Source organism: Mycobacterium sp. NGS68, from assembly GCF_059812195.1.
This window is the reverse complement of sequence record NZ_JCALCE010000037.1, coordinates 1-51,217: the sequence shown is the minus strand read 5'-3', so window position 1 is coordinate 51,217 and position 51,217 is coordinate 1. Positions and strand designations below refer to the sequence as shown.

The following is a 51,217-nucleotide window of genomic DNA, read 5'->3' as shown; positions in this document are numbered from 1 at the left end:
TCGTGCTCGGACACATCCAGCAGATCCACCGACGACAACCGCCGCCCCGGATCCCCCGTCATCGCCACCAACACCCGACACAACCGCCCGATCAACGCCTCGATGCTCACCGCGTCGAACACGTCGGTACGGAATTCCGCCATCACGCCGATCCCGGCGGGCTCGCCGTCGTCGCCGAAGCGTTCGGCCAGCGAGAACGACAGGTCCATGCGGGCCGTCTGGGTGTCGACCGGCAACGGCGTGACGTCGAGTCCACCCAGGGTCAGGCCGGCGGCGAGGTCGGACTGCCCGGGCATGTTCTGCCAGCCCAGCAGGACCTGGATCAGCGGATGACGGGTCAGGCTTCGGGTGGGGTTTAGCCGCTCGACGAGCAGCTCGAAGGGCACGTCCTGGTGCTCGTAGGCGGCGAGGCTGCGCCGCCGGACCTGCGCCAGCAGCTCCGCGAAGCTGGGGTCGCCGGCCAGGTCGACCCGCAGCACCAGGGTGTTGACGAAGAAGCCGACCAGGTCGTCCAGGGCGGGATCGCGCCGGCCGGCGATCGGGAAGCCGACGGCCACCTCGCTGGTGGCGCTGACCTTGGACAGCAGCGCGGCGAAGGCGGCCTGGACCACCATGAAGCTGGTCGCGTTGTGCTCGCGGGCCACCCGGCGGACGTGCTGCTGCAGCTCCGCCGGCCAGTCCACGGTGGTGCGGGCGCCGCGGTGATCGGCGACCGGCGGGTAGGGCCGGTCGGTGGGCAGTTGCAGCTGTTCGGGCATGTCGGCCAGGGCTTGCTCCCAGTAGGCCAGCTGCTCCGTCAGGTCCCCGAACTGGGCGCGTTGCCAGAGCGTGTAGTCGACGTACTGCACCGGCAGCGCGGCCCATCCGGGCGCCTGCCCGGCACAGCGGCTGGCGTAGGCGATGCCGATGTCGCGCACCAGCAGGTTGATCGACCAGCCGTCGGCGGCGATGTGGTGCACGACGGCCACCAGCACGTGTTCGTCGTCGGCGACGCGGAAAAGCCTGGCCTGCAAAGGGATCTGGTTGGCGAGGTCGAACGCGTAGCGCACCGTGTCGGCGAGGGCCTCGTCCAGCCGGCTGGCCGGCCAGCCGGTGGCGTCGACGACGTCCCAGCCGAAGTCGGCCCGCTCGGGTGGGAGCACGACCTGCTGCGGCACGCCGTCGGTCGCGGTGAACACCGTGCGCAGGCTGTCGTGGCGGCCCACCACGTCGGCCAGCGCCGCGCCCAGCGCTGCGACATCGAGGACATCCCCTCGCTGGCGCAGCCGCAGCGCCGCGGCGATGTTGTACACCGGTGACGGGCCCTGCAATTGGTCGACGAACCACAGCCGGCTCTGCGCGAACGACAACGGCACCACGTCGGGATGCGCGCCGGCCACCAAGGGCTCCGGCCGGCGCGCATCCCCGCCGATGCGGGGCGCCAACTGCGCGATCGTGGGCGCCTCGAACACCGCGCGCACCGAAAGGTCGCAATCCAGGCTGGCGTTCACCGCCGCGATCAGGCGCATCGCCGACAGCGATTCGCCACCCAGGTCGAAGAACGAGTCGTCGACCCCGACCCGGTCCAGCCCCAGCACGCGGGCGTAGATGCCCGCCAGGATCTCCTCGACCGCGTTGGCCGGGGCGCGATATGCCCCGGCGTCGCCGTACTCGGGGGCCGGCAGCGCCTTGCGGTCGAGCTTGCCCGACGACGTCAACGGGAACTCGTCGAGCACCACGATGTGCGACGGGACCATATATTCGGGCAATCGCGCGCTCAGCCGCTGCCGCACCGCCGCGATCTTGGCGTTGGCGTGCGGGTCGTTGGCGTAAGCGCCGCGCCCCTGCGGCAGGTATAGGCCGGTCAAGGCGTCGTCCACGCCCGGCGCCAGGAAGACCGCGTCCACCGTGCCGGCCCGCGCACCCCAGGTCACGGCCACGCGGTAGCCCGCGGCCTCGCCCAGGCGGTAGAGCTCCTCGGGCGTGGCCGCGGCCTGATCCGGCGTAGCCAGCCCGCGTTCGGCGTGCACGTCGGCGATCACCCCGGCCCGCGGGATGCCGGCGACGCGGACCGCGGCGGGCCGCTCGGATGCCAGCCGGGAGCCCACCTCACCGAGACCGGACCACTGCCACACCGGCGCGTCCGCCACCGACCGCACCGACGTGGGGTCCTTGTGGACGACGACGTCGTAGCGGTAGCGGTTCAGCTCGTTGTCGCCCGACCCGCGCTTGACCTGGATGTCGACGCCGGCCACCCCCGGCCGGTCGACCGCCAAGGCACTGAAAAACTCTGGCGCCAAGAGCAATTCGGGTTCACCGAGCAGCGCGTGCTGGACCCGGCGACGGATCTCGGCCGAGTCGGCGCCCTGCGAGCGCGCGAGCGCGACGCCGGTCAGCAGCGCGGCCTGCAGGGTGTGGTTGCGGACGTCGCCGATGAACAGCGCCCCGCCCGGCGCCAGCAGGCCCAGCGCGGTGTCGATGACCTCGGCCAGGTACTCCGCGTTCGGGAAGTACTGGACCACCGAGTTCAGCACGATCGTGTCGAAGCCCCCGCGCGACAGCCCACCGACGACGTGCGCGGGCTGGGCCACCAACTCGACCCGATCCCGCCACGGCAGCGGCGCCAGCGCACGCGCCAGGTTCTCGATCGTCACCGCCGACACATCGGTGGCCACATAACGCTCGCAGTGCGGCGCGACCTGCGACAACACCAGCCCCGAGCCCGCGCCGATCTCCAGCACCCGCCGCGGCCCCAGCGCCAAAATCCGCTCCACCGTGGCCGCGCGCCACTCCTGCATCTGCTCGAGCGGAATCGGCGCCCCGGTGTAACTGCTGTTCCAGCCCCGGAAATCCTGGCCGAACTCCACGTCGCCGGCGGCAGCGCCGTACAGGTCGTCGTACACGTGCTGCCACTGCCCGACGATCTCGGCGTCCTGGTCGTCAGTGTCGGCGGTGTCGTCGGGTCCCGCCGTGCGGTCCAGCGTGATGTAGGCGACGAGGTGGGCGCCGGCCGGTCCGTCATGCACGATCGCGGCGGCCCGGCCGACCTGCGGGCAGGCCAGCAGCGCGCTCTCGATCTCGCCCAGTTCGACGCGCTGGCCGCGCAGCTTGATCTGGGTGTCGGCGCGGCCCAGGTACTCCAGCGCGCCGTCGGGGGTCCAGCGCACCAGGTCGCCGCTGCGGTACATGCGCTCGCCCGACGAGAACGGGTTCGCGACGAACCGTTCGGCGGTCAGGTCCACCCGGCCCAGGTAGCCGAGCGCCACCGCGGGCCCCGCTACGTACAGCTCAGCGATCACCCCCGCCGGGGCCGGGTTCAGCCAGCCGTCGAGCACCAGCGCGCACACCCCGGGGATCGGCGCGCCGATGCGCACCGGCGCTCCGGCCGTCAGGGGCGCGCAGGTGGCCCAGATCGTGGCCTCGCTGGGGCCGTAGCCGTTGCACATGCGACGCCCCGGCGCCCACTGGGCAACCAGCTCCGGCGGGCAGGCCTCGCCGGCAGCGAGCAGCGCCGTCAGCCCGTCCAGCCGAGCCGGATCCAGCGACGCCAGCACCGTCGGGGTCAGCACCGCGGCGCTCACCCGGTGTTCGGCGAGCAGTGCCGTCAGCGCCTCGCCGGCGTAGCGGCCCGCGGGCGCCACCACCAGCGCCGTCCCCGACCCCACGGCCCACAACATCTCGAAGACCGACGCGTCGAACGTCGGCGAGGCCACCATCAGCACCCGCGAGTCCGCGCCTAACCCGAACACGTCGCGCTGCGCCGCGGCCACCCCGAGCAGGCCGGCGTGGCTGACCGCCACGCCCTTGGGTGTCCCGGTGGACCCGGACGTGAAGATCACGTAGGCGGTGTTGTCCGGTTCCGGGGCCGAGGGCCGCTCGGCGCGCCCGGCTGTGAGGTCCAGGCCGTCGACCCGCAGCACGGGACGCGGGCCGGCCGCGACCAGGGCGGCCGGGGTTGGATTGCCGCGGGTCAGCACGCACACCGCGGCCACCGCGTCCAGCACCGCGCCGATCCGCTCGACGGGATGGTCCGGATCCAGCGGCACGTATACGCCGCCGGCCTTGGCCACCGCCCACCACGCGATCACCAGCTCGGCGCAGCGGTCCATCGCGACGCCCACGGCGCGCTCCGCGCCCACGCCGGCCTCGATCAGCAGCCGCGCCAGTCGCGTCGAACGGTCGTCCAGCTCGCGATACGACAGCTCCCGCGCGCCGTCGATGACGGCCACCGCGTCGGGGTCGGCGGCCACGGCCGCCGCCAGCAACTGCGGCGCCACCCCCACCGGCGCCGACACTCCCGCGCCGGACCACTGCGACAGCAACCGCTCGCGGTCGCCGGGATCGAGCAGGTCCACCGCCGACAGCCGCCGGGTGGGACCGCCGGCCATGGCCGCGAGCACGCGCCGCAGCCGCTCGGTCAGCGCCGCGACGCCGTCGGCGTCGAACACGTCGGTGTCGTATTCGAGGCGCAGGACGATCTCACGGCCCGGCAGGGCCTCGGCGGTCAGCGGGTAGTGGTTGTATTCGCGGTTGCTGAACCCACTGATCGCCAATCCGTCTTGGCTGGATGGGCCCAATGGCGTCCCGGTGTCGATCGGGTAGTTCTCGTAGACGAAAAGAGTGTCGAAAAGCCGCTCGTGCCCGCTGACGCGGTGGATGTCGGGCAGCGCCAGGTGCTGGTGCTCCAGGGTGTCGTTGTGGGCGTTCTGCAGCTGGTCCAGCAGGTCCGCGGTGGTGGTGGCGGCCGCGATGCTCGCCCGCACCGGCACGACGTTGATCAGCAGGCCGACCATCGATTCCGCGTCGGCGACCTCCAGCTGGGCCACCCGCGACCGTGCGGTGCCGAACGCGACGTCGCGGTGGCCGGTCAGCGAGGTCAGCAGCACCGCCCACGCGCCCTGCAGCACCGTGCTGAGGGTGGTGTGGCAGGAGCGGGCCAGGTCGCCGAGCGCCCGGCTGGTCCGCTCGGGCACGCGCACCTCGGCGAAGCCGCGGCGGCCCCGCCCCAGCCGGTCCTCGGGCCGGTCCTGCGGCCCGACCAGCGTCGGCGTGTCGAAGCCGGCCAGCACGTCGCGCCACGCCGCGCGGGCGGCGTCGACGTCGCGGTCGGCCAGCCAGGTGAAGAACGTCCGGTAGGACGCCGCCGCGGGCAGCCGTTGCCCGTAGTAGCCGGCGAAGATTTCGCGCAGCAGGATCGGCATCGACCAGCCGTCGAGCACGATGTGGTGGTTGGTCAGCACCAACCGGTGCCGGTCTTCGGCCACGCGGACCAGCGCGACCCGGAACGCCTGCTGGCCGGCCAGGTCGCAGACCGCGGCGCGCTCGTCGGCGCAGAGCCGCTGGATGCGGTCTTCGTCCGGAATTGCGGTGAAGTCCAAGTACCGCCACTCGACGGCGGGGTCCGCGGGGATGACCTGCACCGGCTCGTCGAACTGCGCGCAGAAGCGGGCCGCCAGGTGGGGATGCCGCCCGATGACCGCGCGCACGGCGTCGTGCAGGCGGTCCGGGTCGAGGACCCCGGTCACGGTGAAATCCAGCTGCACGGCGTACATGTCGTCGCTGGCCTGCGCGGTGCTGGCGTGGAACAGCAGGCCCTGCTGCAGCGGCGTCAGGGGCAGCACGTCGGCGACCGGTTGCTGCTCTTGCAGCTCGTCGAGCTGCGGCTGCGTGAGGCGGGCGGGCGCGATGTCCGATGGTGTCAGCCCGCCGCCGCCGCGCCGGACGTGGGCGCAGATGCCGGTGAGGGCCTCGAACCACAGTCGGCTCAGCCGGGCGACCTGCGCCTCGTCCAGCGCCGACGGCGCCCACGTCCAGTCCGCGTGCAGGCGCGGCCCGAGCTCGGTGTCCAGGGCGCCGGCGTTGAGTTCCATCGTGTGCGCCAGCGGCATCGGTATCGCCGCGGCGGCGCGGGTGAGCGCCAGGCTCTCGGGGCAGAATCGCCAACCCTCGGCCGGCAGGTCCGCCACCGCGCCGAGCCGCCCGAGGTAGTTGAAGCCGATCGCCGGGTCCGGCCCGGCCAGGTCGACGTGGTCGTTGAGGTAGCGCAGCGCCCCGTAGGTCTGCGGGTGCGGCACGGCACGCAGCTGTTCCTTCGCGTCCTTGACCGCGGCTCCGAGCGCCGGGTCACCGGCGACCACCTGGGTCCAGCGCAGCCCGTTCACGCTCAGCGCCACCGGGTATTTGGTGGTGAACCACCCCACCGTGTGCGACAGGTCGACGTCCGGCGCCAGCTCCTCGTGGCGGCCGTGGCCTTCGACGTCGACGCCGACGGGCGCATTGGCGCCGGAGAACTCCGCCCACGCCAGGCCGAACGCGATCAGCAGAATGTCCTGCACCCCCGCGTGGAACGCCGCGGGCACCTCACCCAACAGCATCCGGGCGGTCTCGGCGTCGTCGAGCGTCAGCGACAGGCGCCCGGCGTCGGCGTAAGTGTCTGAGGTGCGCGGCAGCGCGGGGGCGGGCTGCGTGACCCGCTTCCAGTCGTCCGCGCGCGCCACGACTTCCGGCCGGTGCGCGTGCTCGACCAGCAGCGACGCCCACCGCTGGAACGACGTCCCCGCGCTCGGCAGGGCCACCGGCTGGCCGCCGCGATGCTGGGCCCAGGCGACGTTGACGTCCTGCAGCAGAATCCACCACGACACCGCGTCCACGGCCACGTGGTGGATCACCAGCGCGAGCCGACCCGTGTCGGCGGCCCACAGCGCGCTCACCATCACCCCGGCGGCCGGGTCGAGCCGCGACCGCGCCGCGATCAGCGCCTCGTCGGACAGGTCGGCGACCGCGTGCAGGCACGCGCGGGCGTCCACTGAGCCCGGCTCGGGGACGGTGAACCCTTCCTCAATCCGCAGCCGCAGCATGGCGTGCCGGTCGAGCAGCGCCTGCAGCACCACCACCACGTCGTCCTGGGTGGTCCCCGCCGGCGCCTGCAGCAGCATCGCCTGGTTGAACTGGTCCACCGGCCCGGGCACTTCCTGCAGCCACCGCATGATCGGGGTCGCGGCGACGGGCCCGACGCCCTCGTCGGCCGGGCCGGCCGCACCCTGGGCTCCGCCGGCGCGCTCGACCACCCGGGCCAGCCGGGCCACGGTCTGCTCGACGAACACGTCCCGCGGCCGGCACGTCAGACCCGCTGCCCGCGCCCGCGCCGCCAGCTGCATGGACAGGATGCTGTCGCCGCCGAGTTCGAAGAAGGAGTCGTCCACGCCGACCCGGTCCAGGCCTAGCACCTGCGCGTAGATGGTGGCCAGGGTTTCCTCGACCGCGTTGGCCGGGGGGCGGTAGGCGGCGGTGACGTACTCCGGGGCGGGCAGCGCGCGGGTGTCGAGCTTGCCGTTGGGCGTCAGCGGCAGCGCGTCCAGGGCGATGACGGCGGCGGGTACCAGGTACGACGGCAGCCGCTCGGCCAGCGCGGCGCGCGCCTGGGCCGGGTCCAGTCCCTCGGTGGCACGGGTCACGTACCCGATCAGCCGCTTGTCGCCGGGGCGGTCCTCGCGGGCGACGACCACCGCCTGCTGCACGCCGTCCACGGCCGCCAGGGCGGCCTGGATCTCGCCGAGTTCGATGCGATACCCGCGGACCTTGACCTGCTCGTCGGCGCGGCCCAGATAGTCCAGCTGGCCGTCGTCGCGCCACCGCACCAGGTCGCCGGTGCGGTACATCCGCTGTCCGGCCGGGCCGTAGGGGCAGGGCACGAACCGCGACGCGGTCAGACCGGGGCGCCGCAGATACCCGACGCCGACGCCGCTGCCGGCTACGTACAGCTCGCCGACCACGCCGACCGGCACCGGCCGCAGCCATCCGTCGAGCACGAACAGCCCCGCCCCCGACACCGGCGACCCGATCGGCGGGGCGCCCGCGCCCGGGGTCAGCGCGGCGCTGATGGCCACACACATGGTCGTCTCGGTCGGTCCGTACGCGTTGACCATCGCCCGCCCGGGCGCGAGGCGGTCGACCACCTCGGGCGGGCAGGCCTCGCCGGCCATCACCAGCGTCATCGACTCCAGACCCGCCGTCGGCAACGCCGCCACCGCCGACGGGGTCTGGGTCAGCACCGTGACTCCCTCGGCCAGCAGCATGTCGTGGAAGTCCTGCGGGGAGCCGGCGACGGATTCGGGGATCACCACCACTCGCCCCCCGCCCAGCAGCGGCGCCAGGATCTCCCATACCGAGACGTCGAAGGCCAGCGAGTGGCTGTGCGCCCAGACCCCCGTCGGCGGCAGGTCCCCGTCCAGCGACGCCAACAGCGCGGTCACGTTGCCGTGTGTCAGCGCCACGCCCTTCGGGGTTCCGGTGGTGCCCGACGTGTAGATCAGGTAGGCCAGGTCGTCGGGGGTCGGCCCGGCGGATGGCGCGGTGAGCGCCGTGGCGGGCGCGGTGTCGTGGACATCGATGACGGGCACGCCGTGGCCGTCGAGCCGGCCGGCCAGCTCCGCGGTGGTGACGACGGCCCGCGGCGCGGCGTCGCCGAGCACGAACGCGATCCGCGCCGGCGGCACCGTCGGGTCGATCGGCAGGTAGGCCGCGCCCGTCTTCAGCACCGCCAGGATCGCCACGACCGCGTCGGCGGAGCGGGGCAGCAGCAACGCCACGCAGTGCCCCGCGCCCACGCCGCGACTGGCCAGCAGGTGCGCCAGCCGGTTGGCCGCCTCGTCGAGCTCGCGATACGTCAGCGTCCCGCCCGCGCCGCCGACCGCCACCGCCTCGGGAGTCAGCGCCGCCTGGGCGCCGAACAGCACCGGAATCGACACCGCCACCGCGGGGCTGTCGAGCGCGGCGCGATTGCCGACGTCGTGCAGCAGCGCCCGCTCGGCGCCGTCCAGCACCTCGACCGATGACAGCCGGCGACCCGGATCGGCGGCCATCGCCGCCAGCAGCCGCTCCAGCCGGATCGCGATTTCGGTGACGTCGAAATTCGAAAACGGCTGACCCTCACCCAATGTGCTCAGCAAAAGCTCGTCGCCGATTCCGGAGAAGATCAACCCGAAGCCGCCGGCGAGGCCGGAAATCAATGACGCCGACGCGTCGACACCGCCGAAGGGCACGGTAAATGCGGACGGCAGGAAATCGACGACGACCCGGTTAGCCGACTCGCCGGGCAGCGCCTTTCGCTCCAACGCCCGCACCGGAAATCGCTGGTGTTGCAGCGCTTCCCGGATCCGCGCGTCCACATATTCGCAAAAGCCGGCAATCGGTGATTCCGGCGCAATCCGCAGCACCAGCGGCACCACGCCGGCGACCATCCCGGGCAGCGTCTTCAATTGCGGAAGCACTCGCCGACTCACCGGAAAGTCGAGCACGATCTCCGGGCCGTCGGCGCACCAGCCGCGCACCAGCAGCGCGCACGCCGCGGTGATGACCGACGACCGCGGCACCTTCCACGCCTGACACAACCGCTCGACCCGTTGCAGGACAACGGGATCCAGCCGAACCGGCGCGGAATGCCGGTACGGGTCGGCTTCGCCCGGGGCGTCCGGCAGGCGGTAGCCGGAGCCACCGTCGGGCGGCAGGTTCGCCGACCAATAGGACTGGTCCTCGAGATATTCGGCGGAGGTTTCGTATTCCGATTCGCATTCGACCAGGTCCGACAGCGAGCCGAAATAGGCGGGTGGCACCGGCGCGCCGGAAACAATGGCGGAGTAGACCGAGGCGGCTCGATGGCAGACCAGCGCCAGGCCGGATCCGTCCATGACGATGTGGTGGCAGCACGCAAACAAATGGAATTCGTCGAAGCCGGTCTGGAATATCGCGAATTTGAACAGCGGTTCGCTCAACGGCATTGGCGTGCGCTGGATCGACGCCGCGGCCTCGCGCGCTTCGCGCACGGGGTCGTCCGAACTGCTCAAATCGTAAAGGGGCAGCTCGATATCCGGGTTGTCCAGCGGTCGCTGGAAAACCTGGCCGTCTGCCTCGAAGAAAACCGCGCGCGCCGGTTCGGCCTCCCCGATGACGCGCCGGATCGCCCATTCCAGGGCGTCCCGGTCCACCGTCCCTTCGATCTTCACGAACAGGCCGAGCTGCCACTGCGCGCCCGGGCCACCCGCTTCCTGCGCAAGCCAGATGTCCAGCTGCGCACGCGTCACCGGCAAAACCCGGTCGCCCAACTCCATCCGTCTCCCCACTCGAGCCCGGCTAACCGATCAGGCTTCCGCCAATCTGTCGCGCAGACTCTTCGGGCGTATGTCGGGCCAGTTCTGTTCGATGTAGTCCAGGCACGCGGTGCGGTCCGCCTCGCCGTGTACGACTCGCCAGCCGGACGGGACGTCGGCGAAGGTCGGCCACAGGCTGTGCTGCTCTTCGTCGTTGATCAACACGAAGAAGCTTCCGTTGTCGTCATCGAACGGATTTACGGTCATGGGTCCCCCCCAGAGACGGATGGCTTGGACTGGTGGCTGATCAGTACCCGAATACTTCCCCCGCCAGGTTTAACCTCCCTGAGCCGTTTCAAACCTTCGTATCTCCTGTAAACGAGAGCGGGCGTGTCGCGGTTCAACGCCGTGCTCAGACAGGCATTCGGAGCCGGCGCCGGCTTGGACGGGCCGACTTCAGCGTGGCATCGCAGAGATGCGGAAACCGTTCTCACGCAGGCGATACCGGCCCGCGGCTTGTCCGTCGCTTGTCCGTCGCTTGTCCAGGGCACGGTTTACTTATGTATTGGCTGTGCGCGTGGCGCCAAGGGCAGACACGGGTGCGCGTCGGGCGTATTGTGAGGCCCCTCAGCGGCCGTCCGGTTCCGGCCATATATTGCCCACAGAGTCAATTTACGGTGTGCGCCAACGAAACTGGACGTTTGTGCCACAACTGCGCCCGAGCGGTGCGGCCGCTAGAGCACGCTGAGCAGCAGGCTCGGGTAGTCGGTGATCAGGCCGTCGACGCCGTAGGCAATTTGCCGGCGCATGGCCGCAGCGTCGTTGACGGTCCACGGAATGACCTTGAGCCCCAACGCGTGTGCCCGATCCACGAATGCTTTGTCAATCAGCGTGTACCGCGGCGAAAGAATCCCGGCGCCCACCGTCATGGCGCCGACGATCGGATCGCCGACCACCGCGGGGTCGACACCGGCCAGCCACGGCGAATCGGGGGTCCAGGTGTCGTCATCCCACAAGGCCACCAAGGGGATCGACGGTTCGGCCAGACGCACCAACGGCAGCGTTCGCCAGTCGAAGCTCTGGATCTCCACCCGGTCGATCTTGCCCGCGGCGCGGACCGCGGCCAGTATCACGTCGACGAACTCCTGCGGCTCGGCCGAGACACCCGGCGTGTCCGCGGCCACCTTGGTCTCGATGTTGTAGCGCACGCCGGAGTGCCGGGAGTCGGCGAGTTGGAACACCTGCGGCAGGGTCGCTATCTTGTTGCCCCACACCACTTCCGCATGCGGAAACTCACTGCTCGGTTTGCCGCAGTCCAGGGTGCGGATCTGCGCCACGGTGAGCTGATGCACGAGCTTGCCGACGTACGGATACGTCGGGTCACCGGCCGACGCCGGGCCGGTGTCGGAACACTGCCCCGCCTCGATCACCGGGTCGTGCCACACCAGCGGCTGCCCGTCCTTGGTGATGTTGATGTCGAGTTCCAGTGTGGTGAAGCCGATTTCGATGGCCTTCGCGAAGGCTCGCAGCGATTCGCCGGTGGTCTCGCCACGGCCACCGGCGTGCGCCTGCACGTCGAAGCCGGCCGGTTGGGCGGCCGCCGACGGTGACCAGGCCGGCGCCACGAGGAGCATTCCACTCGCGAGCAGACGCAAAAGCCCCCGACACGCCGTGCTGAAGGGGGCTTTTGCTGGGGGTACCTCCCGCTTGCGGGGGACTGCTCGGCCAGGCAAGGTCACCCCCGGCGCTGGCGGGCGATCTCGGCGAGCACCACGCCGGCGGCCACGGAGGCGTTCAGCGACTCCGTGTCGCCGGCCATCGGAATGGACACCACCTCGTCGCAGTTCTGGCGCACCAGCCGCGACAGCCCCTTGCCCTCCGAGCCGACGACCAGCACCAGCGGATCGGTGCCGTCCAGGTCGTCCAAAACCGTGTCACCACCGGCGTCCAGGCCGATCACCCGCAGCCCCCGGTCGGCGCAATCCTTCAGCGCCCGTGTGAGATTGGTGGCCCGCGCCACCGGCAGCCGGGCCGCCGCGCCGGCGCTGGTGCGCCACGCCACCGCGGTCACCGAGGCGGAACGACGCTGCGGGATCACCACGCCGTGCCCCCCGAACGCCGCCACCGAACGCACGATCGCGCCGAGGTTGCGCGGGTCGGAGATGTTGTCCAGCGCGACCAACAGCGCCGGCGGTGCCTTGAGCGCGGTCGCCAGCAGATCGTCGGGGTGGGCGTAGTTGTACGGCGGGACCTGTAGCGCGATGCCCTGGTGCAGCTGGTTGGCGCTCATCCGGTCCAGGTCGTGGCGCGGCACCTCGAGGATCGCGATGCCCGAATCCGCGGCCCGGGAAACGGATTCGGTGAGCCGTTCGTCGGCCTCGGTGCCCAGCGCGACGTACAGCGCGGTCGCCGGAACCCCGGCACGCAGGCATTCCAGCACCGGGTTGCGACCCAGCACGGTCTCGGAGTCCTCGCCGCGACTCCGAGCGGGGCGGCGCACCGGCGCGCTCGCCCGCTTGGCGGCGGGATGGTTGGGCCGCATGTGCGCCGGCGGCGTGGGACCGCGCCCCTCCAGTGCCCGTCGACGCTGCCCGCCCGAACCGACCGTCGGGCCCTTCTTCGTGCCGGATTTGCGTATCGCGCCCCGACGCCGCGAGTTGCCCGCCATCTACTTGTCGCCGTCGGACCGCAGCGACCACTGCGGCCCGTCGGCGGTGTCGGTGACCTCGATGCCCGCGGTCTTGAGCCGGCACCGGATCTCGTCGGCCCGCGCCCAGTCGCGGTCCTCGCGCGCCCGCTGGCGATTGACCAGCTCGTTTTGCACCAGCACGTCGACCGCTGCCAGCGCGGCCGACGTTTCGTCGCGCGATTCCCAGCGTTCGTCGAGCGGGTCGCAGCCCAAAATGCCCATCATCGCCCGAATCGAGCCGGCGCTCTTCAGCGCGCCCTCGTGGTCGCCGGCGTCCAGCGCCCGGTTGCCCTCCGCGCGGGCCTGGTGCACCTCGGCGAGGGCGATCGGCACCGACAGGTTGTCATCGAGCGCCGCGGCGAACCGCGGGGTCCACTCACCCGGTACTACTGCACCGACCCGGCCACGCACCCGGTGCAGGAATTCCTCCAACCCGACGTAGGCGCTGACGGCGTCCTGCAGGGCGGTCTCGGTGTATTCCAGCATCGAGCGGAAGTGCGCGCTGCCCAGGTAGTACCGCAGCTCCGCCGCCCGCACCCGCTGCAGCATCGCGGGGATGGCCACCACGTTGCCCAGCGACTTGCTCATCTTCTCGCCGCCCATGGTCAGCCAACCGTTGTGCAGCCAGTAGCGGGCGAACCCGTCACCGGCACTGCGGCTCTGCGCGATCTCGTTCTCGTGGTGCGGGAAAATCAAATCCATTCCACCGCAGTGGATGTCGAATTCCGGACCGAAGTAGGTGCGGGCCATTGCCGAGCATTCCAGATGCCAGCCGGGACGTCCGCGCCCCCACGGCGAGGGCCACGACGGTTCGCCAGGCTTCTCGCCCTTCCACAGGGTGAAGTCGCGCTGGTCCCGCTTGCCGGTGGCCACGCCCTCGCCCTGATGGACGTCGTCGATCCGGTGCCCGGACAACTGCCCGTAATCCGGGTAGCTGAGCACGTCGAAGTAGACATCGCCGGCGGCGGCATACGCGTGCCCATTTTCGATCAGCCGTTCCATTAATTCGACCATCTGGGTGATGTGGCCGGTGGCGCGCGGCTCCGCCGACGGCGGCAGCACGCCGAGCGCGTCGTAGGCGGCGGTGAATGCCCGCTCATAGGTGGCCGCCCACTCCCACCAGGGCCGGCCGGCCGCGGCGGACTTGATCAGGATTTTGTCTTCGATGTCCGTCACGTTGCGGATGAATGAAACCTCGTAGCCGCGCGCGGTCAACCAGCGGCGCAGGATGTCGAAGGCCACCCCGCTGCGGACGTGCCCGATGTGCGGCAGTGTGTCCGGAGTCGCGCCGCACAGGTAGATGGAGACGTGCCCGTCGCGCAACGGGACGAAGTCACGCACGGTGCCGGAGGCCGTGTCGTGTAGCCGGATGCGGGGGCGATCGGTCACGACGTGCCAGCTTACCTGGCCTGTTGCAGCGAGCCGTTACCGCGAGTGCCACGCGGGCTCGGCAGGGGCAGACGCTAGGACGCCCGCACCACCAGCGCGGTCGCGATGGCGGCCACGCCCTCGCCGCGGCCGGTCAAGCCGAGCCCGTCGGTGGTGGTGGCCGACACCGACACCGGCGCCCCCACCAGTCCCGAGAGCACCTCCTGCGCCTCGGCGCGACGCGGCCCGATCTTCGGGCGGTTCCCGATCACCTGAACGGCGGCGTTCCCCACCCGGTACCCCTGCTCGGCGAGCAGCCCGACGACGTGGCGCAGCATGTCGGCGCCGCTGACGCCGCGCCACCGCGGGTCGTCCACGCCGAACACCCCGCCGATGTCGCCCAGCCCCGCGGCCGACAGCAGTGCGTCGCACAGCGCATGCGCCCCGACGTCGCCGTCGGAATGCCCGGCGCAGCCGTCGGCGTCAGCGAACAACAACCCCACCAGCCAGCACGGTCGCCCGACTTCAATCGGGTGCACATCCGTGCCCAAACCGACACGTGGCTGCTCGTTCACTGGCGCACGATCGCTTCGGCCAGCAGCAGATCGAGCCGGGTCGTGATCTTGAACGCCAACGGATCACCCTCGACGACGTGCACCTGGCCGCCGACGTGCTCGACGAGCGACGCATCGTCGGTGAACGCGGCCGCGCGAGCGTGCTCATACGCCCGCCGCAGCAGGTCGGTGGCGAATCCCTGGGGGGTCTGCACCGCGCGCAGCCCGGCCCGCTCCGGCGTGCCCAGCACCACCCCGTTGGCGTCGACGGCCTTGATGGTGTCGGTCACCGGCAGAGCGGGCACCACGGCGCCCTTGCCGGCCCGCAACGCGTCGACGACGCGCACGATCAACGACGGCGGCGTCAGCGCCCGGGCGGCGTCGTGCACCAGCACGAACCCGGTGTTGTCCGCCAGCGCCTGCAGCGCCCGGCTGACGGATTCGGTGCGGTTGGCCCCACCGGTCACCACCGTGGCCTTATGCCCAAGGATCAGCTTGGCCTCGTCGGTGAGCCCGGCGGGCACCGCGACAACGACGTTGTCGACGACGCCGGAGTCCCGCAACCCGTCGACGGCCCGTTCGGCCAAGGTTCGGCCTTCGAGCTGGTAGAACGCCTTGGGGACGCCAGCGGCGAGCCGCTCACCCGACCCCGCGGCCGGGACTATCGCGGCGACTTGAGTGCTCAGCGGCGTTTAGGACGCGGCGGCTAGGACCTCGTCCAGGATGGTCTCGGCCTTGGCGTCGTCGGTGCTCTCGGCGAGCGCCAACTCACCAACCAGGATCTGCCGAGCCTTGGCCAGCATCCGCTTCTCGCCCGCGGACAGGCCACGCTCCTGGTCGCGACGCCACAGGTCGCGCACTACCTCGGCCACCTTGTTGACGTCGCCGGAGGCGAGCTTCTCGAGGTTGGCCTTGTACCGGCGGGACCAGTTGGTCGGCTCTTCGGTGTGCGGCGCGCGCAGAACCTGGAAGACCTTGTCCAGGCCCTCCTGACCCACCACGTCGCGGACGCCGACGTACTCGGCGTTGTCGGCGGGCACTCGAACGGTCAGGTCTCCCTGCGCCACTTTCAAGACGAGATACTCTTTTTGTTCCCCTTTGATGGTGCGGGTTTCGATCGCCTCGACTAACGCAGCACCGTGGTGTGGATAGACAACGGTGTCTCCGACCTTGAAGATCATCAGATTCGAGCCCCTTTCGTTACTCCATGCTAACACGGCGCGCCAACACCTGCGGAACAACGGTGCAGGTCAGGGGCACAACACCCGGAGATTAGGGGTTGACACAAAGGGCAAGACGTGCAATGGGGTGCCTGATCAGCCCTGCCCGACGCCGACGCCGGCCACCCAAACTTCGAACCGTCGGCTACCGTCGGCGGCACCTTCCTACTACTGTGCATAGTTGGACGTCAGGACGCCGATCAGAGGCCAGCCAGGAGGCATCGAGTGAACCGCTTCAAATCGCGCCTGCGGGCTCTCGTCGCTGTCGGCCTGGTCGCCGTTGGCGCACCGCTGCTCAGCGGCTGCGGGGCGGGCCAGGTCTCGCAGACGGCGATGCAGGAGCCCGCCGTCAACGGCAACCGGCTCACCGTCACCAACGCGGCCCAGCACCACAGCGTGGACCTGCGCGACATCCGCATCCAGGCCGCCCAGAGCGGCGACTTCATCAAGCCGCCGCAAACCGTGGAGCTGGTGCTTGTCGCCGTCAATCAGTCGCCGTACATCTCCGACCGGCTGACTGAGATCAAGACTGACATCGGCACCGTGGCCATCACCGGTGACCCGCGACTGCAGCCCAGCGGGATGCTCTTCGTCGGCACCCCGGACGGCCAGCGGGTGGCGCCGGGACCGCTCGGGTCCAGTAACGCGGCGAAGGCCGTCATCACCCTGAACAAGCCGATCTCCAACGGCCTGCTCTACGACTTCACCTTCAAGTTCGAGTCCGCGGGCGAGGGCACCGTGAAGGTGCCGATCGCCGCCGGGGTGGCCTCGCCACACGTTTAACCGCGTGTGATGCCGTGTAATACCTGGAACTGTCATACCGACTCGATACCGTCATGGCGTGGCGAACACGCGTAACCAATACCGCTGCTCGGAATGCCGCCATGTCACCGCGAAGTGGGTGGGGCGCTGCCAGGAGTGCGGGACGTGGGGCACGGTCGAGGAGGTAGCCGTGCTGAGCGCGGTCGGCGTCGGCGGCCGGCGTGCAGGGCTGGCAGCACGGTCGCCTGGCGCCGCCGGGGCCTCCCAAGCCGTGCCGATCAGCTCCGTCGACGCCAACAGCACCCGCCCCTGCCCCACCGGCGTCGACGAACTGGACCGGGTGCTCGGTGGCGGGGTGGTGCCGGGCTCGGTGACGCTGCTGGCGGGTGACCCCGGGGTGGGCAAGTCCACGCTGCTGCTCAAGGTCGCCCACCGCCAGGCGCAGTCCGGTCGGCGCGTGCTGTATGTCTCCGGCGAGGAGTCCGCCGGCCAGATCCGGTTGCGCGCAGACCGGATCGGCTGCGTCGGCCGGGACGCCGACGAGCTGTATCTGGCCGCCGAATCCGACCTGCACACCGTGCTGGAACACATCGCGACGGTCCGGCCCGCGCTGGTGATCGTGGACTCGGTGCAGACCATGTCCACCGCGGAGTCCGACGGCGTCGTCGGCGGCGTCACGCAGGTGCGCGCGGTCACGTCGGCGCTCACCGCGGCCGCGAAAGCCAACAACGTCGCGCTGATCCTCGTCGGACACGTCACCAAGGACGGCGCCATCGCCGGGCCGCGCTCGCTCGAACACCTCGTCGACGTGGTGCTGCATTTCGAGGGCGACCGCAACAGCACGCTGCGGATGGTCCGCGGGATCAAGAACCGCTTCGGCGCGTCCGATGAGGTCGGCTGTTTCCAATTGCACGACAACGGAATCGAAGACGTCGCCGATCCGTCCAGCCTGTTTCTGGACCAGCGGCCGGCGCCCGTGGCCGGCACCGCGATCACGGTCGCGCTGGACGGCAAGCGGCCGCTGATCGGCGAGGTCCAGGCGTTGCTGGCGACGCCGGGCGGCGGCTCACCGCGTCGCGCCGTCAGCGGCATCGATCACGCGAGGGCCGCCATGATCACCGCCGTGCTGGAAAAGCACGCCCGGCTGACGCTCGCGGTCAACGACATCTACCTGTCCACCGTCGGCGGCATGCGGTTGACCGACCCGTCCACGGATCTGGCGGTCGCGGTCGCGTTGGCCTCGGCGTTCGCGAACCTGCCGCTGCCGACGACGGCGGTGATGATCGGCGAGGTGGGACTCGCGGGGGACCTGCGTCGGGTCAACGGCATGGACCGGCGTCTGGCCGAAGCCGCCCGGCAGGGGTTCAACCTGGCCCTGGTGCCGCCCGGATGCAAGGCCGTGCCGGCGGGCATGCGGGCGCTCTGCGCGCCGACCATCGTCGCCGCCTTGGAGCACATGATCGACATCGCCGATCACCGCAGCGCGCCGCCCGCCACGGTGCATCAGCTGCACCAGCCCCGGTAGGCACTTATGCTGGCGACCCGCTTCGCCCGGCTCCGCCGCGCTCGCGATCGCCAGGGACATGCCGGCGACCCGCTTCGCCCGGCTCCGCCGCGCTCGCGATCGCCAGGGAGATTCCCCCAACCCGCCCCCGGCATAGCAGAATGCACGCTGTGACCCGACCGACGCTGCGTGAGGCCGTCGCCCGCCTGGCACCCGGCACGGCCCTGCGGGACGGCCTGGAACGTATCCTGCGCGGCCGCACCGGGGCGTTGATCGTGCTCGGGCACGACGAGAACGTCGAAGCCATCTGCGACGGCGGCTTCTCGCTGGACGTCCGGTACGCCCCGACCCGGCTGCGCGAACTGTGCAAGATGGACGGCGCCGTCGTGCTGTCCACCGACTGCAGCCGCATCGTGCGGGCCAACGTGCAGTTGGTCCCGGATCCCTCGATACCCACCGAGGAATCGGGCACCCGCCACCGCTCGGCGGAGCGCGCGGCGGTCCAGACGGGCTACCCGGTGATCTCCGTCAGCCACTCGATGAACATCGTGACGGTCTACGTCGGCGGCGAACGGCACGTGCTGACCGACTCGGCGACCATCCTGTCGCGGGCCAACCAGGCCATCGCCACGCTGGAGCGGTACAAGATCCGGCTCGACGAGGTCAGCCGGCAGCTGTCGCGCGCCGAGATCGAGGACTTCGTCACGCTGCGCGACGTGATGACGGTGGTGCAGCGCCTGGAGCTGGTCCGGCGCATCGGCCTGGTCATCGACTACGAGACCGTCGAGCTCGGCACCGACGGCCGCCAACTGCGGCTACAGCTGGAAGAGCTGCTGGGCGGCAACGAGACCGCCCGCGAGCTGATCGTGCGCGACTACCACGCCAACCCCGAGCCGCCGTCGAACTCGCAGATCGCGGCCACCCTGGAGGAGTTGGACACCCTGTCCGACACCGACCTGCTCGAATTGACCGCGCTGGCGAAGGTCTTCGGCTATCCGACCACGACGGAGGCCCAGGACTCGGCGCTCAGCCCGCGCGGCTACCGCGCGATGGACGGCATCCCCAGGCTGCAATTCGCGCACGTCGACCTGCTGGTCCGGGCGTTTGGCACGTTGCAGGGCCTGCTGGCGGCCAGCGCCAACGACCTGCAGTCGGTGGATGGCATCGGCGCGATGTGGGCGCGCCACGTCCGCGAAGGCCTTTCCCAGCTGGCGGAATCGACCATCGCCGACCCGCTGAACTGAATTCGCGAGGCTACCCCGGCGGGGCGGGAGCGGGCGCCGGCGGCCCCTCAGGCTGCGGCGGACCCGGCTGCGGCGCCGGTCCCGGGGGCGGCGGCGGCTGGTTCAGAATGAACGGAACCGGCTGCGAACGCAGGTTGCCCAGCTGCACGACGAGGTTGTAGGTGCCCGCTCCGATCGCCGGCCGCGGCAATGGGCAGTGCGGCGCCGAGCCCATCCCGGTCCAGGTCACCGCCGTGGTTACTTGCTCGCCCGGCGTGAACGTCTTGACCAGCGTCTCGTTGGACGGCGCGCAGTCCAGGTTGGACCACAGCCGCTTGTTGTCCAGCGAGTACACGTACGCCGCCAGTACCGCGGCCCCGACGTCACGCTTGCAGGCCACCAGGCCGATATTCGTGACCACCATGCTGAATTTCGGCTGGTCACCGATGAAATATTGGGGCGCGTTGGTCAGACCTTTGACGGCCAGCGTCGAGTCGGGGCAGTCGTCGCCCTCCTTGAGCACCGGCGGTGGTAGCACCGCGGCCGTCGGCGTCGGCGATTCCGGGTTCTGCCCCTGCGGCGGCGCCACCGTGGGGCTGCCCTGCGGCGCGGCCGAGGCCGGCGCCTGGGGCGCGGGCGAGCCGGGATGGCTCTGCGCCGACCCCGGTTTCTCGGCTTTGGCGGGTTTGGCCCCGGCGCTGCTACTTACGAAGGCAATGATCGTCGCAACCGCGATCCCGATCACGACCACCGCAATTCCCAGCGCCAGACCTCTACGCCGCCAGTAAATCTCTGTCGGTAGCGGGCCACGCGGTTCAAGATCCAGCACATTCACACCGTAGGCCCAGGTCAGCCATCCCCGTCCGACCCGCGTCGGCGTGTCGCGAGGTTAACTGCGGAGCAACCGTGTAGTGGCGCGCTCGAATCAGAGCTGCGGCGAGGCGCCGATGTCGCCCACGTGGTGAACCAACTCCGCCCGCCCCTCGGCCAGCCGGTAGGTGATGCCCGCTATGGCCAGGGTGCCGGCGGCCACGCGATCGGCGATCAACGTCGAACGCTCCAACAGCTGCGCGGCCGTCTCCTTGACGTGCCGGGCCTCCAATTCGTCGACGCGGGTCAGCCCGTCGCGGCGGCCCAGCAGAATCGTCGTCACAACCCGTTCCACCAGGTCCCGCACGAATCCGGACTGAATGTCACCGTCGTCGATCGCGCTGATCGCGGCCTTGACGGCACCGCAATTGTCGTGGCCGAGGATCACGATCAGCGGCACGTCGAGGACTGCCACCGCGTACTCGATCGAACCCAGGACCGCGGCATCGATGGCCTGCCCGGCGGTGCGCACCACGAACGTGTCGCCCAGCCCCTGGTCGAAGATCAGCTCGGCGGCCACGCGGCTGTCCGCACAGCCGAAGATCACCGCCGTCGGCTTCTGGCCGGAGGCCAGGCTGGCCCGGTGCTCGACGCTCTGGCTGGGATGCTGCGGCTTGCCGGCAACGAATCGCTCGTTACCCTCTTTGAGTGCTTTCCATGCGGTTATCGGGCTGGTGTTGGGCATGGCGCACATTCTGCCGGAAGTGCCGGTGACGCGCTCGGAACACATACCGGTCGCCAATCTTTTGGACTGGTATGACCGCTCGCGCCGCGATCTGCCCTGGCGGGATCCCGGCGTGAGCGCGTGGCAGATCCTGGTCAGCGAGTTCATGCTGCAGCAGACGCCGGTGGCCCGGGTGCTGCCGATCTGGACGGAGTGGGTGCGGCGCTGGCCCACCCCGTCGGCCACCGCCGCCGCCAGCCCCGCCGACGTGCTGCGCGCGTGGGGAAAGCTCGGCTACCCGCGGCGGGCCAAGCGGCTGCACGAATGCGCGACCGTGATCGCCCGTGACCACGGCGATGTGGTGCCCGACGACGTCGAGGTCCTGCTGACCCTGCCCGGTGTCGGCGCCTACACGGCGCGGGCCGTTGCGTGCTTCGCCTACCGCCAGGCGGTGCCGGTGGTGGACACCAACGTGCGCCGTGTGGTGGCCCGCGCCGTGCACGGGCGGGCCGACGCCGCGGCGCCGTCGGCCACCCGAGACCACGCGGACGTGTCGGCGCTACTGCCGGACGACCGCGCTGCGCCGACGTTTTCGGCGGCGCTGATGGAGTTGGGCGCGACGGTGTGCACCGCGCGGGCGCCGCGCTGCGGGTTGTGCCCCGTCGACCGTTGCGCTTGGCGACGCGCCGGCTATCCGCCCGCGACCGGTCCGGCCCGCCGCGTGCAGCCCTACGCCGGAACCGATCGCCAGGTGCGTGGTCGGTTGCTGGATGTGTTGCGCGACAACGATTCTCCGGTCACCCGGGCGCAGCTGGACGTGGCCTGGCTGACCGACACCGCCCAACGCGACCGGGCGTTGTTTTCGCTGCTCGACGACGGCCTGGTGACCCAGACCGCCGACGGCCGCTTTGCGCTGGCCGGTGAGGAGTAAGACCGATCAGAGGTCGTTGCCCGCATACGACTGATTGAAGCTTTTGTTGGCCAGTGGGAAGTCGGGGACGATGGTGTCGGCCATGGCGACGGGCAGCGCCGGCCAGTTGAACCACGACGGGTCGACGATCTTCGCGCGGGTGATGCGGCCGGCGTCGACCTCCACGCGGTGCACGACGGTGCCGCGCCAGCCCTCGACGATGCCCCGGCCGCTGACCGCACCGCGGTGCGAGGGCAGGCTCGCGGCCAATGCGATTGGGCCGGTGTGTGTTTCGACCAGATGGCACGCCAGGTCGACGCTGGCGGTGAACTCGTCGCGGCGCACGGTGTAGCGCGCCAGCACGTCGCCCGCAACGGCGCCGACCTCGGTGACCGGCAGCTGCACCGTGGGGTGCTCGACCCTGGCGTCGGTGCGCACGCCGCTGGCCCGCGCCACATAGCCGAGGCAGCCCAGCGCGGTGGCGTCGACGGCGCTCAGCGCGGCGGTTCCCGCAAACCGGTCGTACACCCCGCTGTTTCCCAGGGTCAGGGCGGCGACCTCGGCGACGTCGTCCGCCACGGCGCGCAGCCGGGCCGCGTCGGGCAGCGCCCGCAGCGTGATCGCGCCCGGGCGGACGGCCCCGCGCAGCAGCCGGTGGCCGGTGACGTCGGCGTTGAGCCGCAGCAGCTCCTCGCGAATCCGCTGGGCGTGGGCGTTGGCCAGCCCGAACCCGACGTCGTTGGCCAGCGCACCCAGGTCGGTGACGTGGTTGTAAAGCCGTTCGAGCTCGACGAGCAGCGCCCGCAGCCGCTGCGCGTCGTCGGGTAGCTCCACACCGAGCGCGTCCTCGACGGCCAGGCTGTGCGCCAGGGCGTGCGCGACGGAGGTGTCGCCGCTGATGCGTTCGGCCAGCTCGACGGCGCCGCCGGCCAACCGGCCCTCGAACAGCTTCTCCAGGCCGCGGTGGACGAACCACAGTCGGGCCTTGAGCCGCAACACCGTTTCGCCCGCGACCGAGAACCGGAAATGGCCAGGCTCGATCAGCCCGGCGTGCACCGGGCCGACCGGTATCTCGTACACCCCGGGGCCCTGGACCGTCACGAACGGAAAGTGGCCCGAGTCACCGAATTCCGGTGCCGGCCCCGCGTCCGCGCGCATCGGATACCACGTTTCGGGCCAGTGGGCGTGGCGCACCAGGCGGCGCACCTTGGGATGCCCGACGGGGCGAACCCCGTACAGGTCCGCAATCTCACGCTCGAACCGGCTGGCCGCAAACGACAGGTGCGCCAGTGACGGCAACGACGGATCATCCGACGGCGCAATGCATTCCAGCTCGACGCGGCGATCTGGCCGGCCGGCGAGGAAGAGGTAGACGATGCGGAACCCGCCGCCGTCGGCTGCGTCGTCGTGCGCCGCGACCAGGGCCAGCCGGAACCCGTCGGCCAGCAGTTCCGCCGCTCCGCCGGCGACATCCTCCCGAGACACCCTGCGGCGCAAGCACTCAGGGCTCACGGCGACGCTCCGATCGCGCCGGCGGAGGTGAAAAGCCCGGCCAGCGGCCCCGCGGTGACACCGAGGGCGATCGACGCGGCCACGCCGACGAGCAGGGCCGCCGCCACCGTCGGCGGAACGGCAATCCGCGGCGCGTCCGTGTCGTCGCCCAACAGGATTCGGCCCGCGTTGCGCGCCAGCGCGGCGAACGCGACGGCGATCGCGAGCAGGCCCGCGGCCAGCGCCCAGGTGAGCCGGGCGTCGGCCAGCGAACGGACGATGGCCAGCTCGCTGGCGAACATCGCGAACGGCGGCAGCCCGAGCAGCACCACCACCCCCACGGCCAGCGACACACCGACCAACCGGGAGCGCCGCAGCACGCCGCCGACGTCGGCGATCGCGGTCGAGTCGTGCGCGGCCTGCAGCTGGCCGCTGGCCAGGAACAGCACCGTCTTGCCGATCCCGTGGGCCAGCACGTGCAGCAGCAGCGCGGCGATCGCCAGCGTGGTCCCGGCGGCCGCGGCGATCGCTATCAGCCCCAGGTTCTCCATCGACGAATAGGCGAACATCCGCTTGATGTCGGAGGTCACGGTCAGCATCAGTGCCGCGATCAGCAGCGTCGCCAGGCCGATCACCAGCAGCCCCGCGCGCATGAACGTGGGCTTGGCGGAGACGTCGATGATCGGCCGGACGCGGATCAGCACCGAGAACGCCACTGCCAGCAGCACCCCGCTCATGAGCGCCGACACGGGCGCCGGAGCCTGGCTGTGGGCATCGGCGAGCCAGGTGTGGAACGGAAACAGCCCCGCCTTTGCGCCATAGCCGATCAGCAGCAGCCCGCCGGCCAAGCGCGCCGCGCCGGGATCCAGCGCACCCGCGCGGGCCGTCAGCACGTCGAGGTTCAGCGCCGCCGCGGCCGGCGCCCCGGCGTGCTCGGCGGCGTAGTAGAGCAGCACGGTGCCCAGGAACGCGATCGCGATGCCGACCGAGCAGATCACGACGTACTTCCAGGTCGCCTCAACGGCGCCGCGGGAGCGGCGGTGCCCGATCAGGAACGCCGTGATCACCGTGGTGGCTTCGATGGCGACCCAGATGACGCCGATGTTGTTGGCGCACACCGCCAGAACCATCGCCGCCAGGAACGCCGCCGTCAGCGCGCCGTACGCGCGTGCGCCCCGCGCGTCGGTGTGGTCGTGGGCCAGCTCGGCGTCCAGGTAGCCGATGCTGGCCCAGGTCGCCAACGTGGCGACGGTGCCGATGACGACGAGCATGGTGACGGTCAGCGCGTCCACCCGCAGCAGCCCGCCCAGCGCGAAGCGCGCGCCGGATTCGAGGCACACGCCCAGCGCGGCGCCGCAGCCGAGCACGGTGACCGCCGACAGGACGATCAGCGTGGCGGTCGCGCGGCGCCAGCCGCCGACCACGGTGGCGATCGACGCGCCGACCGGCGCCAGGATCGCGGAGAGCAGTAGCCAGGTCATCAGTCGTGCAGCTCCTGTAGCGCGTCGAGGTCGGCGCCGCCGAAGGTGCGCGACAACCGGCCGGTCAGGACGCCGATCACGATGACGGCGAACAGCACGTCCAGGGACGCGCCGAGTTCGACGATCAGCGGCACCCCGGCGGTGAGGAGGAAGGCGGTGGCGGCGATTCCGTTGTCCAGCATCAGGAATCCGGCGGCCTGCGACAGCGCGTGCCGGCGCGTGACCATGACCAGCAGCGCGATCAGCACCACCGCCAGCGCGGCCGGGACCGCATTGGTCGACGCCGCCGGTTGCAGGTTGACCAGGGGGCGCGCGGCGGCGAACGCGACCAGCGTCAGCGCCGCGGTGGCCAGCAGCGACGCGGCGGTGTTCACCAGCGGGGTCGCCTCGCGGTGCGAGGCGGGCTCCGCTCCGAGCGCGCGGGCCAGCAGCCACGGCAGCACCACGGCCCGCAGCACCAGCACCGCGGCGCCGACGCCGATCAGCGCGCCGTCGCCGTCGTAACAGCCGCGCAGGATGGGGATGGCCGCCAGGGCGACGCCCTGGCATGCGAGCAGGCGGTTGACGGCGATCAGGTCGCGGCGCCACACGACCAGGACGGCCGCCAGGAGCAGCCCGCCCGCGGCCAGATCGACCAGGACGGTGAAGGTTCCGTAGGTCATGTCGGCACCGCGAAGAAGTTGGCCGAGGTGACCGCGAGCAGCGCCAGCAGAAACGACCCGGCCAGCAGTTCGGGCACCCGGAACAGCCGCAGCTTGGCCACGAATACCTCGACGGTCGCCAGCAGCGTGGCCAGCACCGCGACCTTGGCCGCCACCGCGACGACGCCGACGACGATGTCCGCCGCCCCGGGCTGGCCGCCGGCAATCCCCCACGGCGCGAACAGGTTTGCCAGCAGCGCCAGCAGCACGGTGAGCCGCATCCCGGCCGCCCACTCGACGAGCGCCAGGCGGGGCCCGGCGTATTCGAGGACCATCGCCTCGTGCACCATCGTCAGCTCGAGGTGGGTGGCGGGATTGTCCACCGGCAGCCGTCCGGTCTCGGCGACGATCACGATCACCAGGGCGGCGAACGCCAGCACCGCGGTCAGCGACACCACCTGACCGGGATGGGAAATGGTATTCGACACCAGCGCAACGAGATTGGCCGAACCCGCGGGGATGGACAGCGCGAATACCGCCAGCAGGATGGTCGGCTCGACCAGCGCGGCGATGGTGATCTCGCGGCTGGCGCCCATCCCGCCGAACGACGTGCCGGTGTCGATGCCGGCCAGGGTCAGCGCGACCGTGCCCATGAACAGCAGCCCCACCACCGCGAACAGGTCCGCGCTGGCGTCCAGCGGGGACCCGGTGGCGACCAGCGGCGCGATCGCGGCGATCAGCAGCGTCGACCCGGCGATGACGGCCGGCGCGGCCGCGAACACCACCGTCGTTCCTCGCGGCGTGATCTGTTGCTTGCCAAGCTGTTTGACGATGTCGCGCCACGGCTGCAGCAGACCACCGCCGGCGCGGCCCTCCCAGCGCGCGCGCACCTGCCGGGTCAGCCCGACCACCAGCGGCGCCCCGACCATGACGACGCCGATCTGCACCGCACCCGCGACGTAGGACAGCGCGTTCATCGCGCCACCACCAGCACGACGAGCACGCCGAGCGCGCCGTAGGCCAGGTACAGGTGCACGCTGCCGGGGTGGGCCCGGCGGACCCCGTCGGCCGCGGCCTTGATCAGCCGGATCAGCGGTGTGTAGAGGCGGTCCTCGATCGCGTCGGCGATTCGGTTGCGGTAGGTGACGCTGTCGGCCAGGTAGCGCGACTCGGCCACGTGGGTGACCTCGATGTCGGTGTCGGGGCGCAGGACGTCGTAGAAGACGCGTTGCAGCGGCTCGGCGAACGACGTGGCGGTGTACTGCATGCGCGGGGTGAGATCCTCTGCGCCACAGGCCCATAACGGCAAGGTCGCGGGCGCCGGGCGCCGCCACCGGCGCCAGCCGGCCAGGGTCGCGGCGAACAGCGCGGCCACGACGAGACCGACCGCTATCACCGCCGGGGCGATCGAACCGCGCAGGCCGGGCAGCGACACCACCGCGCCAAAGTCGGTGAACGCCACGGCCTCGGCGGCGGGCAGGGCGGCGACCGCCCGGCGCAGCGCGGGCGCGACGAGCGAGGGCGCCACGGCCAGCAGCACGCAGGCCGCTGCGGCGACGGCCATCCCGGCCAGCATGCTGCGCGGCGCCTCGGTGGCTTGGGCGGCCTCCGCGCTGCGGGGCCGGGCCAGAAAGCCGATCCCGAACGCCTTGACCATGGCCGCCACCCCAAGGCCCGCGGTGAGCGCCACCGCGCCGACGGCCGGCGGCGTCGTCAGGGCCAGCACGGCGTCGCGCCCCGGGGCGGCGTGGACCAGCGCCTGGACCAGCAGCCACTCGCTGACGAATCCGGCGCCCAGCGGCAGCCCGCAGGCGCCGAGCGCGGCAACCCCGAACAACGCCGTCGTGACGGGCATCGGCCGGGCCAGTCCGCCGAGGCGGTCCAGATCGCGCAAACCCGTTGCGGCCAGCACGGATCCGGCCGCCAGGAAGCCAAGGCTCTTGAAAGCCGCATGCGCGATCAGGTGCAGCATGGCCGCTGCCGCCGCGATCGTGGCCGCGCGGTGGGCACCGGATGCCGCGAACAGCGTCGTCGCACCCAGGGCCAGCACGATCAGACCGAGGTTCTCCGTCGTCGAATAGGCAAACAGCCGTTTGAGATCCGTCGCCACGGAGGCCTGCACCACGCCGTACAGCGCCGACACCCCGCCGACGGCCATCAGCGTCAACCCCCACCAGCGTGGGCCCGGGCCGATGAGCTGCAGATCCACCCGGCACAGCCCGTAGACGCCCATGTTCACCATCGCGGCGCTCATCAGCGCCGAGACCGGGCTGGGCGCCTCCGGATGGGCCCGCGGCAGCCAGGCGTGCAGCGGCACCAGACCGGCCTTGGACCCGAATCCCGCCACCGTCAAGACGAATACGGCGGTGCGCACCCCCGGCGGTATCGCGTGCAGGTCGGCGAAACGGTCCGCGCCACCGGCGGCCGACAGCACCATCAACCCGATCAGGATCGCCACGAAGCCCAGCTGGGTCATCACCGCGTACACGAGCGCGGCGGCGCGGACCTGCGCGCGGGTGTGCTCGGTCATGACCAGCACCAGCGACGCGACCGCCATCAGCTCCCAGGCCAGCAGGAACGTGCTCACCGAGGCCGCGGCGGGGACCAGCAGCATGGCCGCCACGAACAGCGGCGCCGCGGTCAGCGCGGTGCGGCTCAGGTGCCCGTTGCGCGCGTAGCCGACCAGGTACAGCCCGACGGCGACGGCCACCGCGCCGCTGAGGGCCATGAAGAACCCGCCCAGCGGATCGAGGCTCAGCCGCACCCCCGACAGCGGCAGCAGCCAGCCGATGTGGACCTCCCGGACGGGGCCGAACATCCCTCGCGCGCCCGCCCACACACCGCCCGCACCGAGCAGCGACGTCAGCACGCCCGCGATGGCGGGCCCGAAGCGGGTGGTCACTTGCCGGTCACCGATCTGACGGCGGCGACGATCTCGCCCGGGGCGGGCGGGCAGCCCGGAATCCCGAGGTCCACCGGCACCACGTCGCCCACCGCGCCGGCCACGCCGTAGCCGTCGTTGAGTCCGCCTCCGGTCAGGGCACAGTCGCCGCAGGCGATCACCACCCGCGGGCGCGGCGTGGCCTCGAGCGTGGCCCGCAGCGGACCGGCCATGTTGCGGGTCACGACGCCGGTGACCAACAGCGCGTCGGCGTGGCGTGGCGAGGCCACCAGCCGCGCGCCGAACCGCTCGAGGTCGTACACCGGGCCGAACGCGCCGGAGATCTCGATCTCGCAGCCGTTGCAGGACCCCGCGTCGACGTGGCGGATCTGCAGCGAACCACGCACTCCCGCAGGAGGTTTCGCCGTTGTCGCGGGTGCGGGGCCGACGGGTTCGACGATCCGGCCGACCGCCAGCGCTTTGCGGATCCAGCCCATCGGCGTTACCGCCCGCCGGCCCGCAGGTCCTCCAGCACGGCCACCCGGCCGCTGAGCACCCCGGTGAGGACCTTGCGCGCCACCAGCAACAGCTCGGCGATGTCGGGCGAGGCGAGGGAGTAGATCATCGTGTTGCCGTCCCTGATGGCGTCGACGACGCCGGCGCGGCGCAGCACGCCCAGCTGCTGCGACAGGTTCGACGACTCGAGCCCCACCTCGGGCAGCAGCTCGCCGACGGTCTTGTCCCCCTCCACCAGCAACTCGAGGACCCTGATCCGCGCCGGGTGGCCCAGCGTCTTGAAGAACTCGGCCTTGACCTTGTACAGGGGCTCCGTCACGATCCGCATCTCCTGAAGGCTTCTAGATTCGAACAGTTGAAGAATTTATCAAACGTTGCTGCAACTGTCCTGTCGAGCGGACAGGCGGCCGACACGCCGCTACGCGCGCGCCTCTCCGATCAAACTCACATCTGCGTCATACCCTCCCGATGTGCCCCGCGATGAGGCCGCCCGCATACCCGGGTTGTCCATGCCGGTCTCCCGGCGTGCGGTGCTCAGCGGGCTCAGCCTGCTGCCGCTGGCGGCCGCCCTGCCGGGAGCGTGGCCGATCGCGTCCGCCGACGCGCCCTACCGGTTCCTGTCCCAGCACCAGGCCGCGGTGCTCGACGCCGCCACCCGCCGCCTGATTCCCGGCCCGGACGACGACCCGCTCGAGCTGGGCTGTCCCGGGGCGCACGAGGCCCAGGTCGTCCGCTACCTGGACCGCATGCTGTCGGTGTTCGACGTCACGCCGCCCGACGTGCACGCCGGCGGGCCCTGGAGCAACCGGGCCGGCGGGTCGCAGGACTTCATGGAAAACTTCGTCCCCCTCAACCGGGCCCAGACCTACGCGTGGCAACAGCGCGTCACCCAACTGCGCGGCCAGTACACCGACGGGATCGCGCTGCTCGACCAGCAAGCCGGCGGCGACTTCACCACGGCGACCAGGGTGCGCCAGGACTTCATCCTGTCCCGCAACGCGTTTACCAGCGTGCTGTTCGGCCACGCCATCGAGGCCATGTATTCCAACCCCGAATACGGCGGCAACGCGAACCTCGTCGGCTGGCACGACATCAAGTTCCCTGGCGACGTGCAACCACGGGGCTACACCGACGCCGAGGTCGAGCGCGCCGAATGGGGCGTCGTCGCCGCGTCGGACATCGTCGACCGGCTGCGGCACGGCGGCTGGGAACAGGCCGTCGCGAAGATGGGCGGGAAAGGCGGCGTCAGTGCCGGCCACTAAGGCGATCGTGATCGGGTCGGGCGCCGGCGGATCGGTGGTGGCGATGGAACTCGCCGAGGCCGGCTGGGACGTCGTGATCTTCGAGAAAGGGTCGAACTACTTCACCAACCTGGACGGGACCGGACCGCTCGGGACGACGTTCGCCAACGACGAGCTCAAGGCCCTGTACCGCTACTTCGAACAACCCGACCCCATCGCCTACCCGCGGACGTACCGCCAAAACGCAAGCCAGAGCGCGAGTTACGTCGGCCCGGTGAACGAGCTTCCGGTGACTGTCGGCGGCGGCACCACGCACTGGGACGCAAAGGTGCCGCGGTTCTGGGACATCGACTTCAAGGGGCTGTCGCTGCTCGGGCCGCAGCCCGGCGCGGACATGGCCGACTGGCCGTTCGAGTACCGCGAGATTGCGCCGTACTACGACGAAGTCGAGGCGCTGCTGGGCACCCAGGGCGACGTCGCGGCGATACCCGCCCTCAGCCTCAAGCACGCACCACGGTCCCGGCCCTACCCGATGCCGCCCGGGGCGCAGCAGCGCTCCTCCACACTGATCGCCAAGGGGGCCAAGCGCATTGGGCTGCACCCCTACCCGTTTCCGATGGCGATCAACTCCGTCCCGCACGACGGGCGGCCGGCCTGCAACAACTGCGGGTTCTGCAGCGCGTACGGCTGCCCGATCTCCGCGCGGGTGGGCGCGCTGGCCCCGCTGCGCCGCGCGCTGCGCACCGGCCGGGCGCAGTTACGCGCCGAGACGACGGTCACCAAGGTCGAGTTCAGCGGGCGGCGCGCCTCCGGCGTGTCCTACCTCGACCCGCAGGGCAACGCCGGTGGGGAGAGCGCCGACCTGATCGTGCTGGCCGCCTCGGCGATCGAGTCGGCGCGGCTGGCGCTGCTCTCCGGGCTGCCCGACGCGAGCGGGCGTATCGGGGCGCGGCTGATGTTCCACAACTTCATCGACGGGTTCGGCATCTACCTCGACCAGCGGGTGCACGCCTACCGGGGCCGTTCGACGACGCAGTGCATGGAGGACTTCGCCAATCCCGATTTCCCCGGGGCCCGGGCCGCCGCGCGGCTGGCCGGGCTGCCCTACATCCGCGGCGGCCTGTGCGAGCTGGGCGGCAGCCAGGAGCCGATCACGGAAGGCAAGTTCTACCAGGAGATCCTCGGGTTCCTGCCCGGCGTGGCGCTGTTCGGCCAGCCGTTCAAGGCCCTGATGCGAGCCTCGATCCTGCGCGACCGCCTGGCCGGCGTGAACTTCATCGGCAGCGACCTGCCGTACCTGTCCAACAACGTGACCTTGGACCCGACCGTAAAGGACCTGAACGGCCAACCGGCGCCGCGGATCACCTATGCGCTGGGAAAGCACGAGAAGGTGGCGCAGACGTTCTACGTGCCGCTGGTCACCGCGATGATCGCGGCGGGCGGCGCAAACCTGTTCGCGGCCATACCCGACACCGTCGAGCGGCAGGTGGGCGGCGGCGCGCCCCCGGACACCAAGCATGTGATGGGCGGGATGCAGATGGGGGTCTCGCCGACGTCCAGCGTCACCGATCCCAACGGACGAATGCATCAGCTGGACAACGTCTATGTCGCCGACGGCAGCGTGTTCGTCACGTCGGGCTGCCAGAATCCGACGAACACGCTGATGGCGGTGGCGCTGCGCACCGCCCGCGGGCTGACCGGCCGGCGTTAGCGGAGGCCACCCAGGAACGCCTCGACCGCGTCGCGGTAGACCTGCGGCGCTTCGTCGTGCAGCAGATGACCGGCCGCGGGCACGTGCAAATACGTTGTCGAATAGCCCTTTTCGGCCATCTCGCGCATCTGCCCCGGCGGGGTGACGGAGGTCCCGGCCTCCAGCAGCAGCGCCGGCGCCCGCACGGCCACCCACTGGTCCCAGTAGTCGCGGGTGCCCCATTCGGCGGCGATGTCGATCCATCGCGAGGTGTGGCCGTGCAACCGCCAGCCGGTGGCGGTGCGGTCGAAGGCTTCCAGGAAGTACCGGCCGGCGACCGAACCGCCGAATTCGGCGAATATCTGTTGCTCGGACTGGAATTCGACCGGCAGCGCATGCAGCCAGGGCTCCCACGCGCTGGTGGTACGGCCGCGGAAGTCCGGCGCCATGTCCTCGAGCACCAGCGCCGTGACCAACTCGGGCCGATCGGCGGCCAGGCACCACGAGTGCAGCGCGCCCATCGAATGCCCGAGCAGGCGGGCGGGGACACCCAGCGAGGCGACCGCGTCGCCGAGGTCGGCGACGAAGCGTTCGGTGCTGATCGGCTGGGAATCGAACGCGTTGCGGCCGCGGTGCCACAGCGCGTCGTACGTGTACACGGTGCCCAGCCGGGTCAGCCACGGTATTTGGCGCGACCATGTGGTGCCGCGGCCCATCAGCCCATGCACCAACACCAACGGCTCGCCCTGCCCGCCATGGCGGGTCAACAGGTCGCTGGGCATACCCTCCATCTTGCGTGACCTGCTCCTCGGCCCGACAGGCGGCACGGTAGCCTGGCCACATGCCGCCAGTGGTCAAGATCAACGCAATCGAAGTGCCCGCCGACGCTGGTCCCGAACTGGAGAAGCGCTTCGCCCACCGCGCACATGCGGTCGAGAACTCCCCCGGCTTCCTCGGCTTTCAGCTGCTGCGCCCGATCAAAGGTGAAAACCGCTACTTCGTGGTGACACACTGGGAGTCCGATGAAGCTTTCCAGGCGTGGGCTACCGGGCCCGCTATCGAAGCGCATGCAGGTCAACGGGCCAACCCGGTGGCTACGGGCGCGTCGCTTCTGGAATTCGAGGTCGTCCTCGACGTCGCCGGATCCGGCCAGGCGGGATAGCCGCCGCCGGACGCATCTCCGCGTGGCGGCGCTGGGCGCGGCCGTGGTTCTGGTCGCGGCGCTCACGCACGCCCGTGCCCCCGCCCCCACGCCACCGGCCAACGCCGCGGACCCGACGACCCCGGTCCGGCCCATCGACACCAGGGTTCCGGCGGGCCTGCGCGCCCAGCAGACGCTGGACATGCTCAACTCCGACTGGCCCATCGGCCCGAACGCGATCGGCATGTTCGCCGTGGAGGGCAAGGTCGACGCGGTGCAGACCACCATGGAGGGGCTCTGGTGGGATCGTCCGTTCACGTTCAACGGCGTCGACCTCGGCACCAGCTCCGCCACCCTGCACCTGACCTCCTCCTACGGGGCGCGCCAGGACATCAAGATTCACACCGACCTGGCTCGGTGGGTCGACACGTTCGAAGTCGAGACGCTGGCGCCGCCGATCAAGTCCTGGGCCGACCTCGACGCGGTGCTGGCCAAGACGGGCGCCCGCTACTCCTACCAGGTCGCCGGGGTCGACGGCCGCAACTGCTATCCGGTGGCGGGCACCAACACCGGCGAATCCCTGCCGCTGGCATCGATTTTCAAGTTGTACGTGCTGCACGCCCTGGCCGGGGCGATCAACAACGGGACGGTGTCCTGGGACGATCAGCTGACGGTCACCGACAAGAGCCGGGCCGTCGGCTCCAGCATGGAACTGGCTGTCGGGGAACGAATTTCGGTTCGCAAGGCCGCCGAGAAGATGATCGCCACCAGCGACAACATGTCCACCGACCTTTTGATCGGACGGTTGGGCACGCACGCCATCGAGCAGGCCCTAGTCAGCGCCGGCCACCACGACCCCGGCAGCATGACGCCTTTTCCCACCATGTACGAGCTGTTCTCCGTCGGCTGGGGCAAGCCGGACGTGCGTAGCCAGTGGAAGCAGGCATCGTCGCCGCAGGTCCGCGACGAGCTGCTGCAACGGGCGAACGCCAGCCCGTATGAGCCCGATCCGACTCGCGCCCACGTCCCGGCGTCGAAGTTCGGGGCGGAATGGTACGGCAGCGCCGAGGACATCTGCCGGCTCCACGCGACGCTGCAGGCGGACGCGACGGGCCGGGCCGCGCCCGTCCGCAAGATCCTGTCCGCCGTGCCGGGCATCCAGCTGGATCGCAACGACTGGCCCTACATCGGCGCGAAAGCCGGTGGCCTGCCGGGTGATCTGACGTTCAGCTGGTACGCCGTGGACGCCACGCAGCAGCCGTGGGTGGTCAGCTTCCAGCTGAACTGGCCTCGCGATCACGGGCCGCGGGTGGCCGGCTGGATGCTGCAGGTCGCCAAGCAGGTCTTCGCGATCCTGGCCCCGCAGTAGGCGGACCTGAGACGGCTTTACCGGTAAGCGTCCCAAGACGGTATCTGTCCGAAGTCAGCGAATACCGCTCCCTCTGCCGTCGTGAGGAGCGAGAGTGCTGTCACGCTGGACTGGCCGAGGTTGACATGCAATCCCGGGTCCAGCACGGGGAGATACGGGTAGGCGTCGGGGAACATGGACTGCGGCAGCCAGCCGTTGTCCACTCCAAACGCGTTCAGTCCCTGCAGTGTGCCGACAATCAGATCGTGACCGACGACGGGCAGGTCAGGTATCGCGAGCAACGAGGCCGGAGTCGGAATATTGGCGTACTCCCCGCTGCCGTAGCCCATGTCCACAATCACCCGCAGGTCGGGCTGAATCAGATCGGCCAGCGAGTTTCCGAAGCTTCCCGTTGCGCGCAGCGGTTGAAGCAGCGGCAGCGTGTCGTCCAACGACATGTAGTAGGTCGTGTGCCCGGTGTAGCCGGGCGACGTGGGTAACTCATAGTAGGTTCGGGCGTTGGTGTAGGCATGCTGACCGTTGAACGCGCCGACGATCGCGTTGACGTCCGACACGACGTTGAGCGGGTAGCGGGGAAAATCTGATATGGCGTCGTACTGGTTCGCGTAAATCGCGGTGGTATAGGGGCTGTTCGACGGAGTTGCCCCGTTGGCGAGAATGTCCATCACCGGGATGTATCCGCCGGTAAGGCGTTCCAGGATGCCGCCGTCGGGGTTGTTGGGGTTGCCAGTCAGGATGAAAGACAACTTGCCGACATCCGGTGACCCCGCGGCCATCAGGTTGCGTATCTCGTTGGTGAGAATCACGGCGCTTTGCGACGTGCCCCACACCGTCACGTGATTTCCCGCCGCCAGCTCAGTGCCGATCGCCTGTCCGACGAGTGTGGTGCCTTGCGAGATCGACTGCCCCAACGTCAGGCCACCGAAAGCTGGTGTCAGGGGCCAGAACTGCTCGGGCGTGTAGACCAAAGTATTGACTGCGGTGTTCGACAGGTACAAGTTCGTGATCGGTTTCAACGTCCACGTCGAGAAGGGATTATTGGTGCCACCCACGATCAGGCCGACAGAAGAATTCGTGGGCACGATGATCGGCGTGATGTCGGTCGGAGGCTTGCCGAACACCTGCTCGAAGTAGGGGATCAGCGGCGCTTCGAGTTTGGATATCTCGTCGCGCAGCAACTGAAGCGCTTGCTGCTCGGACTGCAAGTAACCGTCCGCGGCGGCGACCAACGTCCGAGCAAACTGCTGCAGACGACTGCCCGCCTGGACGCCGAGTTCCAGGTACGCACTGCCGCGTTCGTTGAAAAGTGCCGTAATAGCCGCCGATACCTCGTCGGCTCCGGCCGGCAGCACGCCGCTGATAGACAGCGCTGCCGCGCGCTGCGAGTCTGCCAGCATCGTTTCGATGCTGGCAACGTGCTCTGACGCCGGCTCCAGCAGGCCGGGCACTACCACGAGCTGACTCACCAGCGCGGACTCCCAAATGTGCACTCAGGTAAGGACAAGTGCCGACAGCCTGACCAGGCTGCGGACAATTCTTGCGCGGCCGGCGAAATTGTCAACCCGCGAAGTCGGCCTCTTGAGAGGCCCTGCCCCGGGTGAGTTCGAGGGGAAAAATGCCATGAGCGACCTGCCAGACAGGTTCAGACTGCGAGGCTGCCGGTCTTGACTCTGCGCTCAACGTGCGAGTAGGGCACACACTCACCGCAGAATCAACGAGCCTGGCCGCTGACTCGGCGCAATAGCAAGAGCCCCGCAGATCGTCGGCGAAATGCGGGGCTCTTGCGTCTTGAATATGTCAGCTACTTGCTGTGCGCTCCGGCCTTCGCGAGGTCCGGCTCGGCGGGCGGCTTGCGGGTCCCGGTGAAGGTGAACACCGCGTCCTCGCCCGCGCCTTCGCCGTCCCAGTTGTCCACGTCGACCGTGACGATCTGTCCCGGCCCGACCTCGTCGAAGAGGATCTTCTCGGACAGCTGGTCCTCGATCTCGCGCTGGATGGTGCGCCGCAGCGGACGCGCACCCAGCACCGGGTCGAAGCCGCGCTTGGCCAGCAGCGACTTGGCCTTGTCGGTCAGCTCCAGGGCCATGTCCTTGGCCTTGAGCTGGGTGGCGACCCGGCCGATCATCAGGTCCACCATCTTGATGATCTCGTCGCGAGTCAGCTGGTGGAACACGATGATGTCGTCGATGCGGTTGAGGAACTCCGGGCGGAAGTGCTTCTTCAGCTCGTCGTTGACCTTCTGCTTCATCCGCTCGTAGTCGTTCTCGCCGCCGCCCTTGGTGAACCCGAGGCCGACCGGCTTGGAGATGTCGGATGTGCCCAGGTTCGACGTGAAGATCAGCACGGTGTTCTTGAAGTCCACCGTGCGGCCCTGGCCGTCGGTGAGGCGGCCGTCCTCGAGGACCTGCAACAGGCTGTTGTAGATCTCCTGGTGGGCCTTCTCGATCTCGTCGAACAGCACGACGCTGAACGGCTTGCGCCGCACCTTCTCGGTGAGCTGGCCGCCCTCCTCGTAGCCGACGTATCCGGGCGGGGCGCCGAACAGCCGCGACGCGGTGAACCGGTCGTGGAACTCGCCCATGTCGATTTGGATGAGCGCGTCGTCGTCGCCGAACAGGAAGTTCGCCAGCGCCTTGGACAGCTCGGTCTTACCGACACCGGACGGGCCGGCGAAGATGAACGAGCCCGACGGGCGCTTGGGGTCCTTCAACCCGGCGCGGGTACGGCGGATCGCCTTGGAGACGGCCTTGACGGCGTCCACCTGGCCGATGATCCGCTTGTGCAGCTCGTCCTCCATGCGCAGCAGGCGGGTGGTCTCGGCCTCGGTGAGCTTGAACACCGGGATGCCGGTCCAGTTGCCCAGGACCTCGGCGATCTCGTTGTCGTCGACCTCGGCGACCACGTCCAGATCACCCGAACGCCACTGCTTCTCCCGCTCACCCCGCTGGGCGACCAGCGTCTTCTCGCGGTCCCGCAGGCTGGCGGCCTTCTCGAAGTCCTGCGCGTCGATCGCGGACTCCTTCTCGCGGCGCGCCTCGGCGATCTTCTCGTCGAACTCGCGCAGGTCTGGCGGAGCGGTCATCCGGCGGATCCGCATCCGCGCCCCCGCCTCGTCGATCAGGTCGATCGCCTTGTCCGGCAGGAACCGGTCGTTGATGTAGCGGTCGGCCAGCGTGGCCGCGGCCACGATCGCCGAGTCGGTGATGGACACCCGGTGGTGCGCCTCGTAGCGGTCCCGCAGGCCCTTGAGGATCTCGATGGTGTGGTCCACCGTCGGCTCGCCCACCTGCACCGGCTGGAAGCGGCGCTCCAGGGCGGCGTCCTTCTCGATGTACTTGCGGTACTCGTCGAGCGTGGTGGCGCCGATGGTCTGCAGCTCGCCGCGGGCCAGCTTGGGCTTGAGGATGCTGGCCGCGTCGATCGCGCCCTCGGCGGCGCCCGCACCCACCAGGGTGTGCAGCTCGTCGATGAACAGGATGATGTCGCCGCGGGTGTTGATCTCCTTGAGCACCTTCTTCAGGCGTTCCTCGAAGTCACCGCGGTAGCGGCTGCCCGCGACCAGCGAACCCAGGTCCAGGGTGTAGAGCTGCTTGTCCTTCAGCGTCTCCGGCACCTCGCCGTGCACGATCGCCTGCGCCAGGCCCTCGACGACGGCGGTCTTGCCGACGCCGGGCTCGCCGATCAGCACCGGGTTGTTCTTGGTGCGACGGGACAGCACCTGCATGACCCGCTCGATTTCCTTCTCACGGCCGATGACCGGGTCCAGCTTGCCTTCCATCGCGGCAGCCGTCAGGTTGCGGCCGAACTGGTCGAGCACCAGCGACGTGGACGGGCTGCCGGACTCGCCGCCGCGGCCACCGGTGCCGGCCTCCGCGGCCTCCTTGCCCTGGTAGCCGCTCAGCAGCTGGATCACCTGCTGGCGCACCCGCGTCAGCTCCGCGCCGAGCTTGACCAGCACCTGAGCCGCCACGCCCTCACCCTCGCGGATCAGGCCCAGCAGAATGTGCTCGGTGCCGATGTAGTTGTGGCCGAGCTGCAGCGCCTCACGCAGGCTGAGCTCGAGCACCTTCTTGGCGCGCGGGGTGAACGGGATGTGCCCGGACGGCGCCTGCTGGCCCTGGCCGATGATCTCCTCGACCTGACTGCGCACGCCTTCCAGCGAGATTCCCAACGACTCCAGCGACTTCGCCGCGACGCCTTCACCTTCGTGGATCAGACCCAGCAGAATGTGCTCGGTGCCGATGTAGTTGTGGTTGAGCATCCGCGCCTCTTCTTGCGCCAGGACGACAACCCTGCGGGCACGGTCCGTAAATCGTTCGAACATCGGCGGTTACCTGCTCTCCCTCACCATCGGTACAACACCTTCTAGCACCTTTTAGCGGCCCCTGCCGGTCGCTGGGCTCCAATCGCGTACCTGCCGTCCACTGTAATGGTCGGGCTGCCACGGGTCCTAACCTTGCGCATCCTGCGAACCGAGCCGTAACAAGACAAACGGTGACAGGCGCCGTTTCGTTTCCCAGGTCACCGCCGATTAGTTCGCCACCAGCGAAAGTGCCAAAACAGCGGCGCCCGGGCCGCGTGGCCCGGGCGCCGATCTGGCGTTTTTGTTTTACGTCGCGGCGTGGAACGCGTCGATGACGTCGGCCGGGATGCGGCCGCGGGTCGACACGTTGTGGCCGTTGCGACGGGCCCACTCGCGGATCGCCGCGCTCTGCTCGCGGTCGATCGCGCCGCGGCCCCGGCCCGTGCCGGAACGCCCGCGTCGCCGTCCGCCGACGCGACGGCCGGCCGCCACCCATTGCTTCAGGTCGTTGCGCAGTTTCGCAGCATTCTTGGTCGAAAGATCAATCTCATACGTCACCCCGTCAAGCCCGAATTCGACCGTTTCGTCGGCGGCGCCCGCACCGTCGAAATCATCGACCAAGGTGACGGTCACTTTCTTCGCCATTGGCTTACCCTCACGTTTCTTCCTGTGCAGTTACTGTGCAGACCGGATAGACTCCCCGCCAACAATCTGCCATATGTGCGCCGAATTCTCAATCCGGACACATCACCACATAGTTCAGTTGGAGTGCGGCCGAACAATCGGGAACAAAACTGTCTCCCTAATTGACAGGCCGGTCAAAGACATCAACAACCGATCGATACCCATTCCGGTCCCGGTACACGGCGGCATACCGTACTCCAACGCGGCGAGAAAATCTTCGTCAAGTGCCATAGCCTCGTCATCGCCGGCGGCCGCTGCGCGCGCTTGCTGCACGAATCGCTCACGCTGCACAACCGGATCGGTCAATTCGGAGTACCCGGTGGCGAGTTCGACACCACGAAAGTAGAGGTCCCACTTTTCGGTTACCCCGGGGATACTGCGATGCTGCCGGGTCAATGGCGTTGTCTCCACAGGAAAGTCCTTGACGAATGTGGGTGCCGTCAGCGTGTTGCCCACGGCGTGTTCCCATAGTTCCTCGACGAGTTTCCCGTGCCCATAGAAGGCGGGGTCGCGGTTCTGGGGAACCTCAACGCCCAGCCGATCCGCCAGTGCGAGTAGTCGATCCACCGACGTCTGGGGTGTGATCTCTTCACCGAGCGCAGTTGACAGCGACGGATACATTTGTATCGACGCCCATTCTCCGTCTATGTCGTACACACCACCGTCGGGCAGTGGGAGTTGTCTGGTCCCGATCGCTTCGTCGGCGACCTCTTGAATAAGCTCACGGGTGACGACTGCCGAATCGTCATACGTTCCGTAGCTCTGGTAGGTCTCCAACATGGAGAATTCCGGCGAATGCGTTGAATCGGAACCTTCGTTTCGGAACACTCGATTTAGTTCGAAGACCTTGTCGAAACCGCCGACGACGCAGCGCTTGAGGAACAGTTCCGGCGCGATCCTCAGGTACAGATCGATGTCAAGCGCATTGGAATGTGTGATGAACGGGCGCGCCGCCGCGCCACCGGCAAGCGTCTGCAAGATAGGCGTCTCGACTTCGAGGAAACCGCGTCGTTCCAGCGCATTGCGGACGGCTCGGATAACCGCGATACGCTGCCGGGCCACGGTGCGCGCCTGCGGACGAACGATCAGATCGACATAACGCTGCCGAACCCGCGACTCTTCGCTCATCTCCTTGTGTGCGACGGGCAGCGGGCGCAGCGCCTTGGACGCCATTTGCCAGGAGTCGGCAAGAACGGACAATTCGCCTCGTCGCGAGCTGATCACGTTGCCATGCACAAACACGATGTCGCCGAGGTCGACGTCGGCCTTCCAATCGTCCAGGGATTTCCGGCCGACCTTGTCGAGGCTGATCATCACCTGCAGTTGGGTGCCGTCACCGTCCTGAAGTGTCGCAAAACACAACTTCCCGGAGTTGCGCGCGAATATGACCCGTCCCGCGACGCCGACGACGTCGTCGGTCGCGGTGTCGACCGGCAGGTCGGGGTAGGCGGCGCGAATCTCGGCCAGGGTATGGGTGCGTCCGACCTGGACCGGGTACGCCTCGCGCCCGTCCGCCAGCAGTTCGGCGCGCTTGTCGCGGCGGATCCGGAGCTGCTCGGGAAGGTCGGCTCCGTCGGCTGAGGGGTCGTCTGAGGGTGAACTCACGACGTGCCAGCTTAGTGAATTCGACCGCCCGTCCCACAATCGACGGGCGTCGACTGCCTGCGCTAGCGGGCCGTCTTAAGCCGGCCGCGCTGCGCGTCGCGGTTGCGATCGAAGACCAGCCGCAGGCCATGCAGCGTCAGGTGCTGGTCGTAGTGGTCGACGGTGTTCAGTTCGGGCAGCAGCAGCGGCGCGGTGTGTCCGGTGGCCACCACCGCCACCTGATCCCCCAGCTCGCGCGAGAAACCGTCCACGGTGTCCCGGATGCGCCCGACCAGCCCGTCGACCAGCCCCGCGAAGCCGAACACCGCGCCCGCCTGCATGCATTCGACGGTGTTCTTGCCGACCACCGAGCGGGGCGTGGTGAGCTCGACGCGGCGCAGAGCCGCGGAGCGGGCCGCCGCGGCATCGGAGGACACCTGAACCCCGGGCGCGATGGCGCCGCCGAGGAACTCGCCCTTGGCCGACACCACGTCCACGCAGATCGACGACCCGAAGTCGACGACGATCGCGGGCCTGTTGAAGCGCTGGTAGGCGGCCAGGCAGTTGACGATCCGGTCGGCGCCCACTTCCTTCGGGTTGTCGACCAGCAGCGGGATTCCCGTGCGCACCCCCGGTTCGATCAGCACGTGCGGCACCGACGGCCAGTACTGGTCCAGCATGACCCGCACCTCGTGCAGCACCGACGGGACAGTGGACAACGCGACCGCGCCGGTGAGCTGCTCGGAGTCGTCGCCGATCAGCCCGTCGATGGTCAGCGCCAATTCATCGGCGGTGACCTCGGACTCCGTGCGAATCCGCCATTGCTGCAGTACCTTCGCGTGCTCCTTGGCCCCGCTCAGCAGCCCGACGACGGTGTGGGTGTTGCGGACGTCGATCGCCAGCAGCACGGTTATCGCACACCGATCCGCGGATCGAGCAATTCGTCGACGCCGTCCGGCACGAACGCCGGGTCGCTGCCCAGGTCGATCTGCTTGTTCTGCGCGTCGACGAACACGATCCGCGGCTGGTAGGTCCGCGCCTCGGCGTCTTCCATGGTGCCGTAGGCGATCAGGATGACCAGGTCGCCCGGGTGGACCAGATGCGCCGCGGCGCCGTTGATTCCGATCACGCCGGTGCCGCGTTCGCCGGTGATCGCGTAGGTGACCAGCCGGGCGCCGTTGTCGATGTCGACGATCGTCACCTGCTCGCCCTCGAGCAGGTCCGCGGCGTCCATCAGGTCGGCGTCGATGGTGACCGAGCCCACGTAGTGCAGGTCGGCCTGCGTGACGGTGGCGCGGTGGATCTTGGACTTCAGCATGGTTCGTAACATCAGTTCCTCCCGGGTAATTCGGCGAATTCGTCCGGCCCAGGGGTGGTGCCGGCGGTGCTTTTCAAGGGCCCTATCTCAACGGCGATGTTGTCCAGCAGTCTGGTGGTGCCCAGTCGGGCGGCGACCAACAGCCGGCCCGCGCCGAAGGCGGGGGCCGGGCCGAGGTCGGCGGCGCGCAGTTCGAGGTAGTCGACACTGAGCGCGGGCACGGCGTCGAGCACGGCGTGCGCCGCGTCCAGCGCGGCCTGCGCACCCGCGGGCGCGGCGTGCATCCCGGCCAGCAGCGCCGCCGAGAGCGTGCCCGCCAGCTCGCGCTGGTCGGGGTCGAGGTAGCGGTTGCGCGACGACATCGCCAGCCCGTCGGCCTCCCGCATCGTGGGCACCCCGACCACCGCGACGTCGACGTTCAGGTCGGCGACCATCTGCCGGATCATCACCAGCTGCTGGTAGTCCTTCTCGCCGAAGAAGATCCGGTCCGGCCGCACGATCTGCAGCAGCTTGAGCACGACGGTCAGCACGCCGGTGAAATGCGTCGGCCGCGGCCCGCCTTCGAGCTCGGCGGCCAGCGGGCCGGGCGCCACGGTGGTGCGCAGGCCGTCCGGGTACATCGCGGCAGCCGTCGGCGCGAACACGATCTCGACGCCCTCGCCGCGCAGCAGCGCCACGTCGTCGTCGAGCGTCCGCGGGTAGGCATCGAGGTCCTCACCGGCGCCGAACTGCAGCGGGTTGACGAAGATCGACACCACGACCACCGAGCCGGGCACGCGCTTGGCGGCGCGCACCAGGGACAGGTGCCCGTCGTGCAGGGCGCCCATGGTGGGCACCAGCATCACCCGGCGGCCGGTGTGCCGCAGTGCGCGGCTGACGTCGGTGACGTCACGCGGCGTCGAATAGAGGTTGAGTTGGCCGGGCCTGAAGGTGGTCGTCATGCCGTGAGCACCTCGAGGACGTCGCCGGGGGCATGCGCACGTCGCGCCGTGCGCAGGGCGTTCACCCGGTACGCCTCGGCCAGTTGCGGGTCGGCCCGCCCGAGGGCGGCCAGATGCCCGGCGACCGCCGCGGCGTCCCCGCGGGCGACCGGGCCGGTGAGCGCGGCCTGCCCGCGTTGCAGCGTGTTCTCCAGCGCCGCGCGGGCCAGCGGACCCACGATGCGTTCCGCGATGCCGCCGGGCTGGTCATCGATGCTCTGCTGGCCGAGCAACTCGCTGCCCCGCAGGGCGGCGCGCAGCGCCTCGAGCGCGTCGGCCAGCACCGTCACGACGTGATTGCTCGCGTGGGCCAGCGCCGCGTGGTAGAGCACGCGGGCGTCCTCGCGGACGGAGAACGGCTCGCCGCCCATCTCCAGCACCAGCGACTGCGCGATCGCCTGCCCGACGTCGTCGGCCGCGGTGATGCCGAAGCAGGTGTCGGGCAGGCGGCTGATGTCCTCGTCGGCGCCGGTGAACGTCATCGCGGGGTGAATGGCCAGCGGGATGCAGCCGTTCCGCGTCAGGGGCGCCAGGATGGCTATCCCGTTGGCGCCGGACGTGTGCGCGACGATCGTGCCCGGCCGCACCGCCGACGTGGCGGCCAGCCCGGCCACCAGCCCGGCGAGTTCGCTGTCCGGAACCGCCAGCAGCAGCAGCTCGGCCTCGGCGGCGACGTCCGGCGGCGGCAGCACCGGGGTGTCGGGCAGCCGGCGCTCGGCCCGCAGCCGCGACGCCTGGGAGATGGCGCTGCATGCGACGACGACGTGATCAGCCCGCTCCAGCGCGACGCCCAGCGCGGTGCCCACCCGGCCGGCGGAGATGATCCCCACCTTGAGCCTGGCCGGACGCAATCCGTCGAACTGCACCATCGCAGCGGCCTCACACGTTTCTTGGTTTCGTTCCAGTCCCACGGCGGGGTACCGGACGGTCAGGACGAGTTTAGTCGATAACCGCCGCGGGTCCCAGACTGGTTTGCCCACCAGCCCGGCCTACCCACCACCCGGCCCGCGAATGTCGGCTTACGTCACGCCCGCGGCCGAAAACCGTGCCCCAACCCGACACTCGACCCGGCCAGCTCAACCGCTGCGACGTCGGCGGCCGCCGCCTCCGCCCGGATTGACCTGTAGCCGCGCGAACAGATCTGCGACCGACTGACCGCCCGTCGGCGTGGAGTCGTCGCTCTCCGCGTCCTCCCCTTCCGCCAGCGGGTCCGTGCCGCGGTGCCGCGGGGCAGGCTCGGGCGGCGGCGCGGGCGCCAGCCGCGGAGGCGGCGCGGCGGCGGGCGGGGGCGGCGGCGCGGCGGGCGGGGCCTCGCCCATGCCCAAGCCCATGCCCATGCCGGCGCCCATGCCGGCGGGGCCCAAGTCACGGTATTCCGTCGAATGGCGCGACCGCGCCCGACGGCCGGGCTCGCCGTAGGGCCGGGTGGGCTCGGCTGGGGCCGGCGCACCGACGGCCATCTCCTCGGGGCTGGAATGCCGGGCACGGCGCCGTCGGCCCGACTGCGGCGCGGCCGAGGCTTCGAAGCCCGCCCAGTTGCTGCCCGGCGCTCCTGGGGGCAGCCACTGGCCTTCCGCGGCGACGGGCTGCCAATCCGGCGCCTGCGGCTCCGGCTGCGGCGGGGGCGGCGGCTGCTGTTGCACAGGCGGAGGCTGGTACGGAGGTGGTGGCGGTGGGGGCGGCGGCGCCGGGCGCGGCTCGAATCGCGGCTCGAACTGGGCCTCCGGTGGTGGGGCCTCGTAGGCCACCCGGACGCGCTCCCGCGGCGGCACCGGCAGCCGGGGCGGCACCAGCGGCTCCTCGGGCACGTCGATGATGGAGGACTCGTCGGGCCGCCCGGCGGTGCCATGCGGGTTGTCCTGGCGGACCGCCGTGACCCGATCGCTGGCCACCCAGTCGGCCTGCGGGGTGTCCGCGGTGCGACCCCAGTCGACATAGGACCCGGCGGTGTCCGTGTCGAGGTTCTGCGGCGTCTCCAGCGCCCGTCGATGCTCGAGGTCCGTGTCGAACAGGATTTCCAGGCTGGTTCGCAACGAGGCCAGCTCCGCCCGCAGCGCCGCGACGTCGTCGGCGGCCTGGGCGCGCAACTCGCTGGCCAGCTCGCGGCGCAGCTGGGATTCCACGGTCAACTCGTACTCGCGGCGCGCCGAGATCTCCCGGTCCAGCTGCAGGTCGTACACGAGCTTGAGGTCCCGCACGCGGGACTGGTCGGCGTCGCTTTGCCGACGGTAGAGCACCGACACGAAAGCGCCGGCGACAGCGGCCCACAGCGCCAGGATCACAGCGAGCTTGAGCAGTTCCACCCGATTGGTGAAAACCAATGCCGAACTGGCCCCCATCGCGAGGACCAGCAGCGCGGTCAAGAGCACCCACCCCGGCCTGCGGCCGCCGCGCCGGGCCCGGGCGCCGCGGGACAGAACGGTCATGGCCCTTGACTGTACCTGTACGAGGTCACACCGCGTGTCGCGCGACTCCGGCGCGTCTGCTAACCACGCTCGCCCTCCGCGCCCTCGCCGTGCTCGGGAGGGTCCTGCGGCGATTTGCAGCAATGCTGCAACCACAGGGCGGCCACCACCAACGCCAGCGCGCTGATCCCCGCCACCACGGTGCCGGGGGTGTCCTCGGCGGCGACCCGCAGCCAGGACCGCCGCGGCAGCAGGTACACCAGGACCCCGACCCACCAGCCCAGCACCAGCGCGCCCACCCAGGCCGACGCCTTGGCGACCACCACCGTGCGCGCCACCGAAAGGGGATGCAGCCAACCGGGCGCGTCGCCGATCTCGCCCTCGTTGATCTTGGTGCGCACGTAGCGGGCCCACAGCGCCTCGGCGACCGCCATCGCCAGCAGCGACGAGCCGGTCCACAGCGTGATCGGGGGAAAGGTCCGGTACAGCGCCCGCACCAGCAGGTACCCCAGCACCGCGGCGACGGCCACCGCGGCGCCCAGGTCACGCCGGCGGGTGGGTCCCATCAGCGCAGCGCCAGTCCGGTCGACCGGACACCCGCCCGATCGACGGGGGCCAGCTCGGCCAGCAAGCCGGCGACCGACCGCGGTCCCTCGGCCAGGGTCAGGCGCGCATCGGGGTCGACGTCCAGCCAGGGGATCATCACGAATGCCCGCAGGTGGGCCAGCGGGTGCGGCAGAGTCAGGTTGTTGTCGACGGAGATCAGCTCCATCGGGCCGTCCGGGCCGGTCTCATAGCAGGCGATCAGGTCGACGTCGAGGGTGCGGGGGCCCCAGCGCTCGCCGCGGATCCGGCCCGCGGCGCGCTCGAAGTCCTGCGCCCGGCGCAGCCAGGCCTGCCCGTCGGCCGCCGGGTCGTCGGCGATCAGCACCGCGTTGAGGAACGGTGCCTGGTCGACGCGGCCCCAGGGGTCGGTCTCGTACACCGGCGAGACGGCGAGCAGCGACGCCTCGCCTTCCCGGAGTTCGTCCACGACCGACTGCAGCCGACCCAGCCGATCGCCCAGGTTGGAGCCGATCGACAGCACCACGCGCGTCATACCATGCCGCCCGCCGGTATCACCGAGCCGCGGCCGCCGCGCCTGGACCGTCGCACCACGACAGACACGTCGGTGAACTGCCGCGGGATGGGGGCCTGCGGCTTGTGCACCACGACCTCGACGGCGTGCACGCGGCGGTCGTCCATCACCTGGTCGGCGATCTCGCCGCCGACCGTTTCGATCAGGTTCCGCGGCGGCCCGGCCACGACGGCGGCGGCGAGGTCGGCCAGCGCGCCGTAGTCGTAGGTGTCGGTCAGGTCGTCGCTGGCGGCGGCGTCGGCCAGGTCGATCCAGACGGTGATGTCGACGACGAACTCCTGCCCGTTTGCGCGTTCGTGGTCGAAAACGCCGTGCCGGCCATGAACCGTCAAGCCGCGCAATTCGATTCGGTCAGCCATCGCTTCCTTGTTCCCAGGCCCCGACAACCTTCAGGGCGTCGACGGTGGACCGGACGTCGTGTACCCGCACACCCCAGGCCCCGTGCAGGGCGGCCAGTGCTGAGATCACCGCGGTCGCCGTCTCACGCCCGTCGGGCGGTCGCGTCGAACCGTCGGGTCCGGCCAACAACGTACCAAGGAAGCGTTTGCGCGAAGCACCCAGCAGCACCGGAACGCCGGTGGCCACCAAGTCGGGCAGGGCCCGCAGCAGCTCCCAATTGTGTTGCCCCGTCTTGGCGAATCCCAGACCGGGGTCGATGATCAGCTGCGCCGGATCGACGCCCGCCGCGACGGCGCCGTCGACGTCGGCGAGCAGTTCGTCGCGCACCTCGGCGACCACGTCGCGGTAGTGCGGCACCTCGTGCGGGCGCTCGGACGACACCGGCCGCCAGTGCATCAGCACCCACGGCACGCCGGCCTCGGCCAGCAGCGGAGCCATCTCGGGGTCGGCCCGTCCGCCGGAAACGTCGTTGACGATGCGTGCGCCGCTCTGCAGCGCGGCCCGCGCCACGTCGGCGTGCATGGTGTCGATGCTGACCGTAATGCCCTGTGCCGCCAGCTCTTTTACCACCGGAACGACGCGGGAGGCCTCGACCCGGGCGTCGGCCCGCGTCGCGCCGGGGCGGGTCGATTCGCCCCCGACGTCGACGATCCCGGCGCCGTCGGCGGCCAGCGCCAGCCCGTGCCGGACGGCGTCGTCAACGTCGAGGTAGCGTCCGCCGTCCGAGAAGGAGTCGTCGGTGACGTTCAGAACCCCCATGACCTGCACTGGCGCGTCGACTCACTTACGCAGGATGAGGTCGAGCGCTTCGGCCCGGGAGGCGGCGTTGGTCTTGAACTGCCCGCGCACCGCGGACGTCGTCGTGATGGCGCCCGGTTTGCGCACGCCGCGCATCGCCATGCACAGGTGTTCGGCCTCGACCACCACGATCACGCCGCGCGGGTCCAGGCTGCGGACCAGGGCGTCGGCGATCTGGCTGGTGAGCCGCTCCTGCACCTGCGGCCGCTTGGCATAGAGGTCGACCAGCCGGGCGATCTTCGACAGGCCGGTCACCCGGCCGTCTTCACCGGGGATGTAACCGACGTGCGCGACACCGTGGAACGCGACCAGGTGGTGCTCGCAGGTGGAATACAGCGGGATCTCCTTGACGATCACCAGCTCGTCGTGGTCCTCGTCGAACATGGTGTTCAACACGTCGTCGGGGTCGGTGTAGAGACCGGCGAACATCTCCCGGTAGGCGCGCGCCACCCGGGCGGGGGTTTCCCGCAAACCGTTGCGGTCCGGGTCCTCGCCGATCGCGTGCAGCAGCTCGCGGACCGCCGCCTCGGCACGTGGCTGGTCGAACACCCGTATACGCCTGGTCGCGGGCCGGGAATCCGGCAGGGCCATCGAATCTCCTCCGTTAATCAGCCGTGGGCCGGCGGATTGGACCGGCTCACATCCTCGTCCTCGTCAGGGGACTTCTCGGCATCTCTCGACTCCGACGGGGGCTGATCCGACGGTGGATAGGGCGAGTACGACGGCTGGGTCTGGCCCGGATAGCTGGGCGCCGGCTGCGGCGGGGACCAGCCGCCCCGCGATTGCTGCGACGGCGGCCAGCCCGGCGCGTGCCAGCCGGCCGGGGCGCCGTAGTCGGGCTGGGTGGGGCCCGACGGCGGTGCGCCGTTCGTGCCGCGGCCGCCGGCTCCGCCATCCGAGGCGCCCGACTGCGCAACCTGCTCCTCGGCGGCTTCGCTGGCGCGCGCGATGGCCGCCTTGAACGCGGGCTCGGGGACGGGCGGCGGCCACGGCTCGCCGCGCTCGATGGCCAGCTCGCCGGGCGTCTTGATCGGCGGCTTGTCCGACGGGACCCGGCCGCCAAAGTCGTCGAACATGGTGAGCCTGGGCCGCTTTTCGACGTCGCCGAAGATCGCCTGCAGCTCGGGCCGGTGCAGTGTTTCCTTTTCCAGGAGCTCGCCGGCCAGCGTGTCGAGCACGTCGCGGTATTCGGTGAGGATCTCCCAGGCCTCGGTGTGCGCGGCCTCGATGAGTTTGCGGACCTCCTCGTCGATCTCGCGCGCCACCTCGTGGGAGTAGTCCGACTGGGTTCCCATCGAGCGGCCGAGGAACGGGTCGCCGTGTTCGGTGCCGTATTTCACGGCGCCGAGGCGGGCGCTCATGCCGTACTCGGTGACCATCGCGCGGGCGACCTTGGTGGCCTGCTCGATGTCGGACACCGCGCCGGTGGTCGGCTCGCGGAACACCAGCTCCTCGGCGGCGCGTCCGCCCATCGCGAACACCAGCTGCGCGACCATCTCCGAGCGGGTCCGCAGGCCCTTGTCCTCCTCCGGCACGGCGACGGCGTGCCCACCGGTGCGGCCGCGGGCCAGGATCGTCACCTTGTAGACGGGGTCGATGTCGGGCATCGCCCAGGCCGCCAGGGTGTGGCCGCCCTCGTGGTAGGCCGTGATCTTCTTTTCCTGCTCGCTGATGATCCGGCCCTTGCGGCGTGGGCCGCCGATCACCCGGTCCACCGCCTCTTCCAGCGCGGGGCCGGTGATGACGGTGCCGTTCTCCCGCGCGGTCAGCAGGGCCGCCTCGTTGATGACGTTGGCCAGGTCGGCGCCCGTCATGCCGACGGTCCGCTTGGCCAGCCCGTCCAGGTCGGCGTCCGGGGCGATCGGCTTGCCCTTGGAGTGCACCTTCAGCACGGCCCGACGGCCGGCCAGGTCGGGGTTGGACACCGGGATCTGCCGGTCGAAGCGGCCGGGCCTTAGGAGGGCCGGGTCGAGGATGTCGGGGCGGTTGGTTGCGGCGATAAGAATCACGCCGGCGCGATCGCCGAATCCGTCCATCTCGACCAGCAACTGGTTGAGGGTCTGCTCCCGCTCGTCGTGGCCACCGCCCAGGCCGGCGCCTCGCTGGCGGCCCACGGCGTCGATCTCGTCGACGAAGATGATGCATGGGCTGTTCTGCTTGGCCTGCTCGAACAGGTCCCGGACGCGGGAGGCACCCACGCCGACGAACATCTCGACGAAGTCCGACCCGGAGATGGTGAAGAACGGCACCCCCGCCTCACCCGCCACCGCGCGGGCCAGCAGCGTCTTGCCGGTCCCCGGCGGGCCGTAAAGCAGCACGCCCTTGGGAATCTTGGCGCCCAGCGCCTGATACCTGCTGGGGTTCTGCAGGAAATCCTTGATCTCGTACAGTTCCTCGACGGCCTCGTCGACGCCGGCGACGTCAGCGAAGGTGGTCTTGGGCATGTCCTTGGACAGCTGCTTGGCCCGCGACTTGCCGAAGCCGAAGCCCATCCGGGCGCCGCCCTGCATGCGGGAGAACATCACGAACAGCAGGACCAGCAAAAGCAGCGGCAGCGCGTAGACCAGCAGCTCGCCCAGGATGCTGCCCTCGTTGACGACCGTGTTGACCTTGGCGTTCTTGGCTTCCAGCGCCCGGTAGAGGTCGACGGCGTATCCGGTCGGGTATTTGGCGATGACCTTGTCGGAGTTGTCGGTGTCGCCGGTGCCCTTGTTCAGGTTCAGCCGCAGCTGCTGCTCGCGGTCGTCGATCTGCGCGCTCTTGACGTTGCCGTCCTTGATCTGCGCCATCGCCACCGAGGTGTCGACCTGCTTGTAGCCGCGGGTGTCGTCGCTGAAGTAGATTCCCGCCCAGCCCAGCATCAGCAGGACAGCGACTGTCGTGACGCCGCGAAGCACGTTTTTTCGGTTCATCAATCATCGGCCGTGTCGGCCAGGTCCTTCCCGATCCACGCAGCTGGAAAAGTCCAGGTTACCGCTCGTGGCGATCGCCAGCTCCGGCAGCGCCGGAGCGCAGCGGGTCGCCACCGTCTGGTGGTTCAACGACCGGGAGTTCCCGACGAGCGGGTCCTGCCCGCCGCCCGCCCGCCGACTAGGACTGCGGTTGGTCCCATCTGTCACTCCGTTCTCGGCCGGGGAAACATGTGCCGGTTTGCCCGCCTTTACGCGACAAGGTGCCGACAAAGTGTCGCTACAAGGCGGGCAAACAGCCGTATGCCGACCTTTTTGTGGCGCGTGGGACTCGTGCGACCAACGCAGCGCCGCGTCGAGAGACCAGACCAACCCGATTGCGCTCAAGATGCCGCTCAGCGCGGCAGATCGCGACGGGGA

Annotated in this window: 41 protein-coding genes; 8 read left to right on the top strand and 33 right to left on the bottom strand. The window is 70.1% G+C overall.

Going from position 1 to position 51,217, the window contains the following annotated elements; genetic code table 11:
• From AC5Y5V_RS26830 to carD, 8 genes are all read right to left on the bottom strand, one after another.
• On the bottom strand, positions 1–10,085 hold a 10,085-nt coding region (locus AC5Y5V_RS26830), incomplete at its 3' end, for an amino acid adenylation domain-containing protein (RefSeq protein ID WP_499941211.1).
• Positions 10,086–10,115: 30 nt separating this feature from the next.
• Positions 10,116–10,331, bottom strand: a complete 216-nt coding sequence (locus AC5Y5V_RS26825) for an MbtH family protein (RefSeq protein WP_499941209.1) — start codon at positions 10,329–10,331, stop codon at positions 10,116–10,118.
• Positions 10,332–10,798: 467 nt separating this feature from the next.
• Complete coding sequence (locus tag AC5Y5V_RS26820; RefSeq protein ID WP_499941207.1) at positions 10,799–11,698, bottom strand: glycerophosphodiester phosphodiesterase; 900 nt, start codon at positions 11,696–11,698, stop codon at positions 10,799–10,801.
• Positions 11,699–11,799: 101 nt separating this feature from the next.
• Positions 11,800–12,732 (bottom strand): 23S rRNA (guanosine(2251)-2'-O)-methyltransferase RlmB, encoded by a 933-nt coding sequence (rlmB, locus tag AC5Y5V_RS26815; RefSeq protein WP_499941205.1) that lies wholly within the window; start codon positions 12,730–12,732, stop codon positions 11,800–11,802.
• Positions 12,733–14,142 carry a cysteine--tRNA ligase gene (cysS, locus tag AC5Y5V_RS26810; RefSeq protein WP_499941202.1) on the bottom strand — a complete coding sequence of 470 codons (1,410 nt, stop codon included), beginning with the start codon at positions 14,140–14,142 and terminating at the stop codon, positions 12,733–12,735.
• A gap of 74 nt (positions 14,143–14,216) precedes the next feature.
• On the bottom strand, positions 14,217–14,696 hold the full coding sequence (ispF, locus tag AC5Y5V_RS26805; protein WP_499941200.1) for a 2-C-methyl-D-erythritol 2,4-cyclodiphosphate synthase: 480 nt from the start codon (positions 14,694–14,696) through the stop codon (positions 14,217–14,219).
• Complete coding sequence (gene ispD, locus AC5Y5V_RS26800) at positions 14,693–15,361, bottom strand: 2-C-methyl-D-erythritol 4-phosphate cytidylyltransferase (RefSeq protein WP_499941217.1); 669 nt, start codon at positions 15,359–15,361, stop codon at positions 14,693–14,695. The genes ispF and ispD overlap by 4 nt, the downstream gene beginning before the upstream one ends.
• Before the next feature lie 6 nt (positions 15,362–15,367).
• Positions 15,368–15,856 (bottom strand): RNA polymerase-binding transcription factor CarD, encoded by a 489-nt coding sequence (gene carD, locus AC5Y5V_RS26795; protein WP_007166539.1) that lies wholly within the window; start codon positions 15,854–15,856, stop codon positions 15,368–15,370.
• Positions 15,857–16,120: 264 nt separating this feature from the next.
• Between carD and AC5Y5V_RS26790 the strand changes: the two genes are divergently transcribed.
• From AC5Y5V_RS26790 to disA, 3 genes are all read left to right on the top strand, one after another.
• A complete protein-coding gene (locus AC5Y5V_RS26790) occupies positions 16,121–16,678 on the top strand; it encodes a copper chaperone PCu(A)C domain-containing protein (protein WP_499941198.1) in 558 nt (185 codons plus the stop codon).
• A 58-nt stretch (positions 16,679–16,736) separates the two neighbouring features.
• Complete coding sequence (gene radA / locus AC5Y5V_RS26785; protein ID WP_499941196.1) at positions 16,737–18,182, top strand: DNA repair protein RadA; 1,446 nt, start codon at positions 16,737–16,739, stop codon at positions 18,180–18,182.
• 140 nt (positions 18,183–18,322) lie between these two features.
• On the top strand, positions 18,323–19,405 hold the full coding sequence (gene disA / locus AC5Y5V_RS26780) for a DNA integrity scanning diadenylate cyclase DisA (RefSeq protein WP_499941194.1): 1,083 nt from the start codon (positions 18,323–18,325) through the stop codon (positions 19,403–19,405).
• 10 nt (positions 19,406–19,415) lie between these two features.
• Here the strand turns inward: disA and AC5Y5V_RS26775 are convergent, their stop codons facing one another.
• Together AC5Y5V_RS26775 and AC5Y5V_RS26770 are read right to left on the bottom strand one after the other, a co-directional pair.
• Positions 19,416–20,213, bottom strand: coding sequence for a hypothetical protein (locus tag AC5Y5V_RS26775; RefSeq protein ID WP_499941192.1), 798 nt, complete (start codon positions 20,211–20,213; stop codon positions 19,416–19,418).
• 96 nt (positions 20,214–20,309) lie between these two features.
• Complete coding sequence (locus AC5Y5V_RS26770; RefSeq protein WP_499941190.1) at positions 20,310–20,939, bottom strand: carbonic anhydrase; 630 nt, start codon at positions 20,937–20,939, stop codon at positions 20,310–20,312.
• On the opposite strand from AC5Y5V_RS26770, the gene AC5Y5V_RS26765 reads away from it, so the two are divergent.
• Positions 20,938–21,849, top strand: coding sequence for an HhH-GPD family protein (locus AC5Y5V_RS26765; RefSeq protein WP_499941188.1), 912 nt, complete (start codon positions 20,938–20,940; stop codon positions 21,847–21,849). The genes AC5Y5V_RS26770 and AC5Y5V_RS26765 overlap by 2 nt on opposite strands.
• A 6-nt stretch (positions 21,850–21,855) precedes the next feature.
• Here AC5Y5V_RS26765 and AC5Y5V_RS26760 read toward each other — a convergent pair whose 3' ends face one another.
• The 7 genes from AC5Y5V_RS26760 to AC5Y5V_RS26730 are packed head-to-tail and all read right to left on the bottom strand — an operon-like array spanning position 21,856 to position 29,160.
• On the bottom strand, positions 21,856–23,340 hold the full coding sequence (locus AC5Y5V_RS26760; RefSeq protein ID WP_499941186.1) for a hydrogenase large subunit: 1,485 nt from the start codon (positions 23,338–23,340) through the stop codon (positions 21,856–21,858).
• Positions 23,337–24,800 (bottom strand): proton-conducting transporter transmembrane domain-containing protein, encoded by a 1,464-nt coding sequence (locus tag AC5Y5V_RS26755; protein ID WP_499941184.1) that lies wholly within the window; start codon positions 24,798–24,800, stop codon positions 23,337–23,339. Before AC5Y5V_RS26755 ends, AC5Y5V_RS26760 begins: the two co-directional genes overlap by 4 nt.
• The gene (locus AC5Y5V_RS26750; protein WP_499941182.1) at positions 24,800–25,462 is read right to left on the bottom strand and encodes a hypothetical protein; all 663 of its coding nucleotides are present in this window, start codon (positions 25,460–25,462) and stop codon (positions 24,800–24,802) included. The genes AC5Y5V_RS26755 and AC5Y5V_RS26750 overlap by 1 nt, the downstream gene beginning before the upstream one ends.
• Entirely contained in the window at positions 25,459–26,409 is a 951-nt protein-coding gene (locus tag AC5Y5V_RS26745) for a respiratory chain complex I subunit 1 family protein (RefSeq protein ID WP_499941215.1), read from the bottom strand. The genes AC5Y5V_RS26750 and AC5Y5V_RS26745 overlap by 4 nt, the downstream gene beginning before the upstream one ends.
• A 5-nt stretch (positions 26,410–26,414) precedes the next feature.
• A complete protein-coding gene (locus tag AC5Y5V_RS26740) occupies positions 26,415–28,343 on the bottom strand; it encodes a proton-conducting transporter transmembrane domain-containing protein (protein ID WP_499941180.1) in 1,929 nt (642 codons plus the stop codon).
• Positions 28,340–28,819 carry an NADH-quinone oxidoreductase subunit B family protein gene (locus AC5Y5V_RS26735; protein ID WP_499941177.1) on the bottom strand — a complete coding sequence of 160 codons (480 nt, stop codon included), beginning with the start codon at positions 28,817–28,819 and terminating at the stop codon, positions 28,340–28,342. The genes AC5Y5V_RS26740 and AC5Y5V_RS26735 overlap by 4 nt, the downstream gene beginning before the upstream one ends.
• A gap of 5 nt (positions 28,820–28,824) precedes the next feature.
• Positions 28,825–29,160 carry a lsr2/espR transcriptional regulator gene (locus AC5Y5V_RS26730; RefSeq protein WP_499941213.1) on the bottom strand — a complete coding sequence of 112 codons (336 nt, stop codon included), beginning with the start codon at positions 29,158–29,160 and terminating at the stop codon, positions 28,825–28,827.
• Positions 29,161–29,308: 148 nt separating this feature from the next.
• Here AC5Y5V_RS26730 and AC5Y5V_RS26725 point away from each other — a divergent pair, with 148 nt between their 5' ends.
• Both AC5Y5V_RS26725 and AC5Y5V_RS26720 read left to right on the top strand, forming a co-directional pair.
• Positions 29,309–30,100, top strand: coding sequence for a gluconate 2-dehydrogenase subunit 3 family protein (locus AC5Y5V_RS26725; RefSeq protein ID WP_499941175.1), 792 nt, complete (start codon positions 29,309–29,311; stop codon positions 30,098–30,100).
• The gene (locus tag AC5Y5V_RS26720; protein ID WP_499941171.1) at positions 30,087–31,790 is read left to right on the top strand and encodes a GMC oxidoreductase; all 1,704 of its coding nucleotides are present in this window, start codon (positions 30,087–30,089) and stop codon (positions 31,788–31,790) included. Before AC5Y5V_RS26725 ends, AC5Y5V_RS26720 begins: the two co-directional genes overlap by 14 nt.
• Here AC5Y5V_RS26720 and AC5Y5V_RS26715 read toward each other — a convergent pair.
• Positions 31,787–32,560 (bottom strand): alpha/beta fold hydrolase, encoded by a 774-nt coding sequence (locus AC5Y5V_RS26715; protein WP_499941169.1) that lies wholly within the window; start codon positions 32,558–32,560, stop codon positions 31,787–31,789. The two genes, AC5Y5V_RS26720 and AC5Y5V_RS26715, sit on opposite strands and share 4 nt — an antisense overlap.
• A 50-nt stretch (positions 32,561–32,610) precedes the next feature.
• Between AC5Y5V_RS26715 and mhuD the strand changes: the two genes are divergently transcribed.
• Positions 32,611–32,931: a mycobilin-forming heme oxygenase MhuD gene (gene mhuD, locus AC5Y5V_RS26710; RefSeq protein WP_499941166.1), complete on the top strand. Its 321-nt coding sequence runs from the start codon at positions 32,611–32,613 to the stop codon at positions 32,929–32,931.
• 22 nt (positions 32,932–32,953) lie between these two features.
• The gene (locus AC5Y5V_RS26705) at positions 32,954–34,279 is read left to right on the top strand and encodes a serine hydrolase (protein ID WP_499941164.1); all 1,326 of its coding nucleotides are present in this window, start codon (positions 32,954–32,956) and stop codon (positions 34,277–34,279) included.
• A 17-nt stretch (positions 34,280–34,296) separates the two neighbouring features.
• Here AC5Y5V_RS26705 and AC5Y5V_RS26700 read toward each other — a convergent pair whose 3' ends face one another.
• From AC5Y5V_RS26700 to ftsH, 15 genes are all read right to left on the bottom strand, one after another.
• Positions 34,297–35,745 (bottom strand): PE family protein, encoded by a 1,449-nt coding sequence (locus AC5Y5V_RS26700; protein WP_499941161.1) that lies wholly within the window; start codon positions 35,743–35,745, stop codon positions 34,297–34,299.
• Between the two features lie 335 nt (positions 35,746–36,080).
• Positions 36,081–38,603: an ATP-dependent protease ATP-binding subunit ClpC gene (gene clpC1 / locus AC5Y5V_RS26695; RefSeq protein ID WP_499941159.1), complete on the bottom strand. Its 2,523-nt coding sequence runs from the start codon at positions 38,601–38,603 to the stop codon at positions 36,081–36,083.
• A gap of 285 nt (positions 38,604–38,888) precedes the next feature.
• Positions 38,889–39,227, bottom strand: coding sequence for a histone-like nucleoid-structuring protein Lsr2 (lsr2, locus tag AC5Y5V_RS26690; RefSeq protein ID WP_499941156.1), 339 nt, complete (start codon positions 39,225–39,227; stop codon positions 38,889–38,891).
• A gap of 114 nt (positions 39,228–39,341) precedes the next feature.
• Positions 39,342–40,871, bottom strand: a complete 1,530-nt coding sequence (gene lysS / locus AC5Y5V_RS26685; protein WP_499941154.1) for a lysine--tRNA ligase — start codon at positions 40,869–40,871, stop codon at positions 39,342–39,344.
• 62 nt (positions 40,872–40,933) lie between these two features.
• A complete protein-coding gene (locus AC5Y5V_RS26680; RefSeq protein ID WP_499941152.1) occupies positions 40,934–41,758 on the bottom strand; it encodes a type III pantothenate kinase in 825 nt (274 codons plus the stop codon).
• 2 nt (positions 41,759–41,760) lie between these two features.
• Entirely contained in the window at positions 41,761–42,180 is a 420-nt protein-coding gene (gene panD / locus AC5Y5V_RS26675) for an aspartate 1-decarboxylase (RefSeq protein ID WP_499941148.1), read from the bottom strand.
• Positions 42,180–43,109 (bottom strand): pantoate--beta-alanine ligase, encoded by a 930-nt coding sequence (gene panC, locus AC5Y5V_RS26670; RefSeq protein WP_499941146.1) that lies wholly within the window; start codon positions 43,107–43,109, stop codon positions 42,180–42,182. Before panC ends, panD begins: the two co-directional genes overlap by 1 nt.
• Positions 43,106–44,017, bottom strand: a complete 912-nt coding sequence (locus tag AC5Y5V_RS26665) for a Rossmann-like and DUF2520 domain-containing protein (RefSeq protein WP_499941142.1) — start codon at positions 44,015–44,017, stop codon at positions 43,106–43,108. Before AC5Y5V_RS26665 ends, panC begins: the two co-directional genes overlap by 4 nt.
• A 207-nt stretch (positions 44,018–44,224) precedes the next feature.
• The gene (locus AC5Y5V_RS26660) at positions 44,225–45,574 is read right to left on the bottom strand and encodes a DUF6779 domain-containing protein (protein WP_499941140.1); all 1,350 of its coding nucleotides are present in this window, start codon (positions 45,572–45,574) and stop codon (positions 44,225–44,227) included.
• Positions 45,575–45,633: 59 nt separating this feature from the next.
• Positions 45,634–46,119, bottom strand: a complete 486-nt coding sequence (locus AC5Y5V_RS26655) for a DUF3180 domain-containing protein (protein ID WP_499941138.1) — start codon at positions 46,117–46,119, stop codon at positions 45,634–45,636.
• The gene (gene folK / locus AC5Y5V_RS26650; RefSeq protein WP_499941136.1) at positions 46,119–46,652 is read right to left on the bottom strand and encodes a 2-amino-4-hydroxy-6-hydroxymethyldihydropteridine diphosphokinase; all 534 of its coding nucleotides are present in this window, start codon (positions 46,650–46,652) and stop codon (positions 46,119–46,121) included. The genes AC5Y5V_RS26655 and folK overlap by 1 nt, the downstream gene beginning before the upstream one ends.
• Complete coding sequence (gene folB / locus AC5Y5V_RS26645; RefSeq protein ID WP_499941134.1) at positions 46,649–47,050, bottom strand: dihydroneopterin aldolase; 402 nt, start codon at positions 47,048–47,050, stop codon at positions 46,649–46,651. Before folB ends, folK begins: the two co-directional genes overlap by 4 nt.
• A complete protein-coding gene (gene folP / locus AC5Y5V_RS26640; protein WP_499941132.1) occupies positions 47,043–47,849 on the bottom strand; it encodes a dihydropteroate synthase in 807 nt (268 codons plus the stop codon). Before folP ends, folB begins: the two co-directional genes overlap by 8 nt.
• A 21-nt stretch (positions 47,850–47,870) precedes the next feature.
• Positions 47,871–48,479: a GTP cyclohydrolase I FolE gene (folE, locus tag AC5Y5V_RS26635; RefSeq protein WP_499941130.1), complete on the bottom strand. Its 609-nt coding sequence runs from the start codon at positions 48,477–48,479 to the stop codon at positions 47,871–47,873.
• Positions 48,480–48,496: 17 nt separating this feature from the next.
• Positions 48,497–50,800 (bottom strand): ATP-dependent zinc metalloprotease FtsH, encoded by a 2,304-nt coding sequence (ftsH, locus tag AC5Y5V_RS26630; protein WP_499941128.1) that lies wholly within the window; start codon positions 50,798–50,800, stop codon positions 48,497–48,499.
• Positions 50,801–51,217: the final 417 nt, after the last annotated feature.

What these genes read in the sequence shown, in the direction of transcription:
- AC5Y5V_RS26825 (WP_499941209.1), bottom strand. Translation starts at nt 10,331, where the DNA reads ATGACCGTAAATCCGTTCGATGACGACAACGGAAGCTTCTTCGTGTTG.
- AC5Y5V_RS26820 (WP_499941207.1), bottom strand. Translation starts at nt 11,698, where the DNA reads ATGCTCCTCGTGGCGCCGGCCTGGTCACCGTCGGCGGCCGCCCAACCG.
- rlmB (WP_499941205.1), bottom strand. Translation starts at nt 12,732, where the DNA reads ATGGCGGGCAACTCGCGGCGTCGGGGCGCGATACGCAAATCCGGCACG.
- carD (WP_007166539.1), bottom strand. Translation starts at nt 15,856, where the DNA reads ATGATCTTCAAGGTCGGAGACACCGTTGTCTATCCACACCACGGTGCT.
- disA (WP_499941194.1), top strand. Translation starts at nt 18,323, where the DNA reads ATGCACGCTGTGACCCGACCGACGCTGCGTGAGGCCGTCGCCCGCCTG.
- AC5Y5V_RS26765 (WP_499941188.1), top strand. Translation starts at nt 20,938, where the DNA reads ATGGCGCACATTCTGCCGGAAGTGCCGGTGACGCGCTCGGAACACATA.
- AC5Y5V_RS26770 (WP_499941190.1), bottom strand. Translation starts at nt 20,939, where the DNA reads ATGCCCAACACCAGCCCGATAACCGCATGGAAAGCACTCAAAGAGGGT.
- AC5Y5V_RS26755 (WP_499941184.1), bottom strand. Translation starts at nt 24,800, where the DNA reads ATGACCTGGCTACTGCTCTCCGCGATCCTGGCGCCGGTCGGCGCGTCG.
- AC5Y5V_RS26750 (WP_499941182.1), bottom strand. Translation starts at nt 25,462, where the DNA reads ATGACCTACGGAACCTTCACCGTCCTGGTCGATCTGGCCGCGGGCGGG.
- AC5Y5V_RS26735 (WP_499941177.1), bottom strand. Translation starts at nt 28,819, where the DNA reads ATGGGCTGGATCCGCAAAGCGCTGGCGGTCGGCCGGATCGTCGAACCC.
- AC5Y5V_RS26715 (WP_499941169.1), bottom strand. Translation starts at nt 32,560, where the DNA reads ATGGAGGGTATGCCCAGCGACCTGTTGACCCGCCATGGCGGGCAGGGC.
- mhuD (WP_499941166.1), top strand. Translation starts at nt 32,611, where the DNA reads ATGCCGCCAGTGGTCAAGATCAACGCAATCGAAGTGCCCGCCGACGCT.
- clpC1 (WP_499941159.1), bottom strand. Translation starts at nt 38,603, where the DNA reads ATGTTCGAACGATTTACGGACCGTGCCCGCAGGGTTGTCGTCCTGGCG.
- lsr2 (WP_499941156.1), bottom strand. Translation starts at nt 39,227, where the DNA reads ATGGCGAAGAAAGTGACCGTCACCTTGGTCGATGATTTCGACGGTGCG.
- panD (WP_499941148.1), bottom strand. Translation starts at nt 42,180, where the DNA reads ATGTTACGAACCATGCTGAAGTCCAAGATCCACCGCGCCACCGTCACG.
- panC (WP_499941146.1), bottom strand. Translation starts at nt 43,109, where the DNA reads ATGACGACCACCTTCAGGCCCGGCCAACTCAACCTCTATTCGACGCCG.
- AC5Y5V_RS26665 (WP_499941142.1), bottom strand. Translation starts at nt 44,017, where the DNA reads ATGGTGCAGTTCGACGGATTGCGTCCGGCCAGGCTCAAGGTGGGGATC.
- AC5Y5V_RS26660 (WP_499941140.1), bottom strand. Translation starts at nt 45,574, where the DNA reads ATGACCGTTCTGTCCCGCGGCGCCCGGGCCCGGCGCGGCGGCCGCAGG.
- AC5Y5V_RS26655 (WP_499941138.1), bottom strand. Translation starts at nt 46,119, where the DNA reads ATGGGACCCACCCGCCGGCGTGACCTGGGCGCCGCGGTGGCCGTCGCC.
- folK (WP_499941136.1), bottom strand. Translation starts at nt 46,652, where the DNA reads ATGACGCGCGTGGTGCTGTCGATCGGCTCCAACCTGGGCGATCGGCTG.
- folB (WP_499941134.1), bottom strand. Translation starts at nt 47,050, where the DNA reads ATGGCTGACCGAATCGAATTGCGCGGCTTGACGGTTCATGGCCGGCAC.
- folP (WP_499941132.1), bottom strand. Translation starts at nt 47,849, where the DNA reads ATGGGGGTTCTGAACGTCACCGACGACTCCTTCTCGGACGGCGGACGC.
- folE (WP_499941130.1), bottom strand. Translation starts at nt 48,479, where the DNA reads ATGGCCCTGCCGGATTCCCGGCCCGCGACCAGGCGTATACGGGTGTTC.
- ftsH (WP_499941128.1), bottom strand. Translation starts at nt 50,800, where the DNA reads ATGAACCGAAAAAACGTGCTTCGCGGCGTCACGACAGTCGCTGTCCTG.